Source organism: Syntrophorhabdaceae bacterium, from assembly GCA_036504895.1.
In the GTDB taxonomy this organism is placed as follows: domain Bacteria; phylum Desulfobacterota; class Syntrophorhabdia; order Syntrophorhabdales; family Syntrophorhabdaceae; genus PNOM01.
In genome coordinates this window covers 1-55,475 of record DASXUJ010000075.1, presented here as the reverse complement: position 1 = coordinate 55,475, position 55,475 = coordinate 1, and the positions used below count along the sequence as shown (strand labels likewise).

The following is a 55,475-nucleotide window of genomic DNA, read 5'->3' as shown; positions in this document are numbered from 1 at the left end:
TTGAGGGGAGGTGGATGGTGAAGAGTATTGCTCCGGCTATGCAGAGGAGGCCCATTATCATTAGGGTGTAGGGGGCGCCTATTTTATCGGCCATGATGCCTGCGAGCAGATTTCCGAAAGGGGTGACTCCGATATAGGCGGTGGCGAAGAGGCTTACTACCCTGCCTCGTTTGTCTTCATCCACGATTGTCTGCACTATGGTGTTGCAGGAGGTGATCTCTACGAGCATCGATAAGCCTGCCATAAACATGAGTGCCATCGAGAGGGTGACGTTACGGGAGAGGGAGAAGGCGATGAGGCTTATGCCGAAGAGGGGGGCGGTGATGACGATCAGCTTGCCGAGGCCGAGGACCGTCTTTCGCAGGGCGAGGTAAAGGGCCCCGGTCAAAGCGCCCGCGCCCGCCGCGCCCATGAGGAAGCCGAGGGTGGAAGGCCCTCCGTGAAGGACGTCTTTCGCGAATATGGGGAGAAGCACGAAATAGGGAATGCCCACGAAACTTATAAGGGCCACGAAGAGGATGATGTATTTTATGGGGAGAAAACCGAAGGCATAAGTGAAGCCTTCTCTCATACCCTGGAGGACCGGCGGATGATCGAACCTCTTCTTCTTCCGGGGCACTCTCATCCGGACAAGGGCAAAAATCACCGCGAAGAAGCTGAGGCCGTTTATGAGGAAGCAGATACTTTCTCCTATAAGCCCTATGAGGATCCCTGCGATGGAAGGGCCGACGAGGCGGGCGCTGTTGAAGATAAAGGAGTTCATCGCAATCGCATTTCCCAGGTCCCGCTTACTTTCCACGATCTCGACGAAAAAGGATTGCCTGATCGGGATATCGAAGGCATTGACGCACCCCAGGAATATGCTGAGGGCCACGATATGCCATGGCTCCACCCGCCCCGAAAAGGCGAGGCCGGCGAGGAGTAAGGCAGGGACCATGGAGAGTGTCTGGGTAAGGATAAGGAGGCGCCGTCGGTTGAACCGATCGGCAAGAACCCCCGCGAATGAAGCGAAAAGAAAGGTGGGGACCTGCCCGGTGAATCCCACGAGCCCGAGGTAGAAGGGTGATCCGGTCAAGCGGTAGATGAGCCAGCTCATGGCGATATTCTGCATCCACGTGCCGATAAGAGAAATCCCCTGGCCGCCGAAAAAAAGCCGATAATTCCGGTTCTTGAGCGCCCGAACCGCGAACCTGAGGCCGATCTCCTGTTTCGGTATGGAATGTCGTAAGGTCATCTGATTGCTGGGCGTGCCTTTCGCACAAATCTATAAAGAGCGCGGGTTGTTGCCAATCCACCATATTACACCAGGAGAGGAGAAGGCTCAAGTGAAATCAGAAGCCCTTTCTCTTATTAATTTCTCAGGTCCGAAGCCGATAATCTAAAAGCAGGAGAAGCGAAAAAGTGTGACAAATGCACTTGTTCTTCTCCTCCCGGAAGATTAAAATGAGAGACGACCCTCACAAAGGAGGATAACCATGAAAAAATATATAGGATATGCAGCACTGGCCGCATTTCTCATAATGAGCCTGAGCTCAGGAACAGCCACAGCCGCCAACGGCAACAGCGCGCCGTCGATCGAAAATATCCCTGTAGTGATAATAGAGCCGCTGCCGCCAGGTCAAACCGGTGAGATGCCCATGGAGAGAGCCGAAATGCAGGCCCCTCAGGCGCCCAATCAAAGAAATGGCGGCACCGCCGTCTTCTTCGATATTATGATCCTCCGTCCCGCAGGCGTCCTCGCCGTCGCAGGAGGCCTCATAGCAAGCGCCATCGCACTACCCTTCGCCCTCCCCACCGGAAGCATGGGCAAGGTAGCGAAAACAATGATCGAGGAGCCCTTCTGCTATACCTTCGCCCGGCCGGTAGGCAATATCGACCCATACCCCTCCTCTTATTATTCAACTATGCGTTGAGGGCATAGCCACGTTTTAGAAGACAACTAAAGGGAGGAACTCAGCGCTCTCCTGTAAAAGTCGCTACTGTGGTATCTTCGCGAGGCTCGTGATGGCGAATCATCATGTTTCAGTTATGCAACGGAGCAACAACGTCCCAGACCCTCGCTCTAGCCGGGAGGGTGGAATTGACACAAAAGGCCCATCTGCGGCGCCATGCTCCGCCGGTGCCCTTCGACGTATATTCAATACGCCTGCGGTCCTCCTTGCTCGCCTGGCACCCCATATGGACCTTCCGGCCAATTCCGCCCTCCACTGCAGGCGGCTCCAAAGGTATCACATTAATTCGTCGCCGCGGCACTGCCTCGTTTTTATTCTATTGACCGTACCTCACTTCTTTTCTGTCGTCAGAGTTGCTCTGGACTCCTGCTGACTGAGAAATCGAGAATAACCAAAAGTAAGTCGAGGCGTCAATGATTGATTCAGGAAAATGTCCGGTGCCGGTGTCAATTGCTTCGATAAGTTATGGCCAAGACATCTGATGGCCGCAGCCCACCCCTCTGTCTTGCCCTCAGTTATGGACGTCCCACCGCTCCCAATTGAAATGCTGAAGGATGTCCCTATCGGCGCCCCGCAACGACGTCCCCCTCGATCCCGATATTCAATTGTCAAAGAGCAGCCTTCACCGCAGCCCGTGGAGCGGACACCTTTGTGCCTCTTGTGAGTCACCATGGGGGGGGAGGGGGGTGTCGGTTCGTTTTCGCGAAATCATTGGGGATTTATCTCCCCGAGAAAGCCGTCCATGAGATTCAAAGAAACATCCGACCCGTCGCGTCTCGTGAAGACTAACAAAAGGGCCTCCCGAGGTCCTTTAAATCAGTTGAAAAAATGTCTCTTTAGACGCTTGCCCCACCCCTGGGCGCGCTCATGCCATGCGCGTAATGGTGAATGTCAATATGGGGACGGCGATGGGGACGTCCACAACTAAATAACTATGCAAATAAAATACTTTGTTAGTGATAAGTAGGATGTCCCTTAAGTCTGGGGGGCGTGCGGCCAGGAAGGCAAAGAAGTTAGGGCTTCCTGACGGGGAGGCACGGCGCCGGGAGGGCTCTATCCTCTCCGCTTCGGCTGCGCCCGTCACCCGCTAAAAGACGATTCGTCGGGCACTCAGCCACCCAACTCGTCGTACCTCCTCAGACATGAGTGGCTGTCCTTCGGAGCGTTTCTCCTCACCGAGCGGGTCCCGACGGTACTCGCAAGGCGCTACGAGGATAAAGCCCTCCCGACCCCGTGGAGTGAGATCGAGGGAAGGGCAGATTTTACAGAAGGTGCTACGTACAGCTTCCTGAAATTGTGCCTATGGCGTCCACGAGTGACGGACACGCTTTCATGTGGCATTTTAACCGTCTTTCGAAAAAGTTCTTCTTGAATATTATCCGCAGTGGAACAGAATAGATTCTATATGCGACGCTTAATGCGCCGGGGGAATATCAAATGTCACAATTTCACGAACGTCCCGCAGGAGTTCCCCTATGACCGCTATAGCCCGCAGTAGATGCGTGCATCGAAAAGCGCAGAAGCGGCTCCAGGCAAGGGCGCCAGTTCTCTACTCTACCTCTCGTCCCCGATCGCCCAATATTCAAATTACAAGGGCTGACCCCGCCCCGTTAGGCCTTGCGGCCATTAAGCGCGGACGCGACTGCCTTGGCGTCTTCCTTGGAGCGAAATAGGAAGTTGAGCGTGCACGCGCCGAATTCTCTTTCAAGCTCTTGCCGGCGGACTGGATGATTCCCCTGATGAAAGCGAGAAGCTGATGCGGATGCATACGGCAGTTGATAGACACCATAGGTCCGTGGATCGGTGTAGCGACCGTCATCGCATACGTCCGCAGGATTGACTGCTCGCCGGATGATCGTTTGGATTGAATCCGTCATGGAATATCTCCTTGAGGCTTAACGCCTGGGTCAGCTACGAAGCCACTTTGTGGCCGAGTTAGCTGCACCCGGTAGTTATGCAATGAGTGTCTTCTATTCAGCAATCACATACCTTGACAACTTATGAAAGTGTTCCTCAACCTCCGGCTTCCCCAGAGCCTGACCCATAAATCTGACGGAACTGAGGAAGACGAGCAATGAATGAAATGACGAAAAGATCAGGTGTGGCTCATTCGTTTCAAACTGATTCGCGACAAAAGAGCCAGGAATATCCACGCGCCGCGCACGAACACCCTTTGCCAAGCCAGCAAAGCTTGAATGGGCCGAAGGCGAACCCTGGCGATAGGCTTGGCAATATAGGTATTCATAGAAATGTGGTTCATTGCAGGTGGGCGGGTACCTGGAATCCAGAAGTCCGACGTTTTGTTCGAGGGACTTACCTGTCCATGAGGTGACGTTCTTCCCGTACGTTTTGAGGTATCGGTCCCGGTTTTGTTTTAAAGAGGCTATTTCCGATGGGGGAATTCCGCTCAAATTCCCTAACCCCAGCTTTTCGAGGTGAGAATAACACTTGTATGCCTCTACGAACTGATAGGTTTCATACCTTTTCAGATCGTCCGGGATCGCAGAGGTCACAAGCAATCCCATCGACACAATACTTTCAAACATGGCACGAGATAAAGCATATATGTCTGCTACCCTTCCATGCTCGACCAGATACATGACGGTGAGGAAAGTTGAGAAATTCCTATCATGGTTTAGAAACAAAAGCGTATTTCGCCGGTGGTCTTTATCCACTTTAACAGGGTAGAGGGTGGCAAGTTGAAAATCCAATGCCTCTTGACTGACCTTCTCGAAGTTGGATTTAGTAAATTTGTTGTTCATGTTTCTTGCATAACCAGCGGCCAAGAGGCTGGTTAAGTCACTCCAGTTCAAGTTTCCGTAAAACCACATGAATCGTTGAGAGGTAAAAATAGAACATCCAACTCAGCCAAATTGCCGTATCATAGTCCGTTTTCTGTTGCTCATTGTGGTGTCTAATGCCGAAATTATTGGCGATGTTGAATAGATCGGCCTCATCTTTCTGAGATAATAAAGTCTTTAAGTTCGGCCGAAGATATTCAAAGACGTCCGCTAAATCCCTAACGGCTTGTCGCCTGTCATCAAGTGAAGACCCATGCCTACGGAATCTGAGGATTGCACTGTCCATTCTTGATTGGACGTTTTTGTCGTTAGTTGGAATGTCTGCTTCAAAGATCTTTTCGAGGCCTTTTTCTGCCTTATGCAGTACCTCACCCTCTCCAGAGAAAGAGAACGGATTTCTATAAAGACTTAACAGCTCATTTATCTTTTCGCTGAAGTATTTTTGGCCTTCATCACGATCAAACGTTTCCCAATGCATCCCACATTGGTTCCAATTGTGGTATGTTCCATCTATTGGTTTGGAAATATGATCGTATAGGAACTCTATCACGTCAAAGAGATCATCTTCCGTATATTCCTTGCAGTAGCTTTCAATGGGCCATATGTCTTTTTTCCTTAGCTTCACCAGTATTTCATACTGTGGGTCCACAACTTTGCCAGGAATGAAATCGGCATCAACACAGTAGAAGCCAAAGGCTTCAGCGAAATATCCGTCCTTGTCTAACTGGTTATAAAGTCGAAGGAACAAATCTCGAAGTTCCTCGAGATCGAAGCCTTTAGCGTTCTTATTCTTATCTGTGCGAATTGAGTAGTATTGTTTTGCTGCCATCGCGGTTACATCCCTGCAACTTAACATTAATATACTGCAAGCAGTAATTTCCGAAATAGTAGTATTTGCTGTTAGCTATGTCAATGATTATTGTTGAACGAGTATAGACTGATAATATTCATAAATTCGCATAGATACCATCTATTTCAGAGAGAAGGTTATTCCGTAGAATTTGCAGTATATCGTCAATATACCGATGTTATACTGCATGCAGCAATTGCTCGACAAATACCACTTGTAACCTTTCATGCAGTCGGCAAGGCGATGGCTGTGAATACGGACGTTCTATACCCTCCTGCAACGCTATACTACAGCCTCGCGCATAAAAATTATTCTGTTCCATAACCGATGAAAATTCAACTCAAAAACTTTTCGGATGCGCTATGGAATCCCCGAGGGGACGTACTTGACCACCGTGACAAACTCCCGTGTCTTCCGAAAAGACTACTTCTTCCATAATTGTAGTGAATAGGCCAAAAATACTCTACCTACTGCGGGCGGTCTGCGGGGTCGGTTCCTGAAGCGACTTTGTGGAGGGGCTGGGGACCCTGCAGCGTAGACTTCCGGTGACGGCGTAGCCGGCATGAGCGCCGGATAGTTGGATCGGGCCCCGCAAGACCAGCCGGTTCGCGGACGATCAATTCACCTTGTGCTCCCAACTACCTGCGCGCTGAGCGAAAGGAAGTTGAGAGCGTCTTGGGTCAGCACCGGAGCAAGCCGGAGCGTAAGGAATTGACCCCGCAGGCTGCCCGCCCGCTCCCAATTACCCATACCCTGCGCATTTTGTCTTGGACTATATTTATTTTGAATTACTACGAGTGATTCCCGCCTTTCCTCAACCTCAACCTCAACCTATCTTTTCCCCTCTTTTCCCTTCTCCTCCAACCCCCTCCGCCATTTCCAGATACTCCCGCGCCTCCTCCTCTTTCCCCCGTTTCCTCGCCCCCAGTGCAAGAATACCGCACTTCATCTTCAGCTCTTCCAGTGCCTTTTCCCGTAAATCCTCCGTCAGCACCCCCGATTTAATCACCTTCACCAAACCCTGAACCCGAAACCGATCCATCGCTTCATATTTCCTGGAGAGTTGATCTTCGTGTCCGCCTGTTTTTCTTATCAGTGGTTTTTCTATGAAGAGAACAGGGTACCGGCACGTGATCCTCAGCCACATGTCGTAGTCTTCGCAGGCAGGCAGGGTTTCATCGAAATTACCTACTGTGTCAAATACCTCCCTGCTGATAAGCGCCGAGGAGGGGCTTATGATGCACAGGGGCAGGCATTGGGGGAATATCCAGCCTGACTGTTTTCGGTGTCGTTTTTTCTGGTTGATCCTCTTGCCGTTTCTGATCCATATCTCGTCGGTGTAGGAGATCTTATAATCTCCGTCTTTCATGAGCGCCATCTGGGTGGAGAGCTTGCCTTTGAGCCAGAGGTCATCCACATCCAGAAAGGCGAGATAGTCGCCTTTTGAGACTGCGATCCCTTTATTCCTTGCGCTGCTTATGCCGCCGTTTTCTTTATAGATATACTTTACGGGGAAATGCCGGACTTCCTCTTCGGAGCCGTCGGTCGAGCCGTCGTCGATCACTATGACCTCCATTTCCGGGTAGTCCTGGGCGAGGACCGAGGCGAGTGCCCCTTTGAAGTAGGACCTTCTGTTATAGGTGGTGATGATCGCTGATATGAGTGGTATCTTAGCCTTCATGACCTACACGGATTCAGTGCAAAAAAAAGGACCGGATTTTTCCGGCCCTTCTTTTTTAATTTATGGCGGGGTCGACGAGAATTGAACTCGCGGCCTCCGGCGTGACAGGCCGGCGTTATAACCAGGCTTAACTACGACCCCGTACTATACATCATTATGGTAGGCGGAACAGGTTTTGAACCTGCGACCCCCGGCTTGTAAGGCCGATGCTCTCCCGCTGAGCTACCCGCCCACTTGTTAGTGGTTACTATAGCAGCTTCAGCCGGGATTGTCAAACGCTTCATGCGATTTCTGCTTCTTCTTCGTATATCATTATGGGACGCTCGTGGTTCATGATCACGTCCTCATTGACTACGCACTCTTTCACGTTCGACAGGGTCGGGATCTCGTACATGACGTCGAGCATGACTTTTTCCATAATCGACCTCAGGCCCCTTGCGCCCGTCTTCTTCTTCATGGCCTCCCTGGCGATACCGCGTAGCGCCCCTTCGGTGAAGGTGAGCTTCACGTTCTCGAGCTCGAAAAGCTTCTTGTACTGTTTGGAGATGGCGTTCTTCGGTCTCTTCACGATCTCCACGAGGTTGTCTTCGCTGAGCTCATCCAGGGTCGCGATGATGGGCAGCCTTCCGATGAATTCCGGGATCAGCCCGTATTTCAGGAGGTCCTCGGGCTGGATCTCTCTCATCAGCTCGGAATATTTCTTGTCCCTGCCGCCTTCTATGTCGACGCCGAAACCGATCCCCTTCTTCCCGATCCTGCCTGCGACAATCGATTCTACGGCGTTAAACGCGCCGCCGCAGATGAAGAGGATGTTCGTGGTGTCAACCTTGATGTAATCCTGCTGGGGATGTTTCCTGCCGCCTTTGGGCGGCACATTCGCGACCGTTCCCTCGATGATCTTGAGGAGCGCCTGCTGCACGCCTTCGCCGGATACGTCCCTGGTGATGGAAGGGCTGTCCGTCTTTCTCGATATCTTGTCGATTTCGTCGATATAGACGATCCCTCTCTCCGCCTTCTCGATATTGTAGTCTGCCGACTGAAGGAGATAGAGTATGATGTTCTCCACGTCCTCGCCCACGTATCCCGCCTCTGTGAGGGTGGTGGCATCCGCGATGGTGAAGGGGACATGGAGGACCCTCGCGAGGGTCTGGGCGAGCAGCGTCTTGCCCGAGCCCGTGGGGCCTATCATGAGGATGTTGCTCTTCTGGATCTCCACGTCGTCGAAATTGGCTTTCGCCTCTATCCTCTTGTAGTGGTTGTAGACCGCTACGGAAAGGACCTTCTTCGCGTAATCCTGGCCGATGACGTACTCATCGAGCAGCTTTCTTATCTCATGGGGTTTGGGAATGGACGTCTTTATGTAGTCGAATCTCTCTTTCTTTGCCTCGTCCTGAATAATCTCGTTGCAGAGCTCGATGCACTCGTTGCAGATGTACACCATCGGGCCTGCGATCAGCTTCTTTACCTCGTCCTGACTTTTACCGCAAAAAGAACAATGCAATTTCATCGTCCTCCCATTATTTTTCTTTATCATGGTCATTTTCGTTTCTCCACGATCTCGTCTATTATGCCGTATTCAACAGCCTGTATGGCGGTCATGTAGAAGTCCCGTTCCGTATCCTGAATTATCTTTTCCATTGACTGGCCTGTATGTTTCACGAGGATCTCGTTCAATTCCTCACGGGTCCTCAGTATCTCCTTGGCCTGTATGCCGATGTCCGTAGCCTGTCCCTGGGCTCCGCCGAGGGGCTGATGGATCAGCACCCGCGAATGGGGCAGGGCATAACGTTTTCCCTTCTCGCCCGCGCCTAAAAGCACGGCCGCCATGCTCGCAGCCTGGCCCGTGCACATGGTGGTGACGGGGGATTTGATGTACTGCATGGTATCGTATATGGCGAGTCCGCTGGTGATGTAACCGCCGGGGCTGTTCACATATATCGATATCTCCCGTGTGGGGTCTTCCGATTCAAGGAAGAGCAGCTGGGCGATCACGATGTTGGCCACATTGTCATCGATGGGGGCCCCCAGAAAAATGATTCTTTCTTTCAGCAGCTTCGAGTAGATGTCGTACGCCCGCTCTCCCCTGCCGTCTTTCTCAATTACGATCGGTACAAGGTTCATTCCTTCTCCTTCATGACGGCATGCTCACGCAGGAAGTCGACTGCTTTTTCCTCAATTATGTTCTGTCTCAAGCCGCCTATGAGATTATACTGCCGGTAAAACTGAAGGACTTCGCTGAAGGGCTGCTTGCTCTCTTCGGCAAACTTCTTTATTTTATCGAACACTTCTTCTTCATTTAAGGTGATGCCTTCTTTCTTCGCGATCTTGGCGAGGAGGATCTCCGCCTTTACCCGGTCCACGGCCCTCGGCTCGAACTCTTTCCGCAGGTTTTCCTCGAGTGCCTTCTCCTCGTCAGGACCGAGCCGCTGGGACTGGCTCTTGAACCGCATCTTGGCATCCTCGACCATGCCTTCCACTTTCTTCTCAAGGTATTTCGGGGGAACGGGTACTTCGACTTTCGAGATAAGGCCCGAGACCAGCTGCTGGACCACGTTTCTCTTCTCCGCCCCTTCCTTCTCTTTCTCTATCTCGCCCCGGATACTCTCCTTCAGTGCGTCCAAGGTATCGAAGGAGAGGTCTTTCGCAAATTCATCGTTCACTTCGGGGAGCTTCTTTTCCCGGATCTCCTTTACGGTGACACGGAAAACGATCGTCTGGGATGCGATGCTTGCATCCGGATAATCTTCAGGAAAGCTGATGGGCACATCCTTCTCTTCCCCTGCCTTCATGCCGGTCAGGGCCGCCTCAAATTCGGGGAGCAGGGTGGTGGTGCCGAGCTCCAGGGGATAGCCTTCGGTGGCCACTTCGTTCACCGGCTTCCCGTCTTCCGAAAATCCCTGGTATTTCACGATCACGAAATCGCCCTTTTCGGCACCCGAGGTCTCATCTTTCATCTTCATCTCGGCGTGCATGTTTCTGAGCCTTTCGATCCGCTCCTGCATCTCTTCGTCGCTCACCGCGATCTTTGACACTTCTATTTCCATTCCCTTGTATTCGGGAAGCTCGATCTCGGGCTCTACCTCGCACTCCATGGTGTATCCCTGTTGTCCTTCAGCCTCGATGAAATCAACGTAAGGCTCGGTCACGGGGGCCACTTCCGCCTGGGCGAGTGCCTCTCCCATGGTATTCTGGACCATCCTCTTCTTCAACTCGTCTTCCACGTAATCTTTATAATATGCGGTCAGAATTGATTTAGGGGTCTTACCGGGACGAAAACCCCGGATTTTTGCCTGTTTCTTCAGCTCGTCGTAGATCTCGTTTTCCAACTCCTTGAGCTTTTCTTCTGGAAGAATGACCTCAACTTTCTTCCTCACCTGATCGAGATTCGTCACTTCAACCTTCATACATTCCTCCAGAAAAATATGCGAGCGGAATTAATCCGTTTCGTTCTCGTCTGTTCGACCTTATTATATACTCAACTTCGCAAATTATCAAGACTTTTGGGCTCGCGCGGCCGGACTGGGGCGTGGCAAAGAGCCGAATCGATAATGTATCCGCATGCTTCGTGAGCTCGTAAGCCGCACGAACAGGCTGCTCCCATCAGCGGCGCGAGGGGAGGGAAGGGGGCAGCCATTCCTGCCGGCCGGTTCGCAAGATGTACCCCTGCCGCCGGGCGGGATAGGTGCCTGTTATGCCAGACGGAGCCCCTTTTTCGTGATCACGAGGTTTTGGAAGCCGCTTTCCCTGAACTCTTCCTCGTACTTCACTATAAAGGGATACTCCTTTTCCACGATCTCGTCATCGGACATCTTCTCCACCCTGTCTTCGCCATATTGGCCGATGAGGTCGCGCCGGGCCAGGGAGAGCACCATCTCTTCCCAGACGGTGTGCATGTTGTAATCCCCGATGGTATCGACCACGCCTGTCTTTTCCTCGAACTCCTCGGTGGGGTAGTAGGTTTTCTCCTTTTCGTCGAAACCGGCGAAGGCTTCGTACCCGAAATCCTTGGCGAGAGAGAGCACGTATTGTTCAAAATCTTCGAATTCCCGGTCTGCCTCTTCCCCTGCGGAGGCTGCCACCCAGTTCCCGAGGTAGACTGTCTTGAGCAATGTCTCGAACTGGCTTTTGGTCAGATTTATCTTCATCCCGGCCTCCTAAGTTTTCGTGACGGACGCAGTGTTGCCCGCTATGATTGTCTGTTCATGTAATCCCTGTATCCGAATCGCCTGATTACCTCTATTGTTCCGTTGCTTCCGAGGAGTGCGATATCCGGGAGGTTGATCCCGTTGAATGTCGTATTCTTTACGATACTATAAAGCGCCATATCGGTGAAGACGAGCCGGGTCCCTCTTTCAAGGGGAGCATCGAAAGAATAGTCTCCGATTACATCTCCCGCAAGGCAGGTCGGTCCGGCGAGCCTGTAGGTATATTTCTTTTCCCCCGGCCCCGCGGAAGTTAAAATCTCAGGCCGGTAGGGCATGAGGAGCACGTCGGGCATGTGGGCTTCGGCGGAGGCGTCTATTATGGCGATCTCTCCGCTGTTGCTGACGATATCGAGGACGGAGGAGATGAGGACGCCTGCGTGAAGCACGCTCGCTTCACCCGGTTCGAGATAGACCTGCAGACCGTATTTCGCCTTGAATTGTTTAATAATTTTAATAAGGCGCTCCAGGTCATAATCATCCCGCGTGATATGGTGGCCTCCCCCGAAATTTACCCATTGAAGCCCCTTCAAATATGGTCCGTAGAGTGCTTCGAAGGAGTTGAGGACCCGCTCGAGGACATCCGAATTCTGCTGGCACATGGCGTGGAAATGAAGTCCTTCCACCATCCCGTCATATTCCGGGAACCCGGCGACAAAGGCCTCATGGGTGATGCCGAGTCTCGAACAGGGGGCACAGGGGTTGTACATGGCGGTCTCCACCTCCGAATACCCGGGATTGACCCTGAGGCCCACCCTCACTCCCTTCTTCCGTGCCGCTTTCCCAAAGCGCCCGAGCTGATAAAAGGAGTTGAAAACAACTGTATCGGAATATCTGAGAATAGGGCCTATCTCCTGCTCCCGGTAGGCGGCCGAAAAGGTGTGGACCTCTTTTCCGAACTTCTCACGGCCAAGTCGCGCTTCATTGAGCCCGCTTGCGCATGTCCCGTCGAGGTAGTCGCTCATCATGGGAAAAGTGGCGAAAGAGGCATATGCCTTGAGGGCGTGAAGGATCTTGCAGCCGGTGCGGTCTTTCACGTAACGGAGGAGCCGCATGTTTTCCTCGATCAGGGATTCATCGATAAGATAGACAGGCGTGGCAGGCGTGGCAGCGATGGCAAGGGACCTCTCCTTCGCTGCCGCAAAAAACTCCTTTTTCGCATGTTTAATCGATCGGGTGAGGGTTTTCAGGCCCGCGGTATCGAGGGAGCGGAGTAGTTCCTGCCTCCCCGCATCTGAGAGTCCGTGATAACGGGATATTGTCCCGGACTTTTTTGCCGAAAAACGATCGATCGAATTCCTCTTTTCGGCAACGGCCTTCATAGGCGTCAGACGTGCTCCGGCAGAGGGGCGTGCTCCACCACCTGCCAGGGCAGACCATAGGCATTGAGTGCTTCCATGAACTTATCCGGATCGAGTTGTTCCATATTGTAGACTCCCGTTCCCTTCCATGTTCCGGTAAGCACCATCATGGCCCCGATCATGGCCGGCACGCCCGTGGTGAAGGCGATCGCCTGGGTGCCGGTTTGCCTGAAGGCCTCTTCGTGGTCGCACACATTATAGATGTAACGTGTAATGGTCTCACCATTCCGGGTCCCGGTCATCACGTTTCCGATCACGGTTTTTCCCGTGTATTTCGTTCCGAGGGAGGCAGGCTCGGGAAGGAGGGTCTTGAGAAACTTTATGGGTATGATCTTGCACCCTTCGTAATCGATCTCGTCTATTCTCGTCATGCCCACTTCCTGAAGCACCTTCAGGTGGGTGAGGTAGTTTTCCGAAAAGGTCATCCAGAACCTGGCCCTCCGGATTTCCGGAATGTGACGTACGAGGGATTCGAGCTCTTCATGATAGAGGAGATAGCTCTCCTTCGCCCCGGCAATCGGATAGTCGAAGCTGAAGTGGGTTGACCCCTCTTCGATTATGGCCGGGGTCTCGATCCATCTTCCCTGGTCCCAGTGCCTCACCGTCTGGGTCACCTCCCTGATATTGATCTCAGGGTTGAAGTTGGTGGCAAAGGCATGACCGTGGCTTCCGGCGTTGCAGTCGAGGATGTCGAGGTAATGTATCTCGTCGAAGAGGTGCTTTTTTGCATAGGCGGTGAATACGTTCGTCACCCCCGGATCGAAACCGGAGCCCAGCACCGCCATAATTCCCTTTTGCCGGAACCTCTCCTGATATGCCCATTGCCAGCTATACTCGAAGTGGGCCTCATCCAGGGGCTCGTAATTGGCGGTATCCACATAATGGACCCCTGTTTCAAGGCATGCATCCATGATGTGGAGGTCCTGATAAGGGAGGGCGAGATTGAGTACGACATAAGGCTGGAACTTTTCGATGAGGGCTGAAAGCTCCGGCACGTTATCCGCATCCACGCGGGCGGTCTGGATCTCCCTTCCGTATCTGCGGCGTATATCTTCCTTTATGGCGTCGCACTTGGAGAGGGTCCTGCTTGCCACCATGATCTCTTTGAAGACCTCCGGGACCTGGGCGCACTTGTGGACAGCCACCGTCGCCACTCCCCCTGCTCCGATTATCAGTATTTTACCGTTGTTTGCGTTCATGTTCGCTATATTCCTTTGTAATTAATGGGGCTCACGTCGCCCCCCGCTTAAGGCGCCTACTGTTGGTCCGCGGGCAAAAGCCCGTGGAGCCTCCCCTTCTCGCTCGCGGTGCGAGCTACATGTCGCGAAGGGTTTTTGGAAAATCAATGTTTAACCATACCCGCTTCATATTTCTAAGCAAACTTAATGCCGCACCTTAATCAATCAACTGAATGAGCTGCCTTGCCCTTCTTCCGGATCGGCCGTTTTTCAAGGCTCACCCGCGTATATACTATATACTCACGACTGCCCCTTCACTCAAGGAGCAGGAGGATTTCCCGGGCTACTTTTGCGGCGGTGACGGAGGAGACGAAGGTCGTATCGTAATCGGGCGCCAGCTCGACTATGTCGGCGCCCTTTATTTCTCTTCCTTTTAAGACAGAAAAATAGTCCATTACTTCTTTGAAGGTAAGACCTCCCGGCTCCGGGGTGGTTACTCCCGAGACCAGGGACGGGTCAAAGACGTCAATATCGAAGGTAAGGTAGACGGGACGGTTTCGATCCAGGCGGGCCTCGAGCTCCGAAGGCGACCTTATCTCGCTCAGCTCTTCGAACTCCTGCCGCGTTCCGGACCGAATGCCTATCTGCATCAAATCTATTCCGCCAAGCTCTTTCACCCGTTTCATGGCCGTCGCGTGGGACAGCTCCTGTCCCTCGTATTGATCCCTGAGGTCGCAATGGGCGTCGAAATGGACGACCTGAAGCTCTTTATAATAATTTCTTAAACCCTTCAGGAGAGGGAAGGTGATGAGGTGCTCGCCGCCGAGGATGAGATGCTTCCGCCCCTGGCCTGCAATTCCTGCCGCCGCCTCTTCGATAAAGTCTAGGGAGTGCCTGAGGTCTGCGGGGAATAGCTCGAGGTTGCCGGAGTCGTGAAATATTACATCCTCCAGGTCCTGTTTCAGGTAAGGGCTGTAGGTCTCGAGGGTCCACGATGCCTTTCTGATGCTGTCGGGGGCAAATTTGGTCCCTCCCCGGAAAGAGGAGGTTACATCGAGGGGGCACCCCAGAACAATAATCCCCTTGTCCTCAGTCCCTGATCCCATGAATGCACTCGTGAAAACACCTTTCATGTGGCCGCCTTTTGAAAGGAATAGTGCGGCAGGGCTTTCCTGCCGGATATGAAGAGATCGAAAAGAGTCTTAAAGCTGGAATTTAACCTGTATTCAGCGATCGAAAATAAGCGGGAAGATCTGCGCCGGACCGGTGCAGGACGGAAATTGCCCCAATTGAGCGGGCCTTGCGGCAGGCATCTTATCCGAAGAAAAATTCTGCACTCTCGCACCATTTCTCAGAAATCCCATCCAATCAATCCCAAAGGACTACTGCGGCAAAAACTGCGCCGATGCTGACGACTTTATAGGTGGCCGATATGGCCTTAATTTCTTTAATCGCCCGCTTCCTGACATCCATCCCTTTTTCCACCATCTTCTTGACCTGGTCCACGACGGCTTTCTCTTCCGCCCTTGCCGAATATTCCATTATTAATCCCGCGAGGTTCGAATCCTCGGGTATCCCGATCGCCACTGCTGCCGATATGGTCTCGCCGGGCACTTCGCTGTAAAGTGACGCATAGGCCGTGGGAACGAGAGCTCCCTGCGGCATGGGCAGGGGAGCAGGGTTAAGCTCCTTGCAATGCGGAGGAAGGATGCTGCTCATTCTCACCAGGTTGGTGTCCCCGACGCCCGACGCCAACAGGGCACCGTCGAACGCATTCAGGAGCGAAAATCCTTCGGAGGAACCGCTCGCCAGAAAAAATGTAGTGGGTGTTTTAATAATCACTTGAACCACCTCCCAACTCTTTAATACTCAACCGGTTTGTGGGTGATTTCTTTATCTCGGAAATCCGGTTGACCCCATTTTATTTATTACTCCGCCCTTCAGGGGCACTAAAAATTAGGAGGCGAAGATACCCAAAGGACAAACGCCTTATTCCCTCGCCTGTTCGCTATAAAATGCTTCCGGGTTGCTTTGAAATAAAAACACTCACCCTTTTTCAGCTTATAAATTTTTCCACCAAGGGTGAGCTCGATGCTGCCGGAAAGAACAAGTCCGAATTCTTCACCCTCATGGGGTTCCTCTTCGGGCGTTTTCTCGCCTGGGTCCATTTCAAGAAGAGCAGGGTCCAGCATTCTGTTCTGGGCGGCGGGAACGAGGATCTTAAAAGACTTCACGTCCTCCATCTCCAACTCCACCCGGTCTTTAAGTCTGAAGACTATCTGCTCGTCAAAAGCACCATTGAAAAAATTGGATGGTTTTTCATCCAGTGCGTCGAGGATGCCGATGAGGCTCTCGACGGACAATGATGTTAAATTCCGCTCAATTTGAGAGATAAAGCCTTTTGTGAGGCCAGCCCGTGACGCGAGCTCCTCCTGAGTCAGGGATTTCGCCTGCCTCAATGTCTTTATTCTCTCACCAATACTGGATGTTCCTATATTCATTTCACTAACACTATACGCTTACAAGAAGTTTACAGTATTAAACAAAATGTGGGCCCCGGTTGTCAAGTAAATTTTTATTTAACTTTCAGTACCAGTATGCTAAACTTAAATCTATAAAAGCCCATGCTCGGCAAAGACGCAATTCTACACTTTTTTGAGAAAAAAGGCATTAAAAATCTGTTCCATCTCCCGGGCATCCATACCCTCCCTTTCAACGAAGCAATAACGAAGAATCCCCGGATCTTATCCATTAGGGGGCGCCATGAATCGACTCTCGCCTCCATGGCGGACGGCTATGCCAGGGCGACCGGCGAGGCGGGCATCCTTATCGTGACCCCGGGCCCCGGTTTGGGCAATGTGGTCTCGGGATGCATGGAAGCCTTCTCGGATGATGTTCCCCTCCTCATTATCCATATCGATACGGGAAGAAAGGACATAGGGAAAGGCATACTCCACGAGCTCGTGGAGCCCGAAGCCATCTTCAGGCATATCACAAAAAAGACCTTTTGCGTGTCCATTGCCGACGAGCTCATACCTCTCCTCGATGACGCCTTTTGTCTCGCAATGGCAGAGAGGAGAGGTCCCGTGATGATCTCCATCCCCTATACTCTATTTGAAAAGGAGGTTCCTTTCACGTTGCCTGCACGCCCGGAACGGCAGGAAAGGCTTGACCTCGATGAAATCGAGCATGTCCTCGCCGGAAAGAAACATCCCGTCATCATCGGCGGGAAGGGGCTCATGAGAGAGGAGTTGAGGCCGCTCCTCGAATCGCTCTGCGTCGATCGGTCAATACCCTTTCTCACCACCACGGCAGGAAAGGGGGTCCTCTCGGAATACGGTCCCTGTGCCTTCGGAAATATCATGCAGAGAGGGACGGCGAGGCGGATCCTCGATTCAGCCGATGTTGTCATTGCCCTCGGTACGAGACTCAGGGATGTGGACGCGAAGCGACGGGGAATAAAAATCAAGGATCTTATCCACATAGACACGAACGGCGCATGGATGGGTAAGAATTATGCGGGGGCCTGCGTGGTCTCGGGCGATTTAAACGCTGCCCTTGTCGAGCTGCATGAGGTCCTTGGCAGAGCTCGATTCAACTGGGACCTGGAAGGGCTCAAAAGGCAGCAGGAGGAGGAGAGAAGCTCTCTCGAAAGAGACTTTATGGGTTTTCATATCATGAAGGCGGTCAGGGAGGCAATTCCCCTGGAGACGGTGACCGTGTGGGATTTGAGCCTCCTCGGCTACTGGGCCGAATATTATTTTCCCGTGGAATTTCAAAGGACTTTTATTATGCCGAGGGGTATATCACCCATTTTCTATGCCCTTCCGGCGGGAATAGGCGCAAGGGTGGGCCGTCCCGATACGCCGTGCCTGGCCATATGCGGGGACGGCAGTTTTCTTCCCTCCTCGGCAGAGCTAGCCGTCATAAGGGAGTATAATATTCCGCTTGTGACCATAGTATATAACAACAGGAGCTACGGGATACTCGAAGATTATATGGAATCTTCCTATGGCATCAAAGGTTCTATGGGCCTTACCAACCCTGATTTCGTAAAATTGGCGGGATCATTCGGTATCGAGGCAAAAAGGGTAACCGACCCCGACCGGTTGAAGGATACCTTATGTCGCCTGAGGTGGGATGAGCCCTGTCTTATCGAGTTCGATTTCCCCATTTTCCCGTCCCCGTGGAAATAGAAGAAGAAGACGGCTAAAGCACAGAGCCCGACGCGATGGGAGACGGCCCCCGACGACCGGTATCTTGTTAATGAGGCGGGGGAGGCGGCAGGAATGGCTGTTCCGGGCCGCGACCCGGTCCATGACGCCGGTCGAACTTTCTTCTTATCTTTTCAAACTCCATTTTTTGCGGGGCCGTGAGCTGGGTCTTTATCTGCGCAAAACCTTCGTCAATGATTTTATCCACTTCCGGTTTCACCTGCATGAAATGCTCGTGAAGTTTCTCCCCTGTCTTATTGAGGATATCTTCAACCGCAGTTTTTTGGGCACGGGTGAGATCGAGCTCTTTCGCCAGCCGGTCAGCCATTTCAGCCGATCTGTTCTTGTGGTGCCACGGACCGGGAGGCCGGGGGGGTTTCATAAGCAGCCAGGTGCCTATGGAGCCGAAGAGTATCCCCACGAGGAGTAAGAGAACTACTCCGGTGACCAATTTCCACACGTTCATTCTGCCTCCGTCATACTGAAAAGAACTGGATTATGGTCCATTCCTCCAGGCCGTTTATAAAACTTTGAAGGCTATTCTGTGCCGATGCGAGCCCAAGCTTCACGAGAAAAAAGATCAATATGAGCGCGAGAGGCGTGGTGATGGGCACAAGGCGCCACACGATCTTCTCGAAGGAGGGCAGAAAGCGGGGTTTCCCGCATAAGGGGCCGATCTCCCTGACCTTGGCCATGAGGGCGTCGCGCCATTTCAGGCCTATTTCAGGCGGCTCTTTTCCTATATAGGCCCGTCTCAGGGCATGCCGGAGCTTGTCCGGTCCAATGCCGGAAGTCTTCATCCTTCCCTCCTTCTTTCTTTGGCTGCCGCCTCGCACAGGTTTTGAAGTCTTCTGCGGGAGCGGAACAATCTCACTTTCACGTTCGCGACGCTCCATCCCATGAGGCCCGCCGCTTCTTTTACGGAGCGCCCCTCAAGGTAAACAAGTTCCAGCGCCATCCTGTCGGCAGGCGACAAGGCGCCGATTGCCCAGTCCAGGACTTCCCTGGCTTCCCTCTCGGGGTTATGCTCGTAGAAGGCGGCGCTCGATCGGTCGGAGAGGGTCGTTTCGAGCCACTCCCGGTGTTGTTCCGATAGAGAGCTCATGGGAATTTCGCGGGACTTGTAGCGTTCCCGCCAAAAGTCGTAACAGGTCCTCGCGGCAATCACGGACAACCAGGATTTGAAGCCCCCGTCATGCCTGTACTTCGGCAGCGACCGGTATGCCCTCAAAAATACGTCCTGCAAGGTATCCTCTACCTGATCGAAAGGGACATGTCGGGCAACAATAGCCGCCACAAAATTCCGGTACCTTTCCACCAGCTGCTCGAAGGCGTTTACGTCTCCATCTACTATCTGACGGACGATCTCTTCATCTTTCGGATTCTGAATGTCATCTCCCACTGGTGCGTCCGCTGCTCCGTAAGCCATTATAGCCTACTCGCAATCCTAATATGAAGTCGGGGGTCACGGGAAAAAAGTTACGAAAAAAAGCAAAAAAGCTTTAAAATCCCGGTCCGACCTCTTAATTCACTTGGCGGAAGAGACAGAGAATGGTTTCATGATCTTTAGAATCGCCAGCTCCGTGCCGATAAAAAGGAGACGACCCTATCTCTGACGGATGAGATAAGGGTGATGAGACTTCATCTGTTAATGCAAAAGTTCCGGGAGGAAAAGAATTGAAGAAATTGGCTCTTTTTGTGGCGGGGTTCGTTATTCCCCTATTTTTCTTTATCGGGACCGGGTATGGGTTCAACGCGGCCGATCTTCAAAGACTGAAAACCACGTTCCGATGCCCGGGGTGCGATTTGTCCGGGGCAGGACTCAAGGGTTTCAACCTGAGCAGGGCGAGACTCGTGGGGGCGAACCTGGCAGGAGCCGATCTCACCGGGGCCAACCTCTCCATGGCCCACCTGAACAATGCAGATTTTTCAAGGTGCGATCTTACGGGAGCCAATTTAAGCGAGGCACGCCTCCAGTATGCTGAACTCGTGGGCACCGACCTGGCCGGGGCGGTCCTCGACCACGCAGATTTTACCGGTGTCAATCTCACCCATGCAAATCTGCTGAAGGCCAGAGGGTTCCATATGATCCTCCGCGGAGCCGACCTCTCCGGGGCAAATCTGATAAATGCTGTCTTCGAGCATGCGACCATGCGGGGAGCGAACCTCTCCGGCACGGACCTTACGGGCGCCAATATCTCAAACGCCGACCTTACGGGCGCCAATTTAACGGGAACGAATATCTCGGGAGCAAATCTTAACGGCGCCACCTGGCCCGATGGAGTGAGCTGCAAGGCGGGTTCAGTGGGCGTTTGCAAGAAATAAACCCTTATTTTCCGTCCCCGGCATTACTCTTTTGTCGTCTCGGCCTTTCCGCCTAATCTCGAAATTGCTTCCCGGGCCCGATTGCAGCAGACGGGATCGACGTGAGATTGCGCGACTTCGGCCAGCTTGTCCGCCGCTTCTGTGGATGCCAGATCGAATAGGGCGGTAATGGCCCGCACGCGCACCGGTTCGTCATCCTCGCATATGACCACGTCAATGAGGGCATCTATCGCTTCCTTCGAGCGAAGCTGCATGAGGGCGCCGACCGCTGCCCCGCGGACGGATATCTCCGGGTCGTGGAGGAGTTCGAGAATGTAGGGCACGGATGATTCCGATCCCATGCCGGCCATCGCATGTATGGCAGCCACCCTGAGGTCGGGATCTCTATCCTGAAGAAAATCATAGAGAAGAAGGTTTGTCTCTTCCGAATCTATCTCTCCCAGGAGGAGGATGGCCTGGATTTTCTCGTCCTTGTCATTCCCCTTAAGGGCATCGACCAAAAGGTCTTTTGTGACGACCGAGGTCTTGAGGGCCGCCCTGATCGGAAAATTCTCTTTCACATGCTCGAAGACCGATTCCATGAATCGTTCAGCCCCTTCCGGTCCGGAACCCGGGGAGAGAGACGAGACAAAGGACTTTACGTGGCCCGCAATCTCGGTCAAATCCTTATGAGTGAGCCCTTTTTCGAGTTTCTCGTCGAATCCATCCGCGCGAGGAAAGGCAGGCATGGGACTCTTCACGTCACCCATCGATGCGCGCAGACTTTGGAGCACCACCTCTCCGAAAGCCGGTCCACTTTCCTTAAGCAGCATGGCGCCCTTGTGGGCGAACCAGTCATAAATTGCCGCCACGGTAAGATCCTTGAGCAGAGTCATAGAGGCCCCCTTTTTGGGGAGAATATAATGATCGAGCGTGTTTCCGTCAACGGGCGCCAGGGGTCTCCCATGGCAGCGCGGGATTTATCGCATGGCGTAGACAGGCATGGCTGATCCCTTGAAAAGGAGGACAAATGCGAGGAGTCCGACGATAGCGAACAGGATCATGGTCCACTTTCTTCGAAAATCGATGTTGAGCAGGAAAAGGAGCACCAGGATCACACCATAGGCAAGGCAATAGGGGCAGTAAACCTCGTTTTTTACCTGAAAAGAGACCAGGAAAGCCTCCGCCCCGATACCCATGGAAAGGACCGGCAGCAAAAGGAGGTCTTTCTTCAGAAGGCTCAGGACGACCACGACTGCCATTGCGATAATACCTGCATATTTGAGGTCAAGGCCGAGGATAGCGCCTTTAAGATAAGAGCAGGAAGTCGTGCACAGGGCATAGAAGACCATTATGGCCGCGGCCGCGACGGCGAGTATTATGTTGATCAGATACTTTCGCTTGATTAGGCTCTCTATTGCCATTTTTACGTCACTCCGCGGGGATAATGGATACAATAGAACAGGTGGGGCCACGGGATCAAGTAATTTGTGCGGCCCGGAGGCGTCAGGGCAGAAAGAGGAGGATAGCCCCTTTAATGATCTGCTGGATGAAGTAAATGAGGGGATTCAGGAAACCAAGCCACAGGGCGGCAAGGATAATGAAGAATCCATAGGGCTCTATTCGCGCCATGGTATACTGGAACTTACGCGAGGCAAAACCCATCAGAATCTTCGAGCCGTCAAGAGGGGGGATGGGGATGAGGTTGAAGGCAGCGAGCATGACGTTGATCTGAAACATGTATTGGAGAAGGATGTAAATCGCATCCATGCCGGTGGCGGCCATGTAATGAAGAAGGAGGGCGGCGATGAAGGCAAGGAGTATGTTGGTGACGATCCCTGCCGAAGCCACGAAAATGAGCCCCCGCCGTTCGGGCCGGAGGTTGTTGAAGTTTACGGGCACCGGCTTGGCCCAGCCGAAACCGAAGATAAAAAGCATGGCCGTGCCTATGGGATCGAGGTGCCTGATGGGGTTGAGGGTCAGCCTCCCCAGCCAGCGCGCGGTGGAATCCCCCATCTTATCCGCCACCCAGCCGTGGGCGACTTCATGGAGGATGATGGAATAAAGCAGAGGTATGGCCACAAGAACAAAGGTCAGAGGATCTTTGAAGAGCAGAGGTAAGAGGCCCATAAGTTTCCTTAGTATCACACAGGTAAGGGCACAATTTCAATGCAAAGTTGATCCTCTTGCAGCGGGCGGCATGGATTCAAAAAGGTCCGTCCCGGTTCGACCATTATTACGTATGGGTGAATCCCTCACCGAAATATCCCCGCGCGGCAAGACCTCTTTCATCCTTGATTACACTACCTTTTCATGATAAAGTAGCAACCGTTACAGGTGTGTTGCGCCGAAAGGCCGGATGGGGGAATTCAGAGAATCAATTCCGGGAGGACAATGTGAGAATAGGGAAATGGGCATTATTGGCAATCGCTTCTTTCTTTCTTCTGGTTCCGGGCCGGGCTTATCCTGCCCCCGATATCCGTTTCGGCACCCTTCCCGTAATCCAATGCCTCCCTGTTTTTGTCGCGGCGGAAAAAGGGTTCTTTAAAGAGCAGGGCATAAGCGTAGAGCTTGTCGCATTTAACTCGGCCCTTGAAAAAGACGTCGCCTTTACCTCGGGACAGATTGCAGGATATTTCGGAGACATCCAGACATGCATGGTCCTCAATGCGAACAGGATACCCATCAAGATCGTGGCCGTAGTCTATAACTCCACCAGCCAGAGGATGTTCGCGTTTATTCTCGCGCCTAAATATTCCGGAAAAGAGCTTAATGACGTGGTGGGGGGTGGAGTGGCGGTAAGCTCCAATACAATCCTCGATTTTCTTACCGCCAAATTTCTCTCCCTCAGGAATATCTCTCCTTCCCAGGTGAAAATGGTGGAGATCAAAAATATACCGGTTCGCTTGCAGATGCTCACTGCGGGTCAGGTATCCGTCGCGGTCCTGCCCGAGCCCCTTGCGACCCTGGCGGAGATGAAGGGCGGCAAATCGATCATGGATGACGCGGGCAGAGGGCTTTCCGCCACGGTCCTCGCATTTCATGATGGATTTACGAATAAAAACCCCGAAAAGATAAAGGCCTTTGTGCGCGCTGTGGCCAGGGCTTCGGAATATATCAATAAAAATCCTGAAGAAGCCCGTTCGATTATGAACAGGGAATGCAGGATTCCGGACCAGCTTAAGCTGAGCTTCCCCATCCCCCGGTTTCCCGGCCCGTCTATCCTTCCGAGGGAGCAGGTGAGGGAAGTGTCTCAGTGGCTTCACAAAAAGGGGAGCATCAAAAAAGAGGTCCTTTATAATCAACTGGTGGCGGATGGCTACCTCCCATGATCTTCTTGAGATAGCCGGACTCGGAAAGACCTTCTTTAGCGGTCCTGAGCCGAAGACGGTGCTCAGGGAGATCGGTTTCGGCCTTTCCCATAAGGACTCCCTTGCTATCGTAGGACCCTCCGGCTGCGGAAAGACCACTCTCCTCCTCATGATCGCCGGGCTTCTGCAGCCAAGCGCGGGTACCCTTCGACTCGAGGGACACGTGATTACGGGCCCGACCAAAAAGATCGCTCTCGTGCTCCAGCATTACGGCCTTCTCCCATGGAAGACGGTGGGGGCCAATATCACCCTCGGCGCGAAGCTTCAGAAGATCGATGTTGCCGAAGGCGAGATAAGAGACGTGAAAAGGGAATTAGGCATCGAAGACCTCGATCACCTCTACCCGACCCAGCTCTCCGGGGGGCAGCGTCAGCGGGTCGCCCTCGCAAGGGCAATCCTTCTCAGGCCGAACCTGCTTTTACTCGACGAGCCCTTCGCCGCCATAGATACCCTTACACGGGAGCGTCTCCAGAACGGCCTTCTGGCGGTATTCAACGAGCGACGGTTCAGTTTCATCATCGTAACCCATAGTTTTGACGAGGCGATCTTCATGGGCCGGAGGATTATGGTCCTGGACAACAATGCGTCCATTGCCGCAATAATCGACAACCCTGCCGCGGGAGACCCGGATTACCGGAGCAGGCCCGAATTTTTTGAACGGAGCCTGGAACTCAGGCGCGTCCTCGAGTTTCCTGCATGAAGAAACGACTGCTCCTTGCCTATGCCGCCACCATACTCGTTATTTATGCCCTTTGGTACGTGCTCTCCCTCCTCCTGGGGAGCGAGCTTCTCCCGGACCCCTTCGTGGTTTTTTCCCAGGGATTTGAAGAGATCGGGAAAAGCACATTCTGGGGACACGTGGGGGCAAGCGCCTTTCGCATCTTTTCCGGCCTGACCATTGCCTTTGTAACCGCCGTGCCGCTGGGACTTTTCCTCGGGAGCACGCCGCGGTTCGACCGCCTCTTTGCCCCTCTGATCTACCTGGGATACCCGATCCCCAAAATAGTACTGATGCCGATTATTTTCGTTCTTTTCGGTCTGGGGGACACAAGCAAGATCGTCCTTATCAGCATGATCATCTTCTTTCAGCTCCTCATTACCGCCCGCGACGCGGCAAGGAGTATCGACACTGAGGTGGTCTATTCCCTGAAATCCCTGGGGGGAAGCCGTTTCGACTTCTACCGCCACGTGGTCTGGCCCGTCAGCCTTCCGGGTATCTTCACGTCGCTCAGGATCGTCACCGGCACGTCGGTGGCAGTGCTCTTTTTCGTTGAATCTATCGGGACGAGCAAGGGGCTCGGCTTTTACATCATCGATTCATGGGGGAGGGCCGACTATGCCACCATGTTTGTGGGAATCATATCCCTTTCCGTGATAGGCATCATTCTCTACGAAACCTTCGATGTCCTCGAGAGGAAGCTCTGTAAATGGAAAAATCCCTAAACCAATCGAAACTCAGGGCCTGGGTGCAGGCGAGCCGCCCTCCTTTTTTTGTCGCCACCCTGGTGCCGCTCCTTATCGGCTGGATCCTCGCGAGGGGCGAGGGGTGGCACGGGGGCCGGTTTCTGGTAATCATACTTGCGGCCCTTATGGTTCACCTCGCAACCAATCTCGCGAACGATTATTTCGAGGACAAAGAAGGGACGGACGAGGGCGAGGCTATTGGCGGATCCAGGGTCATTCAGGAGGGGAAAATATCATCCCGGGCGATCCTGAGGGCGATCGTCATACTCTACTTTATCGCTTTTGTCGCTGCCTTTTATCTTATGATCGCCTTTGACCTCTATGGCATCGCACCGCTCGTGCTCTTCGCATTCTTAAGCAGCCTCTTCTACGTGGCCCCGCCCTTGCGGTACGGGTATCATGGGCTGGGAGAAATCTTTGTGGGGATCAATATGGGGCCGGTCATGGTGGTGGGCACTTATTGGGTGATTGCCGGCCGGCCCGACTGGAAACCCCTCGCCATATCCGTGCCTGTGGGGCTAATGGTAGCCTCCATCCTCTATTACCAAAGCTTGCCGGATATGAAGACGGATATACTGGCGGGGAAATATACCCTTGCCGTGAGGCTGGGGAAGAAAGGCGCTTACTATGGTCTTATCCTCTTTTTCGTACTCATCTACGGGTCTATCGCGGCGCTGGTACTCCTGAGATTCCTTTCACCTGCGGCAATTCTGTCTCTTTTCAGCATTCCCCTATTCCGAAAGATGCTCATGATCGTCAGGACCACCGATGATTGGCTACTCCTCGACCAATACGGTAAGTACGTCCGTATACTCTACTTCGTGAACGGCCTCTCCATTATCGCCGGCCTTTTTTGATCGGCTCCTTCCGACTCGTTTTTCCCGGCAAGAGCCGATCCGTCGTTGCGGCTGTGTCCCATATCTGCTAAGATATACGTGCAAAAGTTCAAGGAGACGGACGGGCCATGAATAAGGTGAGGATAGAGAAGCTTCCCGAGACGAGGGAGATCGATGGTGCGAAGCGATGGGTCGAGGAAAAAGGCGAGTTTGCCCAGATTTCCTATGGAGAAGTGCTGCGCCATCTCGCAGTATTCGAGCTGAAGCCCGGTTTTTGGAGGGGAAGCCACTACCACCAGGAAAAGGAAGAGACTTTTTATGTAATAACGGGCCGGATGCGCGGCGTCTGTATCGATATGGACACGGAAGAAAGGGCAGAATATACGGTGACGAAAGGGGATAAGATACATATCCGACCCCGGTGCGCCCACATCTTCTATGGATTGGAAGATGCCCTTGTTGTAGAATATAGCCCGCAAAAATATGATAAGGATGATACCTTTAAGGTGGAATTCGAAGAGAGGTCATAAAAAAATCTATGGCTGAGATAAAGAGTGCTATTGAGCTCGCGATGGAGAGGACGAGAAACCTCGTCATGGACGAGGAGGAAAAGAAAGAGTCACGGAAAAAAGAGATCGAAAACCGGTTAAGGGCCACTCTTCGACGGTATCTGGAAGGCATGACCGATGAAGAAAGGGCACTGAAAGAGGTAGATGAAATTGATGCCGAATCCGGTCTCAAGAGAGGTCTCCTCTTCGGTCTGCTTCTTGAAGAATTGGACATCACAAAAGAAATTGACCGCCTTATCTCCCTGATTGACCGTGCGGCAGGGCGCCTGCCGGGCTCGCTGATGGAGGAGTTGGGTGAGATCAGGGACCGTTTTACCCTGGAGATGGCGAAGAAGGAACAGGACGTCCGGGTGAAGGTAATGGACCGCCTGGCGGAGATGGGTGTCTCCGGCGACGGAATAGAGCCGAACGTGGAGACGTGGGAAGAGTGGACCCATGCGAGGCAAGAGACGGGGCGGATGTTTGAAGCACAGGTGAACGCCTGGAAAGAGCGGGTCATTCGCGCAATAAAGGACGCCTGAGAAGCGGTGGGTTCCTGTTTTCGCTTCGCCCGGGAATTTAAGTATTAAACTCGAAGAGATATATAAAAGAGAGAAGGCGGGTCTGCCTCTCCTCATCAGCGGCGATCCGGTTGAATTTGTCCATGCCTACGGGGAAGCCCGGGACAAAGAGGTCGCAGGTTTTTTCGCGTCCCAGTTCGCTTACGGCCGCATCGAGGTGATGAAGAGGTTCCTCGGGGACCTTTTTACGCGCATGGGCGCCGGCCCCGCCGAATTCGTGCGCGCGGGAGATTGGTCGCTCCTTGACGGCCTCTATTACAGGTTTCAAAAAGGCGATGAGATAAGGCGCCTTTTTGCGGCGCTCAGGCGAATCCTGATCGGCTACGGGAGCGTGGAAGGGTTCTTTCGTGCCCGTTACGAAGGAGATACGAGGGAAGCCATATGGAGGCTCAGGCAGGAAATAGTCGGCGATGACAGGGACCTGCTCTTCTTCTTCCCGAAGGGCCTCCCTGCGAACCCGCTCAAGAGATGGAACCTTTATCTCAGGTGGATGGTGAGGAAGGATGAGATCGATCAGGGTCTCTGGACTTTTATGGATAAGAAGGACCTGGTGATCCCCCTCGATACCCACCTTTTTAAAATAGGCCGGTGCCTTGGGTGGACGGACCGGAAGAGCCCTTCCTGGCATGCGGCACAGGATATCACGGGGGCCCTTCGGAAGATATCTCCGGAGGACCCTTTAAAATACGATTTCCTCCTGTGCCATAGAGTGGGTATCGGCGCGTCCTGCACGGGCAGAAGAAAAGAAGCATGCGCGACAAGGTGCGTGCTGATGAAAAGAGGAGAATTTATTGAAATTTAAGATCATAAGCCTCGGGTGCCCCAAAAACCTTGTGGAATCCGAATATATCGTGAAGCAACTGGAGGAAGGGGGCCACACCCTCTCCGAAGAGTGCGACACGGTGGTAATAAATACGTGCGCTTTCATCGGCGACGCGGCAAAGGAATCGATAGAGACCATTCTCACGGAAGCCCAGGCAAAGGAAGAGACAGGACGGCGGGTCATCGTGACCGGATGCCTGATAGAGCGTTACAAAGAGAGTCTCAAAGAGCTTTTGCCCGAGGTAGACCTTTTCGTGGGCCGGAATTCCTATAGTGAGATCGGCTCTCACATCGGTTCCAGCGGGTTCATACTCAGGGAAGGAGACTTTTCCGAGACCTTTCCCCGAAAGGTGCTCACGAGCGGCCCTTCGGCATATTTGAAAATTCAGGAAGGGTGCGACAACAGGTGTACCTACTGCACGGTCCCCGATATACGCGGTCCTCTCGTAAGCAGGGAACCGGAAAAGGTGCGGGAGGAGTTTCTCTGGCTCCTTTCGGAAGGCTTCAAAGAGATCAATATCGTGGGACAGGATATTACCTCCTATGGCCGGTATACGGGCGGCCCCCTTAAGTCCCTTCTCAAGATGCTCCTCGAAATAGAGGGCGACTATTACCTGCGCCTGTTATATATGCATCCCCGGGGCATCGATGGAGAGCTTATCGACCTCATGGCGAATAATCCCAGGATAATCCCCTACATGGATATGCCCATCCAGCATACGGAGGACTCTATCCTCCGCGCTATGAACAGGGGCTATACCAGGGCCGACCTCGAGAGGCTCCTCGAAGAGATCAGGGCAAAGAGCCCTGATATGACGCTTCGGACCACCCTTATTCTCGGTTTTCCCGGAGAGACGGACGAGGACTTCGATCACCTTGTGTCATTTATCCAAAAATGGGAATTCGACATGCTGGGCGCCTTCATGTATTCGAAGGAAGAGGGCACTCCTGCCTATAAAATGAAGAATCAGGTGAAGAAGGCCGTGAAGAAGGCGCGTTACGAAAAGGTGATGGAGGTCCAGCAGGGAATTTCGAAACGCCGACTCGGGCGTCTCATGGGAAAGACCGTGACGGTGATCGTCGAGGGGCAGGAGGAAGACCACATGGTGGGCAGGCTTCTCGCCCAGGCGCCCGACATCGACGGGCTCGCATTTATAAAAGGCGATGCTTCGGCGGGCCAGATCAGGGAAGGGAAAGTAGTGAAAACCATGGACTATGATGTTATAGTGGAGCTATAGGAGGAGGAGAGCATGGAACCCATCAACGAGCTGGTAGCCGTACGAAAAGAGAAGGAAAAACAATTGAGGGAGGCGGGTATAGAGACCTACCCCCAGGACAGAGGTCCCTACAGCACTACCATCGAGGTTGAAGAACGCTTCAAGGATTATTCCCACGAAGATCTCGATAAAACGGAAGAGAAAGTGGCGGTTGCCGGAAGGATCATGGCCTTCAGGGATTTCGGCAAGAGCGCTTTTCTCCACATTCAGGACCGTAAGGGCCGTATCCAGGTCTATGTGAGGAAAGATATTCTGAAAGAGCCGGAATTCGATATATTCAAGAAATTCGATATCTCCGATATCATCGGCGTGAAGGGCAAACCCTTCAAGACCAAAACAGGAGAGCTCACCATCCTTGCCGAAGAGGCGAGGCTCCTCACCAAGTCGCTGAGACCCCTGCCCGAGAAGTGGCATGGCCTAAAGGACGTGGAAGAACGCTACAGAAAACGATACCTCGACCTTATCGTAAATCAGGACGTAAAGGACGTATTCATAAAACGCGCCAAAATTATCCAGTTTATAAGGAATTACTTCGTCAAGAGAGACTTTATAGAGGTGGAGACGCCCATGATGCATACCATCCTGGGGGGCGCGGTGGCGAAGCCCTTCGTGACGCACCACAATGCGATGAACATGGACCTCTACCTCAGGATCGCCCCGGAGCTTTATCTCAAGCGGCTCGTGGTGGGAGGTCTGGAACGGGTATTCGAGCTTAACAGGAATTTCCGTAACGAAGGGATCTCCGTCCGCCACAACCCCGAATTCACCATGGTGGAGTTTTACCAGGCCTATGCCACGTATGAAGACAATATGGCCCTGACGGAAGATATGATCTCGTCTCTCGTCCATGAGCTCTACGGCGTCTATAAGATCGCCTTCAGCGGCCGGGAGATCGATTTCACCCCTCCCTGGCGAAAGATGACCATGGAGCAGGCGCTCAAGGAGTTCGGAGGATTCGACCTCGAAAAAGAGCAGTCCATCGAGAGCCTCGTCTCCTTTGCAAAAGGTCTCGAGATCGAGGACGCGGACAAAGACACGAGGGGCAAGCTGATTACGAAGATTTTTGAGGAGCTTTGCGAGAAACAGCTTATGGAGCCCACTTTCATCACCCATTATCCCGTTGAGGTTTCTCCCCTCGCGAAGAGGAGCAAGGAGAGGCCGGAGATCACGGAGAGGTTCGAGCTCTACATATCGGGCATGGAGATCGCCAACGGTTTCAACGAGCTTAACGACCCGGAGGACCAGAAGGCCCGGTTCCTCGAACAGATCGAGAAGAAGGAAGAAGGGGCGATGATGGACGAGGATTACATCACGGCTCTTGAATACGGTCTTCCGCCTACATCAGGGGAGGGCATCGGCATCGACAGGCTCACCATGCTGCTGACCGACAGCCAGTCCATACGGGAGGTCATCCTCTTCCCCTTGCTCAGGCCATGAAATACGAATCGATTATCGGGCTGAGATATCTGCGCTCCAAGCGGAAAGAGGCGTTCATCTCTTTCACCACCTGGATGTCCGTGGCAGGCATCGCCATCGGCGTCATGGCCTTGATCGTGGTAATCGCCGTCATGACGGGGTTTCAGGATGAGATCAGGGAGAGGATCCTCGGCATCAATCCTCACGTGGTAGTGCTCTGGGACCCGAGGGGGATCGATAAAACCCCTGCTCAGGTGGTCGATGCCATTAAGACTATTCCCGGCGTGACCCATACGTTCCCTTACGTCACTTTTCAGGCGATCGTCCAGAGGGGATCGCAGCTTTCCGGTGTGGCCGTAAAATCCTTTAACCCCGACCAGGTGAAGTTCATGGCGGGCCTCATGAAGGAAGGCAGGATAGATTCCCTGAGTCAGCCCGGCACGGTGATTATGGGCAAAGAGATCGCGAGCCACCTGGGGCTTTTTCAGGGGGACTCCTTCACGCTCATGGTCCCCTTCGGAGGCATATCTCCCATGGGGGCGGTGCCGGAAACGGTGAAAGTCAGGGTGGGAGGAGTCTTTGAGACGGGCATGTACGAGATCGACAATACCCTTATCATCATGTCCCTTGAAGATGCGGAGAAGATGTTCGGTTTAGGTCCCATGGGGGTAGAGGTGAAGCTTGCGGATGTGTATAAGGCGGGAGACGTGCAAAAGGAGATCACCCGGCGTCTCGGCCCCGGCTATTTTGCCCGCACCTGGATTCAGATGAACAAGAACCTCTTCTCGGCCCTGAAGCTCGAGAAGATCGCCATGTTCATAATCCTTGCCCTCATTATCCTTGTGGCGAGCTTCAATATCGTGAGCTCTCTCATCATGACGGTAATGGAGAAGAGGAAAGATATTGCCATTCTTAAATCCATCGGGGCAAAGAAGAGGAGCATCATCAAGATATTCATGGTGGAGGGGATAACCATCGGCATCTTCGGCGCCCTCATCGGCTCCTTTTCAGGCTATATCCTCTGTCAAATACAGCAGACGTACCATATCATCACCCTGCCGAGGGACATCTATTACATCAGCACCCTGCCGATGAAAATCAGCCTTTTCGATGTCTTCCTCCTGGCCCTCGTGACTACCTGTATCTGTATCCTGGCGACCCTGTACCCTTCGTACAGGGCGGCAAAAATAGACCCCGTGGAGACCCTGCGTTATGAGTGAAACGATCCTGAGCGTACAAGGGCTCAAGAAGGCATACCGAAAGAACGGCCTGGAGATACGTGTTATCAAAGGAGTGGACCTGGACGTGGAGAAGGGGGACCTCATCACCATCATGGGGCCCTCGGGAGCGGGAAAGAGTACCCTCCTCCATATCCTGGGCGCCCTCGATCAGCCTACGGAGGGTAATATCCATTTCAGGGGGCGCGATGTCCATGGCTTCTCGGAAGATGAAGCCAGCCGCTTCCGGAATGAGAAAGTGGGGTTCATCTTCCAGTTCTACCACCTCCTCCAGGATTTCGACGTGATCGAGAATATCAGGATGCCCCTGCTTATCCGGGGCATGAGCATGGGTGAGGCTACCTCGAAGGCCGAGGCATTCATGGAGATCATGGGTCTGGCCGGAAGGCGCACTCATAAACCCGGAGAGTTATCCGGCGGCGAGCAGCAGCGGGTCGCCACCGCGCGCGCCCTTGTGAGCGAGCCGGAAGTGATCCTCGCCGACGAGCCTACCGGCAACCTCGACAGAAAGACGGGCCGGGAGGTGCTCGACTACATACTCTCGATCAATGAGAAGCTCGCGTCGACCCTCATCCTCGTGACCCACGACCCTGAAATAGGCGCCATCGGAAGAAGGCGTTTCAACATGGTCGACGGCGAACTTTTCCCCCTGTAAGACTCTTCTGTAGGCCAGGCTACTGCTTGCACTCTCCTATGGAACCTTGCTTGCACGATTTGCCGTTTATCCATTTCGCGCTATGAAGGTTCGCCTTGGTGAGATTAGCCTTTGTAACATTCGCCCCCGAAAGATTGGTGTCATAGAGGTTGGCCCCGGTGAGGTTGGCCCCCGTAAGATTCGCTTTTGACAGATTGGCGCTGTAAAAGGTGCAATTCGACAGGTCCGCGCCGGTCAGATTCGATGAAGAGAGGTCGGCATAGGAAAGATCGAGGCCGCCCAGCTTCGCGTTCGTCAGATCGCATTTGGCGCAGTTATTCGACTTCCTGAGGTCCTTCAACTGTTTCTCATCAAAGGCCCCCGCTACGGTGAAAGAGAAAAACAGACAGATCAAAGCCATTGCCGATAGGAACGATAACCTGCTTCCGCTCATAATTACCCCCTTTTCCTGAGATTTTCAACAACAAAAAAACCGCCACCTGAAGACTTTTCAAATCTTCAGGTGGCGGCCCGACCATCCTGCATCACCTCCGGGGATATCACTGCCCCCGAACCCGCACGCGCTCAAATTAAAGAGCTATGTATACAATTATTATACGGTTACGGTCATATATGTCAAGCAGATTTTTATGCTCACAGGGATATATCCTGTATACATTCGACACCGGCCCATTGAACGAGGCGGTCCCAATGCTTAAAATACTAAAGGCATTATATTTCCCCCAAAGGCAGGTCCATGTGGAAAAGGAAAGCTTATCGAGAAAGATAGGGCTTTTGCGGCCCCTGTGGTGGCTCATTCATTTTATAGCCATATCGGCGGTGTATGCAATCGGTCATTTGCTATGGAGGTGATGTGATCCGCTATTTCCTGAGATATAAACCCGGCTGGTGGATACTCCACATGGTGACTACAGGCTTGACCCTCTATCTTGGCCACGTCGCAGGCTTCTTTGGAAAGTGATCGATGAGACGGACCCTTGTACTGGCGCTCTTTCTGTGTGCGATCTCCGGATTCCTGCTCCATTACCGAATCCATCCGTTCCTCGTGCCGGACAAAATCCACCCCGGCATGACCGTGTTCAACGGCACCACATTTCTCGCCTTCCTCCTGCCCCTCATCGATATGTTCGTGGTCACGGCTCTTTATTTGTCGCGCAAGACAGCCCTCTACGGATACCTCCTGAACGGCCTCCTCGTCATCTACGGGACGATCCTGATGGGTCATTTCAGTATTGCCCAGTTCATCGCCCAATCCGTGCCGCCGGACAAATGGATCATAAATTCAACCCTGCCTGATATCGGCATCGCATGGGCCGATTTCTTCGTGGGCAAGGCCCTCTACGACCTCTACCTGGGAAAGCCTTTTCTTGAAGTGAAGCCAAGGGCCGAAGGATAGAAAGGTCCGAAATCTGTCTTGACTTAGGCTCCTCTTTACACTACATTTACCTATTCATGTGCGCCTACGCCCAAATTCCTCGAGCCTGCTTTTAAATGGAAGATCTCATCTCGGTAGTGATACTCAACTGGAACGGGAATGTCTTTATCAGGGGCTGTCTCGATACGGTTCTGTCCCAGGACTATCCGAACCTCGAAGTAATCGTAGTGGATAACGGCTCCTCCGACGGCTCCCAGCAGATCATACGGGATGAATACAAAAGAGTGGTCCTCATCGAGATAGCCCGAAACCTCGGCTTCGGCGGAGGCAATAACATAGGCATAGACCGCGCCCGCGGCAAATACGTGCTCATCCTCAATAACGACACGGAAATCGATATGAGCTGCGTGTCGGAGATGAAGAGAGCCCTGGATAGAAACAAAGGCTACGGCGCCTGCGCATCGAGAATAGACGTCATGGACCCGCCCGACACCATCGATGCCGCCGGCATCGCCGTCTACCCCGACGGCCTCGCCATGGGCCGCGGCAAATGGGAGCCCGCTGCCAACTACGCCCGGGAAGAAGAGGTCTTCTTCGCAAGCGGCTGCTGTGCCCTCTTTAAACGGGAAATGTTGGAAGACATTGCCATTGACGGCGAATACTACGACAATGATTTCTTCGCCTATGCGGACGACACCGACCTCGGCTGGCGCGCCCAACTACGAGGCTGGCGCTGCGTTTACGCCCCCGCCGCCAAATGCCGGCACCTCCATTCCGCCACCTCGGGCTATTACTCCGCCTTCAAAGCCTATTTGGTGGAGAGGAACAGGATGTGGCTCATGGTAAAGGACTTTCCTTTACCGCTCATCATCTACGGCCAGATGTTCACCTTCCTCCGCTACGCCCACCAGGCCGTTGGCGCCATAACAGGAAAAGGCGCAGCCGGAAAGTTCTCCGAGGAACACTCGAAGGCGAGACTGGTTACGGTGCTTCTGAAGGTGTATAGAGATTTTTTATTGGGTTTGCCGAAGATGTTGAAGAAGAGAAGGGCAATACTGGGACGGAGAACGGTGTCGGTGGGAAAGCTGTTCCGTATCATGAAGACCTATCACATGACCACGAAAGATATTACTTCCAAAGCATAAATTAAAGACCGGGTTCGAGCCGAGGAGGATTCAATGACCTCCTGATCATTGCACCAGCTCAAGTACTGATTCCAGTTCCTTTTGTCTTCTCTCCGTGAGCCAGCTCTTCCATGTTGTTTCATTTACGGCCGGATTGATGGAGACGAAAAGTCTGGTCGAGGCGTCTCTATAGGTTATCCAAAGGCGTTGGACAGTCTTTATCTCCTCCCGAGTCGGAACGCAAGCACGAGGAGAATTCTCGTCCTTCTTTAATTTATCCGATATGTCCTGATATATCTTATTAAGCTTTTGATCCGCAACCCGGAGGCTGTCCTCGGGAGAAGGCATGAATCTGTTTTTCAACACCTTTTCCACCAGGGATAAATACTCGTCCCCATGCTCCTTCCGTGAAGAAAGGACCCTGGCGGCGTGAGCCGTGCCGCAGCGAAAGCCTTCCTCATTTTCCGCCCTCTCTTCAAAGAATTTATCCGCTGAACGGAGCGCCTTCCCCAGAAGTTCTCTGCCCTTCTTGTTGAGCTTTGCCTTCAGCTCCTCGTATCGAGAGTTCTCCTCTTCCCGGTCCTCCTCCTCTTTCTGTGCGGCGCAGTAACTCTGACCGTAACCGCTTTGCACGTAGTCGCAGATATCGAACTTTTTTACCGTGCCGTTTTTCCAGTTCCCATATGTTTCTTTCACGGCCGATATTAATTCAACAGGCGACCATCCTCCCCGCATGACGAGGTTAAAGACCAGCTCCGGGTCGGGCTGGCCGAACCGTCCTCCCCCTGAGGCCTCTTCGGCCAGCTCCCAGATCGAGTAAAATTCACATTTTGCTTTGTTTATCCCGTATTTCTTCATGAATTGCGATGCATCGAAACCCTTGGCCTCAGCACACATCTTGATGGTCCTTACCCATTCTTCCTCATAATACCGGGTATTCAGCTTGGGATTGGCCTTTTTGACGTTAAGGTAAAGATTGAGCGCTATTTGCGGCTCTGTTTCGGTTAAACTATTGGCTTGGAAAAGGAGCATGTCGAGGGCCTCTTCAAATGCCTTCACGTGACCGCTTTTTGCGGCTTCCGAATAGTGGCGAATTCTTTCTTCCCGTATCATATGGCAGCCCACTGCCAACCGGTAATGGGCTTCTGCGCTCCCCATGGCGGCAGCCTTCAGATAGAGGCCCTTCGCGGCTTCTTCATTGCCCGAACGGTATGCCCTCTCAGCCCGGGAAACCAATTCCTGCGCTTCCTGCGCACATAAAACCGCTGCTGACACGATACACATGAGAAAGCCGATAATCAGCCTTTTCATGGCGCCAAAATATATAATAGTATAGGTGTCCTTCTGTCCCATGTTCCTTTGGTAATCCGGTTTTGCACCTGATTTGAAGAGTTCCTACTTTAATCCCTTCTCATTAAGAAAAGGTCCGTACTTTTTGTCTTCACCCTGTATGTGACTCTTCAGCCAGTCTTTGAGGAATGTCATGACTTCCAGGGTGAGGCTCAATTTGCCGGCTCCGTAATCTTCTTTGAAGTCGTATACCTTTTCCACGAATGCCGTATGCTTGGCTTTATGCACAGCCGCGAGAGGGTATCCGAATTTGGCGAAATAGCCTTCTTCGGTGGCGAAATGTTTTCCCGCGTAGGAAAAAAGGTCCGCAAGGGTCTTCTCGATGGCATCCTTGCCCTTCCCCTGTTTCATTGCATCATTCAGTCTGTTTATCATCTCGACGAGCTGCCGGTGCTGTGCATCGATTTCCGCCACATTTACGCTAAGGTCACTGCTCCACTCAAATAATGCCATCTTTCTCTCCTATGGATATAATGGGTCCCGATGGGGCAGAGGTAAAAGCCTCACGGTCATCATAGATATATCGGCTTTTTGTTTGAGAAAGTTAATTCAATTGAAAAAGGGTTTTTTTGAGTTTCTAACTAAACGTAAAATCTGCGGCGGGCCGGATTCCTTTTCAGATCGAGGCGACTAGGAGGAGCCGACGCAGGCGTATTGGAAATACGTCAAGGAGAGTGACGACGCGGGCAACGAAGAGCTGGGAAGGAAGGCAGCTCGCCCTTAAATGTTATAGACTTCTTTGCCTAGGGTGCGTATCCAGTTCTGCTTGAGCGCCTTCTGCGCCTTCTCTATCTTGTCCACTCCCAGGATCACTATCGCCTGGCCGCCTGCCCTGCCTAAATGGGGATAGAGGTAATGGACGTTGATGCCGGCTTCTTTGAGGGGCTTCAGCACGGCGTTTAAGCCGCCGGGATGGTCGGGGGTCTCCACTGCGAGGACATCGGTTTCTTTGGTAGTGAAACTGTTTGCGTTGAGGATGTTGATCGCTTTCACCGGGTCGTCCACCACGAACCTTACGGTGCTGATGTCCGAGGTGTCGGCAACGGAGATAGCCCTTATGTTTACCCCTTCCCGGCCGAGAAGTTCACTTACCTTGGCCATTGCGCCGGGAACATTGTCGAGTACAATTGAGATTTGTGTGATAAACATAAGGATTTACTCCTTTACAAAATTAAAGCCCAGTTCGAGGGCTGCTTTATTGAGCTTGATGAGGCTTGCCTTTCCTTCCCCCAAAATCTGGGTAAGGTTCTTTAACATGAAATCGAAAGAGATGATGCTGCTTGCCCGGATGAAGGCGCCCAGCATGATCATGTTCGCCACTTTCACGGAGCCGACCTGTTCGGCGAGCTTTGTGGTGGGAACCGGCAGGACCTCAATGTCGTGGCGGGCGGATGAGGGGTCCACGATCGAGGAGTTGACGCAGATGAGGCCGCCCGACTGAAGCACGCTCTGAAATCTCGCGAAAGAGGGCTGGTTCATGGCGACCACGAAATCGGGCTCCGAGGCGACCGGAGACGCGATCTCTTCATCGGAGACCACGACCGTGCAATTCGCGGTGCCGCCCCTCACTTCCACGCCGTAGGAGGGGAAGTAGGTTACGTATTTGCCTTCATGCATGGCGGCATTGGCTACGGTATATCCCATGGAGAGCACGCCTTGTCCGCCGAAACCTGAAAATATGGTCTTGATCAGCATTTGACCTCTTTGATTACGCCCAGGGGAAACTCTTTTACCATCACCTCGTCGATCCATTTGCACGATTGGATGGGGGTCATCTTCCAGTTGGTGGGGCAGGGGGAGAGGACCTCGACGAGGGAGAAACCGGTCTTGTTCATCTGGTGCTGAAAGGCTTTGACGATCGCCTTTTTTGCTTTCACTACCGCGGAGGGCTTGTTGACCGCGACCCTTTCCAGGTACGAGGTACCGCCGAGAACGGCGAAGACTTCGCACACTTTGACGGGATGTCCGGCCAGGGCGGGGTTTCTGCCGGAGGGGCACGTGGTGGTCACCTGGTCGATCATGGTGGTGGGCGCCATCTGTCCGCCCGTCATGCCGTATACCCCGTTGTTCACGAAGATTACCGAAATCAGCTCGCCCCTGTTCGCCGCATGAAACCCTTCGGCGGTGCCTATGGCTGCAAGGTCCCCGTCGCCCTGGTAGGAGAAGACGAGGTTGTCGGGAAGGACGCGCTTAATGCCCGTCGATACCGCGGCGCCCCGGCCATGGGCCGATTCCAGGGTGTCAATGTCGAAATAATTATAGAGGAGCATGCCGCACCCGGCGGGGGCGACACAGATGATCTTGTCCCTGAGCTGCATCTCATCGATCACTTCTGCGAGAAGCCTGTTCACAATACTGTGGCCGCACCCCGGGCAGTAGTGAAAATGGGCTTCCTTGAGACATTTCGGTCTCCCATACACCTGTTTCATGCTTTCCCCCGCTTGGACTGATAATAATGGCGGGATATTATCCTATAGAGCTCTATGGGCGTGGGTATAACTCCCCCGGGCCTCCCGTAGAAGTGGATCCGCCCTTTTCCTTCGAGGGAGAGCTGAACGTCTTCGATGAGCTGACCTGTGCTCATCTCAAAGACAAAGAAGTCCTCGACCCTGTTTGCCGTTTCTTTTATGATCTCTTTAGGAAAAGGCCATGCGGTGATGGGACGGATAAGGCCGACCTTAAGGCCTTCCTGCCGGAGCCTTTTAATCGCTCCCTTCGCGATCCTGGCGGACGTGCCGTAGGCGACGACTACCATCTCCGCGTCATCGAGAAGAGTGGTTTCATAGCGGACTTCATTCTGCTCCATCCGCTTTACTTTTCTGTAAAGCTTCCAGTTGTGCTCCTCTTCTTCCTTGGTGTCGAAAAGCAGGGAGCGGACCATGCGGGAGGGCCTGCCTTTTGCCCCGTTCAATATATAATCTTTCGGAAAATCTTTGCCTTTTGTGATATGGTCGAAGCTGACCGGCTCCATCATCTGGCCGAGCATGCCGTCGCCTAAGATAAGCACCGGGTTCCGGTAAAGATCCGCGAGATCGAAGGCCACGGGTACGAGATCGGCCAATTCCTGGACGGACGAAGGACAGAGCACGATGGTCCGGTAGTCACCGTGTCCTCCTCCGCGGGTGGCCTGGAGGTAATCGGATTGGGCAGGAGAGATATTCCCCATGCCGGGACCGCCCCTCGCCATATTGACGATCACCGCGGGAAGCTCGTCCGCGGCGAGGTACGAAATGCCTTCCTGCTTGAGGCTTATGCCGGGACTGCTTGAAGAGGTCATGGCCCTGGCCCCCGCGACGCTCGCGCCCAAGACCATATTGATGGCCGCAATTTCGCTCTCCGACTGTATAAATACGCCGCCCTCGACTTCAGGCATCCGCTTTGCCATATATTCGGTAAGCTCATTCTGGGGGGTAATGGGATAGCCGAAATAGCAGGTGCATCCCGCTAAGACCGCCGCCTCTCCCAACGCTGCGTTGCCGCTCATGAGCTTTTTCAACTTTTGAATACCTCGATAGCCACTTCAGGACACATGACGGCGCACGTAGCGCACCCGGTGCACTGGTCGTTTTCCGGGTACTCGGCCGTGAAATATCCCTTCGCATTAAGCCGGTCCGAAAGGACGATGACCTTCTTCGGGCAAAATTCAATGCAAAAGGTACATCCCTTGCACCTTTCCCTGTCAATTGTAATGAAACCTTTCATTATTATTATCGACCGCCGGAATTTATTAAAACATGGGTAAAATAGCCCACCAGACCGCCCAATGTCAATCAATTTCTGAGCCTCCGCCTTTTTAAAGTAGTGGCCGTAAAGTCTTTTCACTAACGACTATCGACTAGAGACTATCGACTGTCCCTAAGCTATCGACTGGCCCTAAAATTGACAGAATTAGTGAAAAAGTATAAATTACATCCGGTGAAATTTACTTTAACGCGTTCAATGGAGTTGGAGGAAAGATGGGTATATTGGCGGACATAAAGAGGTTGGGTTTTAAGATCGAGCCTGAAGACCGGGATGAGATCGATAAAATTGTCGAGCGGGTTACGAAGCAGCATAAAGAGCAGGCGGTGAGAGATGCTGTAATCGAGGGGGAGGTGGGCGATTTCCTCAATGCCTGGCGACCCGATATTATGGAAGAGATAATCAAAGATAAGCAGAGGCAGGCGGACGACTGGGTAAGGATGACCCAGAGGAAGTTCGATGCCAAAGGCAACCGGCTATGCGACGAGCAATTCTGTCCTTCGACTAAGGGAGTTGCCCCATGTGCCCAATGCGGTAAGTACGTGTGCGACGAGCATAATTACATGAAAGAGAGCCGGTGCTGCTATGACTGTTACGTGGAGAAGGTCGGAAAAGAGAACGCGTGATAATATTCGGATCACCGCAATCTATTTTTGAGATAGAATCTGATCGTTTCAAAAACAAAATCACGGCGCGGACGGTATAACCGCGCCGTTTCATTTTGACCGCTGAAGGGCTCCCTTCGCCCCTAAAAACATAATTTTCAGTACAGCAAAGTATTCCAGCTAAGAAACTATTTTCCTCAAAAGGTTCCTTATGCCTTGAAAATGCCCCTATTGCGCATTATAAAGTGAGAAAATAGAATAGGAGGTTTCATATGAGAAAAACAGTTTGCTTCATTTTATTGTTATGTGTTCTTTTAGTAGGCCTTGTTGCCTGCAGCTCTCGTGAGGTTGCGAATGACAAAATGCGTATTGCGATCGGCTGGCGGGAGCAGGGAGACATGTTTCGGTACAGGACCCTCGTGAACGAGGCCTACCAGGCCGATCCTAATAACCCTTTTGCCCTCAATGACATGGGGACTATCGCCGAATCACGGGGAAATTATCAGGAAGCAGAGGGTTTTTATCAAAAAGCGATCCAAAACGCGGGCAACAGGAGAGTGTCCAAATCCGATGTGAAACGGGACGAGGGCAGGATGCTTAAGGACGTGGCGGCGGAGAACCTGCGAAACGTTCAAGCCAAAATGAAATAAATCATGGTAAAATGGCGGATTCGATCGGGAAGGAGTTTCGTGTACCGGTTGCGGTCGGCTCCTTCCCGCTAAATCGCCACTTTTACCGATACGGGCTTCAGGAGGTCCATAAGGTCTTTAGGGTCTATTCCGACGAGGTAACCTCTCCGCCCTCCGTTGATGTAAATTCTCGGGAGGTCGGCGATAGTCTCCTCCATATAGACAGGCATTGTTTTCTTTGTACCGAAGGGTGAGGTGCCGCCCACCAGGTAGCCCGAATGTTTGTATGCCGTTTCCGGACTGCACGCCCCTATTCGCTTCACTCCCGCGATACGGGCAAGCTCTTTTGTCGAGACCTGCTTGTCTCCGTGCATGAGCACGACAAGCGGTCTTTTCTCTTCATCCTCCATTATCAGGGTTTTTATCACCCCGTGCTCGTCCACTCCCAGCTCCGTTGCGGACACATGAGTTCCGCCTTTATCTTCATATTTATAAGGATGCTCCGTAAAGGGTATATTTCTCTCTTTGAGCATGCGAATAGCGGCGGTGACGGGGCTTGCGTGTTTAGCCATCGTGGCTTCCTCCTCTCCTTCGGGTCCGGTTCAAGAAGAAAGGGACCTGGATAAATAAATTATAAATCATTGGGGAAGGGAAAGCCTCCGGGAAAACAGGATCTCCGGCAGGGGACCCGAGGGGCTCTTTATCATGGGCCGGAGATTTATGCGGCAAAGGGGTACTGAAACACAGAAAAAGCGGACGCGAAGGCGCCAAGGGTGAAGACGGCCTTTCGCCGCTCCCTTGGGAGCGACTATCCTCATACTTTTTTGCTTTCCCATGGCAAAGACCGGGAGGAAAGGGTATGGGAAGGCTCTTGTACTAATTCTCCAAAACGAAAATTACATCCAGGGTAACCCTGAATTCGGTGATTTTGCCATCTTCCACGCTGCATCGGTGATCTTTCACCCGCAAACCGGTTATGCCTCTTAACGTCTTGGAAGCACGCTTGAAACCGACCATTACCGCATCGTCAAAACTTTTGGTGGAGCCCGCGACTATTTCAGTCACTCTCGCTACTCTGCCGTCAGATCTCACTTTTACCCTCCCCTGAACCTTTTTTATTTAAGCTTAGCAAAGAACGACAAAAAGGGTCAACTCTTTTCAGAAAATCAATCGAGAGAGAAACGCAGGGGCGAACGAAATTCAGGCCGAAGACGGCGGCTTCGGCTGGAGGAACAAGAGGTTGCGAACTCCTCCCTATTTTGCTTATACTACCGTGAGGAGGGAAATGGTTCCCTCCTCACTATACTCTTACGAAAATAGAGGATTACTCGTTCCGCATTATGCGCGTGGAAGAGAAAGGAAGGGAGACGGGATGCTTACCGAGGGGCAGCTCCAAAATTATGCGGATATACTTCTCTGGGGTCTGAAGACGGCGCGAAGCGGCAAGTTTTCGAAAGGCGACATGGTCCTCCTCCAGTATGAATCACCGGCCGTGAGGCTCGCCGAGATCATTTACGGCAAGATCCTGGACCTGGGGTTGAATCCCGTCCAGAGAATGGGGATGACCTTCACCATGGAGCATGATTTTTATATGAAGGCGGGAAAGGGGCAGCTTACTTTTACGGCGCCGGGAGAAAAAGAGTTCTACGAGAATCTCCATGGAAGAATATTCCTCAGGGCTCCCGAATCTCTCTTCCACCTCAAGGACGTCGACCCGGTGAAAATAGGCAAATTCCTTGTTTCCAGAAAATATCTCAGGGACATCCTGGAAAAAAGGGAAGAGAAGGGCCTCCACGGATGGACGCTCTGCACCTTTCCCACGGCGGAGCTGGCGAAGCACGCGAAAACATCCCTGAAGCAATATACGAATCAGATAATTCAGGCCTGTTATCTTGATAAGGATGATCCGGTACGCGAGTGGGAAACCATCCACCGCAGCGTGAAAGAGATCAAGAAATGGCTTAACAGCTTAAAGATCAAGTCACTTCATGTGGAATCGGAGCATGTCGACCTGAAGGTGACTCCCGGGGAGATGAGAAAATGGGCGGGCGTTTCCGGCCATAATCTCCCCAGTTTCGAGATATTTCTCTCTCCTGATTGGCGGGGAACGGAAGGCGCCTATTATGCGAACCTCCCTTCCTTTCGAAGCGGCAATTACGTGGAGGGGGTGCGCCTCCTGTTCCGCAAGGGCTCGGTCGTAAAGGTCGAGGCCGAGGCGGGAGGAGAATTTGCCGAAAAGCAGATGTCCCTCGATAAAGGAGCATCGCGGCTCGGGGAGTTCTCCCTCACGGACAGAAGGTTCTCGCGAATCAACCGCTTCATGGCGGATACGCTTTTTGACGAGAATTTCGGAGGAGACCACGGCAACGTACATATTGCGGTAGGCTCCTCCTATACCGACACCTACTCCGGAGATCCCGAAGAGATGACGAAGGATTTAAAAAAAGAACTTGGATTCAACGACTCCGCCCTTCATTGGGATCTCGTCAATACGGAGGATAAGACGGTGACCGCCACCCTCTCCTCGGGAAAGCGGCTCGTCATATATGAAAAGGGGATGTTTAGGGTCTGAGAGAGTTTCCTTGATAACCATGGAAGGAGCGTTACTATGAAAAGAAATTTGTTAGTGCCTGTTCTTGGTCTTCTTTCGCTATCCCTCGTGCTCACCTGTGTTCCTGCCTATGCGTTTAAACAGGCGGACGTGGAGAAGCTCCTCAACACAAAAGAGTGCCAGTGGTGCGATCTGCATGGCGCCGACCTTACCGGGGCAAGCCTCGCGGGCGCCAATCTGGCATCGGCAAACCTTTCGAGCGCCAAGCTCTCAAAAGCGAATTTGAGCGGTGCGAACCTTGCGGGCGCCTATTTTCGCAATGCCAATCTCACACAGGCGAATCTCACCAATGCATTCTTCAGTAAAGCCAATTTGCATGGCGCCGATGTAACAGGCGCAGTTCTCACAGGCGCCGAACTTACCGCGGCCATCTGGATCAACGGGGAAAAATGTATCGAGGGATCCGTGGGCGAATGCAAGACAAAGCAGCTCTATCCTTAGCCCGGTTCACACGCCGAACGCAACGGTACCCTCGGCGAGCACGGATAATCGCTTGCCCCGGGCAGCCGGTCCCATGCTCACCACATCGCGGATAGAACAGTGACTGTCAAGGTGTATCGAAAGGCAGGGGAGAGGTTTTCCCCTCCTGCCGCAGCCTCGACTGTCTAAGGAGCGTCCTGCTGTACGGTAAATAGCCGTTTTTTGTTGGGAAAGAGGTTGAGGGATACCTCTATTTTCCCGCTCCGTTTGTCCTCGGTCGTGTTCTCCGCTACTCCGAATGAGACTCTGCCGGTTCCTGAGCCTGTGGCCCCTGAAGTGACGGTGAGCCACTCGTCGGCGGGAGGGACTACCCTTGCGGTCCACGCACAGTCGGTCTTCTGGTTCACGGTAAATTTGGCTGAATCCTCGTCCGCGGCAAAGGTTTCTTTCATAGGAGAAACGGAAGGCATGGTGCAGGTAGTCTCCTTCTGCTCCACGGAAAACTCCTCGTCTCCGATCGTAACGGTCCCGGTGCGGGGGTCTGGATTATCGTTATAATAGGTAAAGATCTTCACAGATCCCCGGTTTTTCCTGAAGGAAGTGAGGCTGGCCGACATCCATGTATCGTCGACCGTGATGCCGGGGGCAGGGCAGTTGTCTTCTCCCGTTGCCCTGACGTTTACGGTGACATTGCCTCCCTTGCTCGGGAAATCCTTGTGGCCGGGGTTGATCGTGTAATCGCAGGGCCCGGAAAATGAGGCGGTTACCTGTGTTTTCCCTGTCAGGGAGAGATTGCACGCTCCTGTCCCGGAGCAGCCGCCGCCCGTCCAGCCGGAAAAGGTGGAATCCGAAGCCGGGACCGCGGTAAGCGTGATAGCTGCTCCGTTCGCAAAGACCACGGAGCATTGGGTACCGCAATTGATGCCGGAAGGAGAAGAGCTGACCGCACCGGAGCCTTTTCCCGATTTCCCGATGATAAGTGTGGCTTTCCCGATAAGGGCCTGATACGCCTGATACACATTGATCAGCTTTTTGGTCACTGACGGGCATTTCCCTGTATCCGTCACCTCTGTGCCCGTGGAGGTGAATGCAGCCAGTATCTCGTTTACCGTGGCCGCGGGCTTGGCCTGCTTGAGGAGCGCCCAGGCGCCCGCCACATGGGGGGCTGCCATGGATGTGCCGCTCTCTGTCTCGTATCCACCGCCCTCCTGCCTGGGGAAGGCAGTGGTAATTTCTGATCCTGGGGCGAGGAGGGTTAAAAAGGTCGCGCTGTTCGAATAGTCTGCCACTGTGTTGTCCTCATCCGTTGCTCCCACGCTTACGGCGGTCGAAACACAGGCGGGGGCGCCGGTAGAGCCGCAGTATTCTTCATTTCCGCTGGCGATGATGGTGGCAATGCCCGCGGCCCTCAGGTTATCGATAATTGCCTTTATCGGATCATCGTCGCAGTTGGAGGCATACTGTCCCCCACCGAGGCTCATATTTACCGCCCCGATGGTGTAGGTGGTGCGGAGCGCATAGACGCGCTCCAGCCCTTGTATCTGGTCTGAATCATAAGAAGTGACGCAGGGGGCCTCGCCGTCATCGCAGTCTTCCTTCGATTCGAGCCGCGAAAATACCTGTATTGCGATTATCGATGCACCGGGTGCGACTCCCGGCCCGGGGCTTCCCGCTATGCCGCTCCTGCCTGCGATGATGCCGGCCACGTTCGTGCCGTGGCCGCATTCTTCGATCGGACATGCCCCTCCGTAAGGCATGGCGGAGCCGGCTGCAGTCGATTCATCCGCCTTTTTGGGGCATAGGGACGTTGCCTTATGGGACGTATCGTTGGTCGAGTAACATGCCTCGGAAACCACGCTTCCCTTGAGAAAGGGGTGGAGCTTGTCCACGCCCGTATCGAGTATCGCCACCGCAATGCCCGTGCCGGTGAGCTGCGATCTGTGGAGCGTATTGGCATCGATCCGGGGAACGCTCGTATCGAGTTTGGGCCGCGCCTTCTTATCCTCGAAAATCCCTGTCACGGAGGCAGAAGAGAGGAGGCTTTCAAGGGTCGGACCGTCCACGGTCAATGCCATGTAGGGGATGGTGGCGAACTTAAGGGCTCTGAGGGGCGGCTTGCCGGAGGCTTTCAGCTCGGAAAGCACCTGGTCCTGGGCTCCTGAAATGACCGAGCGAAATGCCTCTGCCTTATCCCCTTCCGATGGGAGAGAGGCATCGACCTTCACGATGACCTTTACCGCGCCCCGTTTCACGGCGGTAGAGAGGAGTCCGGCATATCCGCCCCGGCTCCTGACCTTCGCGATGGGATCATCGGGAGAAGGCGTCGCGCTGTAGGAAATTGGGATGGCGAGAGACGCAAATGTGATGAAAGCAATGAATCCCGACAAGGCAAGAAAGGGCACGCGAGGCATAGGGTCTCCTTATTGCTTGCGGACAGGGATCTTCACCCGTCATTTTTATTCTCAATGAGACAGATCTGTTCCGCAGCCGTTTGTATAATTGGGTAAGATTGTTATCATACGGTGCACCTCTTTTTGTCAACATAATTCTATGCTTACGCCCTCTCCGCCGGGGCCTGTCCCGAGCGGGCGCCCCAGGGGGCATGTGTTCCGCCTTTCACCGAACTTTGAAAAAAGTCGATCCTCTGATATACTGAAAAATGAAATATATGAATGAACCGGTTGCCCTCTATGCCCCCTGAAGAAAATAGGCCCCCTTCCACCTGGAGCCCCCTGTCCGATCCCTTCTTCCGGAGCCTCTGGATTGCCAATGTAGTCTCCCTTGTAGGCACCTGGATGCGTGACGTTGCGGTATCGTGGCTCATGACGTCCCTTACGACATCCACTTTCATTGTCGCTATCGTGCAGACTGCTACCATGCTGCCCTTCTTTCTCCTCGCACTGCCGGCAGGGGCACTTGCCGACATACTGGACAGACGAAGGCTGCTCCTCTTTTCGCAGTTCTGGATGTTCATTGCAGCTCTCGGCCTCGGGGTCACCACCACCCTCGGCATGACCACGCCTGTCGTGCTTCTCTCCTTTACCTTCCTCCTTAGTGTGGGCGCGGCGCTCAATGCCCCTGCGTGGCAGGCGATCATTCCGGAACTGGTACGCAGGGACGAGCTTCCCGCTGCCATAACATTGGGTTCCGTGGGCTTCAATATCGCCCGTGTCGTAGGTCCTGCCCTGGGCGGCTTTTTAGTGGGGACGATCGGCCCCGGCGCCACTTTCCTGCTCAATGCCTTCTCCTTCTGGGGCGTCCTGGTGGTGCTCAAGAGGTGGCGGAGGGTCCCCCATGAAAGCTCCCTGCCCGCGGAACGGCTCATGAGCGCCATGCGCGTGGGCATGCGGTACGTGCGCAATGCCCCGAAAGTGCAGGCCGCCCTTATCCATATCGCGGTCTTTTCCCTTCTGAGCAGCGCTCTTTGGGCATTCCTTCCCATACTGGCGAGGACGTATGCGGGCCTCTCCGCGGTAGGGTATGGAAGCCTCCTCGGGTTTTTCGGGGCCGGCGGCCTTTTCGGCGCCACCATCCTTCCCCGCATGAAGCGTGCCGCGTCCATGAACGTGCTGACCATAGGGATTACCTTCTCCTTTGCCGCAGTCTTCCTTACTTTGTCGGCGGTGAGATTCTTCCCGGTCCTTGCCCTTGCCATGGGCGTGGGCGGCATAGGGTGGATGGTCCTTGTCTCCGTGCTCTCCACGGTGGTCCAGGCAGTGACGCCCACATGGGTAAGGGGCAGGGTAGTATCGGTCTATATGTTCGTCTTTTTCGGAGGTCTTGCGGGTGGAGGCGCCCTCTGGGGTGCGGTGGCCACTTGGCTCGGCATCCCCCTTGCCTTTGTGGTGGCTGCCGGATGCCTCGTAATCGGCGGTATCGTCACCTATCCCTTCACTTTATCGGAGGGCGAGGGGATGGACCTCAGGCCCAGCGAAGGCTGGGGCGGCGCGACCCATGTGGCGGAGGGGATGGAGCTCGAAGAGAAACCCATACTGGTTATCGTGGAATATACCATCAAACCCGAAGATGGTGTAGATTTCATGAAAGCGGTGGGCTCCCTCAAGTCGATCCGCCTCCGGGACGGGGCGATACGGTGGAATCTCTTCCATGATATTTCCGACCCCAGCAGCTATGTTGAATCTTTTATTGTCGAATCATGGATGGAGCATCTGAGACAGCACGAGCGCCTCACCATATCGGATAGAGAGATTCAGGACCGGGTGCGTGCCTATCATAGTGGTGAAGGAGGGCTCAAGGTACGACATTTTGTGGTCGAGCCGGTAGTGAGGGAGGAAAGGAAGAAAGAGGCGGCCTGGCTGCTCTTCCGCCGGCGCCCCTGAGGAAACATAAAACCTTCAGCGGTTTACAATGCGCTCCATCTCTTCGATCTCTTCATGGGCCCCGTCAAGGTCCCATACGAGCTTAAAGACGTCGAGATCGGCGAGATCACGGTTTTTCTTTTGAAGTATTTTAAAGGCGTCGGTGATGGAGAAATCGACGCCGTTCCTGTCTCCTCCGAAACCATATCCCTTGAGCCGGGCGAGTTGGTCTGCCATATTGATGAGGGCCACCACTACCACGCTTTTATCCGGGGTCTCATTCACCGCATGATGGTAACGCGCCACTTCCCCGAATATAGGGGGCAGGCGCCATCTCTCCATAAGCCAGCCGCCGACGATATCATGGGATGCCCCCACGACCATTGTTTCCGCCTCGAGGATGGATATATTTTCTTTATAGGTGAGCTCCACGATCTGCCTGTACGCATCATGAATAAACCTGTCGAGTACCACTTTTCCCACGTCATGGACCAGGCCGGCAAGATAAAGGCTCTCGAGCCGTCCCATGCTCAGCTTGTTGCAGAGTATCTTTCCGATCACGCCGGTGGCAACGGAATGGCGCCAGAACTCCTTCATGTTCAAGGTCTCCACTCCCTTGGGCGGCTTCAAGGAGCGGCTTGCGCTGCACGAGATGCACAGGGACGTGATTTCATTCGTTCCGAGCATCCGGACTGCCTGTTCGATGTTGGTGATCTTTGTGGGCAGGCCGTAAAAAGCCGAATTGGCAATCTTAAGAACATTCATCACCATTGCCGGGTCTCTCGATATGATCTTGCCGAGGGACCTGAGATCGACATCTTCGTTATTGAGCGCGTCGATCAACTCCATCATGATCGACGGCATGGGCGGCAAAAAATTGATGGTCTCCTCAACCTTTTCCCTAAAGTTCTCGATCACTACGCTTCCCCCTATAACTATACCAATAATGTGGGCTTATGCTGAATATCATACCGTATACTATTATCGTTCTGAAGCAAAAAATCTTTAGCTCTTGGGCAGTAACCGATCTCCCATTCCGGGGAGTTGTGAAAAGGTTCGGCTTTTGTGATATTCTTATAGTCATCAAATCGGACAAGGTCTTGTGAATATGAATATTCAGATATTCGGCACCGATAAATGCCAGGATACACGAAAGGCGCAAAGATATTTTAAAGAAAGAGGTATCGCCTTTCAATTTGTCAATCTTGCCCAAAAAGGGTTGAGCAAAGGAGAGCTCTCCCGGATAAAAGCGGCGGTAGGGATCGAAAATATGGTCGACAAAGAGGGCAAGGAGTATGCCCGGCTGAACCTCAGGTATCTCACCCATGACGCGGAAGAGGAATTGCTCAACCATCCCCTGCTCATTAAAACTCCCATCGTGAGAAACGGTCAGAAGGCGACTGTGGGGTACGCTCCCGTTATATGGAGGGAGTGGGAGCAGGAAGAATAATCTCCTTTTCTATGTTCCGAATGCCTCCCGTAGTGCGTCCGATGCCGCCTTGAGTGCATCTTTGGTATTTTCACTCGATCTCAAAAAATAGATGAACCCGTGGATTGTATCTTTATAGCGGATGAGCCTCACCTGCACACCTTCATCTTTCAGTCGCTTCGCATACGCTTCTCCCTCGTCCCGTAAAGGATCGAAACCTGAAGTTATGACCAGGGCGGAAGGCAGCCCCCGCAAGCTCCGTGCGCATAAGGGAGATACATAAGGATCGGAGAGGTCCTCCTCGCGGGGCACATAAAGGGAACGGGTAGCCTCCATGTCCTCCAGGCTCAGGATGAAACCACGGGCGAATTTACGATGAGACGCGGTATTAAAGGAGGTAAGGTCCGTCACCGGATTGAAGAGGACCTGAAGCGCCGCCGCGGGCACACCCCTGTCCCTTGCCAGGAGCGTGAGAGCTGCAGCGAGATTGGCTCCGGCGCTTTCACCGCTTAATGCGATCCTTTCTCCATCGCCGCCGAAAGTGTGGGCCTCGGCACGGGCCCAGAGAAAGGCGTCGTAACAATCATGGAGGCCCGCGGGGAAAGGATGCTCCGGGGCGAGCCTGTAATCAACGGAAAGGACAAGGCAAGGGGTCTTCTCCGCGAGTGCCAGGCAGACATGCTCCTCCATTGCCAGGCTTCCCACCACCCAGCCTCCCCCATGAAAAAAAAGTAACACGGGAAAGGGACCTTCGCCCTCGGGGGTATAGACCCTGACCGGTATCTCTCCTTCCGATCCATGAATTGTTCGATCCTCCCTGCTTTTTATGCCTTTCAAGGAGGGCGAAGTTTTGAGCGCCATGACATCCACGAACCTTCTCCTTTCAACGTATGTCTCCCGTGAAAGGGGCGGGAGTTCAGCCTTCCGTGCTGCTTCGAGAAAAGCCTTTGTCTCCGGATCTATTTTATCGTCGAACCGGTCTTCCGGATCTGCCATATTCTATTCCTCCTGAATGGGCTTTTGCCAAGACCTTAATACGGCCCGAATTCAGGGCCACGGTCTCGGGAACAATAGATTAGAATTTTAACAAACAATCTTCCACCCATTCCGCCCCAAATATCAGAAAAATCCTCATGTGACATTTTGGAAAGGATGAGGAATAATGAGGCTGCGACGCCGACATTACCAAAATATTATGCCTTTTTATCATTATTTTGGTATTTTTTTTCTCTATCTACAAAAAATGCTTGCATTTATAAATAGTTGTGTAATAATGTTCCACTAGATGCCGTTTCTGCAACGGTCTGCAGTGCAGGCAGACTTATTTTGCCTGATATTATTACATACGAGGAGGTAAGGTAGATGACAAAAACTGAAATTGTGGAAAAGATTGCAAAAGAGATCAAGGTCACGAAAAGTACCGCAGCGAAAGCCTTTGAGGTCGTCGTCGGCTCCGTCAAAGATGCGCTCCAAAAAGGAGACAAGGTATCGATCGTAGGTTTTGGAACCTTCTCCGTTACCACGAGAAAAGCGAGAAAAGGTAGAAACCCCAAAACAGGACAGGAAATAAAGATCGCGGCGAAGAAAGCTCCCAAGTTCACCCCCGGAAAGGGTCTCAAAGATACCGTCAATGCCGCAGGAAAAGGAAAAGCAAAAAAGACTAAATAAATCCAAGGGAGCGGCCGCGCGGCCGCGCCTGCCTGAGAACATTTCTACTGGTGGCCTAAACCTACGGGCGTGTTTAGGCTGCCCTATCCCCTGATCCCGGAAATCTCCGTTCCCGCCGTCCTGCGCTCGATCCGCTTTTCCGCAACTTCGTCATATCATTAAATGCCTTCGCCTCTCCAATACCCCCTCTTCAATTATTTATTGCAGACTCCCACTGACTCTTCCTTACATTTTATTCCGTCCGTCCACATGGCGCCCCCCAGATTCGCTTTTGTGAAGGTGGCGCCGGTCAGGTTTGCGCCGGTCAGGTTTGCATCCCATAAGGCTATGCCTGTAAGGTTTGCATTGGTCAGGTCGGCGTTTTGGAGTATTGCGCCGGTCAGGATGGCAGACTTCATCTGGGCATTCTTAAGTGTGGCGCCGGGCATTTTGGCGGCGGTCATATTTATTCCGAACAGATTGGCGCCGCTCAGATTTGCCCCTGCAAGATCGGAACTGGACATGCTCGCATTGGAAAGGTTTGCACCGCTGAGATTCGCCCCGGGAAGCTTCGAGCCCGTGAGGTAGGCCCCCGCAAGGTCGCATCCCGGACACTGGCCTGTTTTCTTAAGCTTCTGCACATCTTCATCATTAAAACAGAATCCGTTTCCGCAGAAAATAAAGGCAACGCAGAATAACAGGGATACAAGACCGGACAAAATCGCTCTCGCCATTTCCGCACCTCCTTAAGGTATTCGCCCCGGGCACTTCACGACCCGACCCTCATCTATAGCATAAATCTATCATATCTCGTTTTTTTATGAGAAGCAAAATTAGAGGGGGAGCTTCATTGAGGCTGGTTTCAGGCGAAGGGGAAGACGAAAAAAGGTGGCACTAATGTTGCTAATCTTTGTGTGAGAGGGAAATGATATTCAAAAAGGAGATCATTCCGGATAAGTTGATTAAAAGGATAGGAAAAGAAATTTAATAAAATGATTTTTTTGCCGATTATATGGAAAGGAGGCATTCTCTTTGAGGGTGTTCGATGCTTATGATGAAGATAGAGGGGTGGATAAAATGAGAGTTAGGTGGCTTCCCATTTTGTTGGTTGTCGGGGCGTTCATGGTATTGAGCGGTTTTGGTTGGCCCCTGGAGGCCCGGGATTCGATGGAAGTACTAAAGGACAAGGACAAGACGAGTTATGTGATCGGGTCCGACGAGCAGGCGGTGCGCGAAGAAGAGAGGGACAAGGAAAGAGCGTGGCAGATGCTGCAGAACGGCAATTTCTTGATAGACGGGCGAAACAGAGGGCGGGTTCCCCAAACCAAGTAACAGGAGGAGACTATGCTATGCCCCACATGTAAGATCGAGATGTACAGGGACGACGATATGGGCAACCTCATCATGGTCCACGCGTGCGTGATCTGCGGGAAAAGGGTGTACGACGGCTATCCTACCCGGCGGGGCGAGAGGGCCCAGAGACGTTGGGAAGACCAGGAGATGAAGGCCGTAAAGGTATACGCCTCGAAATTGAATAAAAAGAATAAGGCAAACGCAGTCTAAAGCCATCCTACGCGCGGCTGGATTCTATCACCAATACCGGTCCGGCCGCATTGCGGCACCATACCCTTGTAAAGAAACCCTTCTCAATATATAATCTTTCCCGATCATCATTGTAAAATAACATTCAAATAGAGGTGGCTTATGAAGATACGGTTCTTGGGGGCCGCGCGGGTTGTGACCGGCTCATGTTATCATCTGACGGCGGGAAAGACGCAGATCCTCGTGGATTGCGGAATGTACCAGGGCAAGAATGGGGACGATATCAACAGGACCCCCTTTGCCTTCGATCCGGCCGCGATAGATTATCTTCTCGTCACCCATGCCCACCTCGACCACTCGGGCCTATTGCCCAAGCTCGTGATGGACGGGTTCCACGGGAGGATCATCGCCACCCACGGAACGGCCGATCTTCTGGAGATCATGCTCTCCGACTCGGCCCACATCCAGGAAAAGGACGCCGAGTGGGCGACAAAGAAATCTCATCGTGCGGGAAGGGACGAGATAATCGAGCCTCTCTATCGCGAGGAGGACGTGAAGAGGGTCGTGGCATTGATCGAAAGGGTGAAATACGAAGAACCGCGCGACCTTGCGCCGGGCGTAAAATACCGGTTTATAGACGCGGGCCATATCCTCGGCTCCAGTTCCCTCGAAATCTGGTATGACAGCCCCGGGGGAGAAAAAAAGATAGTCTTTTCCGGCGATGTGGGCAAGAAAGAGAATTTCATAATAAACGACCCCCACCACATACAGAAGGCAAATTATGTATTGGTCGAATCTACGTATGGAAACAGGTTCCATAAGGGCATTCAGGAGAGCATCGACGAGCTTGCCCAGGCTGTTTCCGACACATTAAAAAGAAGAGGCAATGTTCTCATGCCTGCCTTCGCTGTGGGACGAACGCAGGACATACTCTACATATTGAGCCAGCTGATAAAGGAGAAGAGGCTTCCTCCCCTGGATGTCTATGTGGATAGTCCCCTTGCCGACAAGGCGACCCAGATATATCTTCATCACCCCGAATATTTCGACCCCGAAGCGGTCAATATGTTCAAGGCCCAGGGGACGGACGGGATGAGGCTCCACTTTACGAAAACCCCCGAAGAATCGATGGCCCTTAATAAAATAAAATCGGGAGCGATTATTATCGCAGGCAGCGGGATGTGCGAAGGGGGTCGCATCAGGCACCATTTCAAGCATAACCTCTGGAGAACCGAATGCAGCATCATCTTCACCGGCTTCCAGGTAAAAGGCACTTTGGGCAGGTTCATCGTCGACGGGGCCAGGACGGTCCGAGTTCTCGGTGAAGAGATCGCCATCAGGGCAAAGGTACATACCATAAACGGTTTCTCCGCTCATGCGGACCAGAAGGAACTGCTCGAGTGGCTCGGCACCTTCACCGAAGATCCGGAGATCTTTATCGTCCATGGCGAGGAAGCGGTATGCCTGGAGTTCGAGACGGTGGTGAGGGAGAAGCTGGGGCTTAAGACCTATGTGCCCCATAAGGGAGAGGAGCTTGAAATCTGACCCTGGCTCTCAACTGAGCTATGAGCTTATCCGAAGCAAGAAAAGAAAAAAGACCCTCACCCTCCAGATAAAGCGCGATGGCTCTGTCGTGCTGCTGGCGCCCGAGCGGGTCTCCAGGGCGGAAATCGACCGTTTTTTCAGGGACAAGGAGCCATGGGTGAGGAAGAAAATCACCGAAAGGGCGGAGAACCCCGAAAGGCCGGGGCAGGAGAAAAAGTTCATCTCCGGAGAGACTTTTCTCTATCATGGTGAGCATTACCCCCTTAAGATCATCGAAACTGAAAATGGCGTCCCTCTCAGTCTTTGTTATGGCGCTTTCATCCTGAGGTCCGACAAAAGCGCGGAGGGAAGGAAGCTTTTTATGGAATGGTACAGGAGGCAGGCTAA

61 protein-coding genes and 2 tRNA genes (1 of these 63 running past the window's edge) are annotated in these 55,475 nt (G+C 53.0%); 27 read left to right on the top strand and 36 right to left on the bottom strand.

Features of this window, described 5'->3' with window-relative positions; translation table 11 throughout:
* Nucleotides 1–1,234: the 5' portion of an MFS transporter gene (locus VGJ94_10615; GenBank protein ID HEY3277062.1), read on the bottom strand. The gene continues 71 nt to the left of window position 1, outside the view; only the first 1,234 of its 1,305 coding nucleotides appear in the window; its start codon is at nt 1,232–1,234; its stop codon lies beyond the left edge, outside the window.
* Nucleotides 1,235–1,475: 241 nt separating this feature from the next.
* Here VGJ94_10615 and VGJ94_10610 point away from each other — a divergent pair, with 241 nt between their 5' ends.
* Nucleotides 1,476–1,913 carry a hypothetical protein gene (locus VGJ94_10610; GenBank protein ID HEY3277061.1) on the top strand — a complete coding sequence of 146 codons (438 nt, stop codon included), beginning with the start codon at nt 1,476–1,478 and terminating at the stop codon, nt 1,911–1,913.
* 1,649 nt (nt 1,914–3,562) lie between these two features.
* Here VGJ94_10610 and VGJ94_10605 read toward each other — a convergent pair.
* From VGJ94_10605 to VGJ94_10535, 15 genes are all read right to left on the bottom strand, one after another.
* Complete coding sequence (locus VGJ94_10605; GenBank protein HEY3277060.1) at nt 3,563–3,829, bottom strand: hypothetical protein; 267 nt, start codon at nt 3,827–3,829, stop codon at nt 3,563–3,565.
* A 93-nt stretch (nt 3,830–3,922) separates the two neighbouring features.
* Complete coding sequence (locus VGJ94_10600; protein HEY3277059.1) at nt 3,923–4,765, bottom strand: DUF5677 domain-containing protein; 843 nt, start codon at nt 4,763–4,765, stop codon at nt 3,923–3,925.
* On the bottom strand, nt 4,752–5,582 hold the full coding sequence (locus VGJ94_10595; GenBank protein ID HEY3277058.1) for a hypothetical protein: 831 nt from the start codon (nt 5,580–5,582) through the stop codon (nt 4,752–4,754). The genes VGJ94_10600 and VGJ94_10595 overlap by 14 nt, the downstream gene beginning before the upstream one ends.
* 847 nt (nt 5,583–6,429) lie before the next feature.
* A complete protein-coding gene (locus tag VGJ94_10590) occupies nt 6,430–7,284 on the bottom strand; it encodes a glycosyltransferase (GenBank protein ID HEY3277057.1) in 855 nt (284 codons plus the stop codon).
* A gap of 63 nt (nt 7,285–7,347) precedes the next feature.
* Nucleotides 7,348–7,425: transfer RNA gene (locus tag VGJ94_10585), tRNA-Asp, on the bottom strand.
* A 16-nt stretch (nt 7,426–7,441) separates the two neighbouring features.
* Nucleotides 7,442–7,516: transfer RNA gene (locus VGJ94_10580), tRNA-Val, on the bottom strand.
* A 48-nt stretch (nt 7,517–7,564) separates the two neighbouring features.
* Nucleotides 7,565–8,791, bottom strand: a complete 1,227-nt coding sequence (gene clpX, locus VGJ94_10575; GenBank protein HEY3277056.1) for an ATP-dependent Clp protease ATP-binding subunit ClpX — start codon at nt 8,789–8,791, stop codon at nt 7,565–7,567.
* A 29-nt stretch (nt 8,792–8,820) separates the two neighbouring features.
* A complete protein-coding gene (clpP, locus tag VGJ94_10570) occupies nt 8,821–9,405 on the bottom strand; it encodes an ATP-dependent Clp endopeptidase proteolytic subunit ClpP (GenBank protein HEY3277055.1) in 585 nt (194 codons plus the stop codon).
* Nucleotides 9,402–10,688: a trigger factor gene (gene tig, locus VGJ94_10565; GenBank protein ID HEY3277054.1), complete on the bottom strand. Its 1,287-nt coding sequence runs from the start codon at nt 10,686–10,688 to the stop codon at nt 9,402–9,404. Before tig ends, clpP begins: the two co-directional genes overlap by 4 nt.
* A gap of 285 nt (nt 10,689–10,973) precedes the next feature.
* Nucleotides 10,974–11,429 (bottom strand): hypothetical protein, encoded by a 456-nt coding sequence (locus VGJ94_10560; GenBank protein ID HEY3277053.1) that lies wholly within the window; start codon nt 11,427–11,429, stop codon nt 10,974–10,976.
* A 41-nt stretch (nt 11,430–11,470) separates the two neighbouring features.
* Nucleotides 11,471–12,808, bottom strand: coding sequence for a carboxynorspermidine decarboxylase (nspC, locus tag VGJ94_10555; protein HEY3277052.1), 1,338 nt, complete (start codon nt 12,806–12,808; stop codon nt 11,471–11,473).
* Nucleotides 12,809–12,813: 5 nt separating this feature from the next.
* Nucleotides 12,814–14,046, bottom strand: a complete 1,233-nt coding sequence (locus VGJ94_10550; protein ID HEY3277051.1) for a saccharopine dehydrogenase family protein — start codon at nt 14,044–14,046, stop codon at nt 12,814–12,816.
* A gap of 293 nt (nt 14,047–14,339) precedes the next feature.
* Complete coding sequence (gene speB / locus VGJ94_10545; GenBank protein ID HEY3277050.1) at nt 14,340–15,158, bottom strand: agmatinase; 819 nt, start codon at nt 15,156–15,158, stop codon at nt 14,340–14,342.
* 235 nt (nt 15,159–15,393) lie between these two features.
* A complete protein-coding gene (locus tag VGJ94_10540) occupies nt 15,394–15,867 on the bottom strand; it encodes an arginine decarboxylase, pyruvoyl-dependent (protein ID HEY3277049.1) in 474 nt (157 codons plus the stop codon).
* 107 nt (nt 15,868–15,974) lie between these two features.
* Nucleotides 15,975–16,526, bottom strand: a complete 552-nt coding sequence (locus VGJ94_10535; protein ID HEY3277048.1) for a cupin domain-containing protein — start codon at nt 16,524–16,526, stop codon at nt 15,975–15,977.
* 123 nt (nt 16,527–16,649) lie between these two features.
* Here VGJ94_10535 and VGJ94_10530 point away from each other — a divergent pair, with 123 nt between their 5' ends.
* Entirely contained in the window at nt 16,650–18,221 is a 1,572-nt protein-coding gene (locus VGJ94_10530) for a thiamine pyrophosphate-binding protein (protein HEY3277047.1), read from the top strand.
* Nucleotides 18,222–18,288: 67 nt separating this feature from the next.
* On the opposite strand, the gene VGJ94_10525 is transcribed toward VGJ94_10530, so the two are convergent.
* Genes VGJ94_10525 through VGJ94_10515 form a run of 3 tightly spaced genes read right to left on the bottom strand, consistent with a single transcriptional unit; the run spans nt 18,289 to nt 19,668 of the window.
* Nucleotides 18,289–18,705, bottom strand: a complete 417-nt coding sequence (locus VGJ94_10525; protein HEY3277046.1) for a hypothetical protein — start codon at nt 18,703–18,705, stop codon at nt 18,289–18,291.
* A gap of 10 nt (nt 18,706–18,715) precedes the next feature.
* Nucleotides 18,716–19,039 carry a hypothetical protein gene (locus VGJ94_10520; GenBank protein HEY3277045.1) on the bottom strand — a complete coding sequence of 108 codons (324 nt, stop codon included), beginning with the start codon at nt 19,037–19,039 and terminating at the stop codon, nt 18,716–18,718.
* Entirely contained in the window at nt 19,036–19,668 is a 633-nt protein-coding gene (locus tag VGJ94_10515) for an RNA polymerase sigma factor (GenBank protein HEY3277044.1), read from the bottom strand. Before VGJ94_10515 ends, VGJ94_10520 begins: the two co-directional genes overlap by 4 nt.
* A gap of 248 nt (nt 19,669–19,916) precedes the next feature.
* On the opposite strand from VGJ94_10515, the gene VGJ94_10510 reads away from it, so the two are divergent.
* Nucleotides 19,917–20,564: a pentapeptide repeat-containing protein gene (locus tag VGJ94_10510; GenBank protein HEY3277043.1), complete on the top strand. Its 648-nt coding sequence runs from the start codon at nt 19,917–19,919 to the stop codon at nt 20,562–20,564.
* 23 nt (nt 20,565–20,587) lie between these two features.
* On the opposite strand, the gene VGJ94_10505 is transcribed toward VGJ94_10510, so the two are convergent.
* The 3 genes from VGJ94_10505 to VGJ94_10495 all read right to left on the bottom strand — a co-directional run bounded on the left by VGJ94_10505 (nt 20,588) and on the right by VGJ94_10495 (nt 22,673).
* Nucleotides 20,588–21,439 (bottom strand): HEAT repeat domain-containing protein, encoded by an 852-nt coding sequence (locus VGJ94_10505; GenBank protein HEY3277042.1) that lies wholly within the window; start codon nt 21,437–21,439, stop codon nt 20,588–20,590.
* Nucleotides 21,440–21,523: 84 nt separating this feature from the next.
* Nucleotides 21,524–21,967: a hypothetical protein gene (locus VGJ94_10500; protein HEY3277041.1), complete on the bottom strand. Its 444-nt coding sequence runs from the start codon at nt 21,965–21,967 to the stop codon at nt 21,524–21,526.
* An 82-nt stretch (nt 21,968–22,049) separates the two neighbouring features.
* On the bottom strand, nt 22,050–22,673 hold the full coding sequence (locus VGJ94_10495; protein ID HEY3277040.1) for a site-2 protease family protein: 624 nt from the start codon (nt 22,671–22,673) through the stop codon (nt 22,050–22,052).
* 266 nt (nt 22,674–22,939) lie between these two features.
* Here VGJ94_10495 and VGJ94_10490 point away from each other — a divergent pair, with 266 nt between their 5' ends.
* From VGJ94_10490 to VGJ94_10440, 11 genes are all read left to right on the top strand, one after another.
* A complete protein-coding gene (locus VGJ94_10490) occupies nt 22,940–23,875 on the top strand; it encodes an ABC transporter substrate-binding protein (GenBank protein HEY3277039.1) in 936 nt (311 codons plus the stop codon).
* Nucleotides 23,859–24,614, top strand: coding sequence for an ATP-binding cassette domain-containing protein (locus VGJ94_10485; protein HEY3277038.1), 756 nt, complete (start codon nt 23,859–23,861; stop codon nt 24,612–24,614). Before VGJ94_10490 ends, VGJ94_10485 begins: the two co-directional genes overlap by 17 nt.
* Nucleotides 24,611–25,357, top strand: coding sequence for an ABC transporter permease (locus VGJ94_10480; protein HEY3277037.1), 747 nt, complete (start codon nt 24,611–24,613; stop codon nt 25,355–25,357). Before VGJ94_10485 ends, VGJ94_10480 begins: the two co-directional genes overlap by 4 nt.
* A complete protein-coding gene (gene menA / locus VGJ94_10475; protein ID HEY3277036.1) occupies nt 25,342–26,235 on the top strand; it encodes a 1,4-dihydroxy-2-naphthoate octaprenyltransferase in 894 nt (297 codons plus the stop codon). The genes VGJ94_10480 and menA overlap by 16 nt, the downstream gene beginning before the upstream one ends.
* Before the next feature lie 107 nt (nt 26,236–26,342).
* On the top strand, nt 26,343–26,744 hold the full coding sequence (locus VGJ94_10470; GenBank protein HEY3277035.1) for a cupin domain-containing protein: 402 nt from the start codon (nt 26,343–26,345) through the stop codon (nt 26,742–26,744).
* An 8-nt stretch (nt 26,745–26,752) separates the two neighbouring features.
* Entirely contained in the window at nt 26,753–27,304 is a 552-nt protein-coding gene (locus VGJ94_10465; protein ID HEY3277034.1) for a hypothetical protein, read from the top strand.
* 43 nt (nt 27,305–27,347) lie between these two features.
* Complete coding sequence (locus VGJ94_10460) at nt 27,348–28,145, top strand: TIGR02757 family protein (protein ID HEY3277033.1); 798 nt, start codon at nt 27,348–27,350, stop codon at nt 28,143–28,145.
* The gene (gene rimO / locus VGJ94_10455) at nt 28,135–29,403 is read left to right on the top strand and encodes a 30S ribosomal protein S12 methylthiotransferase RimO (protein ID HEY3277032.1); all 1,269 of its coding nucleotides are present in this window, start codon (nt 28,135–28,137) and stop codon (nt 29,401–29,403) included. The genes VGJ94_10460 and rimO overlap by 11 nt, the downstream gene beginning before the upstream one ends.
* Nucleotides 29,404–29,415: 12 nt before the next feature.
* A complete protein-coding gene (lysS, locus tag VGJ94_10450; GenBank protein ID HEY3277031.1) occupies nt 29,416–30,879 on the top strand; it encodes a lysine--tRNA ligase in 1,464 nt (487 codons plus the stop codon).
* Entirely contained in the window at nt 30,876–32,078 is a 1,203-nt protein-coding gene (locus VGJ94_10445) for a lipoprotein-releasing ABC transporter permease subunit (GenBank protein HEY3277030.1), read from the top strand. The genes lysS and VGJ94_10445 overlap by 4 nt, the downstream gene beginning before the upstream one ends.
* Nucleotides 32,071–32,751, top strand: coding sequence for an ABC transporter ATP-binding protein (locus tag VGJ94_10440; protein ID HEY3277029.1), 681 nt, complete (start codon nt 32,071–32,073; stop codon nt 32,749–32,751). Before VGJ94_10445 ends, VGJ94_10440 begins: the two co-directional genes overlap by 8 nt.
* 19 nt (nt 32,752–32,770) lie before the next feature.
* Here VGJ94_10440 and VGJ94_10435 read toward each other — a convergent pair whose 3' ends face one another.
* Nucleotides 32,771–33,184: a pentapeptide repeat-containing protein gene (locus VGJ94_10435; GenBank protein HEY3277028.1), complete on the bottom strand. Its 414-nt coding sequence runs from the start codon at nt 33,182–33,184 to the stop codon at nt 32,771–32,773.
* Nucleotides 33,185–33,715: 531 nt separating this feature from the next.
* Here VGJ94_10435 and VGJ94_10430 point away from each other — a divergent pair.
* Nucleotides 33,716–34,147 carry a hypothetical protein gene (locus VGJ94_10430; GenBank protein ID HEY3277027.1) on the top strand — a complete coding sequence of 144 codons (432 nt, stop codon included), beginning with the start codon at nt 33,716–33,718 and terminating at the stop codon, nt 34,145–34,147.
* A gap of 95 nt (nt 34,148–34,242) precedes the next feature.
* Nucleotides 34,243–35,271 carry a glycosyltransferase family 2 protein gene (locus VGJ94_10425; GenBank protein ID HEY3277026.1) on the top strand — a complete coding sequence of 343 codons (1,029 nt, stop codon included), beginning with the start codon at nt 34,243–34,245 and terminating at the stop codon, nt 35,269–35,271.
* A gap of 45 nt (nt 35,272–35,316) precedes the next feature.
* On the opposite strand, the gene VGJ94_10420 is transcribed toward VGJ94_10425, so the two are convergent.
* The 7 genes from VGJ94_10420 to VGJ94_10390 all read right to left on the bottom strand — a co-directional run bounded on the left by VGJ94_10420 (nt 35,317) and on the right by VGJ94_10390 (nt 40,302).
* Nucleotides 35,317–36,603 carry a lysozyme inhibitor LprI family protein gene (locus VGJ94_10420; GenBank protein ID HEY3277025.1) on the bottom strand — a complete coding sequence of 429 codons (1,287 nt, stop codon included), beginning with the start codon at nt 36,601–36,603 and terminating at the stop codon, nt 35,317–35,319.
* Between the two features lie 42 nt (nt 36,604–36,645).
* Nucleotides 36,646–37,053, bottom strand: coding sequence for a bacteriohemerythrin (locus VGJ94_10415; GenBank protein ID HEY3277024.1), 408 nt, complete (start codon nt 37,051–37,053; stop codon nt 36,646–36,648).
* A 267-nt stretch (nt 37,054–37,320) separates the two neighbouring features.
* Nucleotides 37,321–37,749 (bottom strand): ACT domain-containing protein, encoded by a 429-nt coding sequence (locus tag VGJ94_10410; protein HEY3277023.1) that lies wholly within the window; start codon nt 37,747–37,749, stop codon nt 37,321–37,323.
* 6 nt (nt 37,750–37,755) lie between these two features.
* Entirely contained in the window at nt 37,756–38,295 is a 540-nt protein-coding gene (locus VGJ94_10405; protein HEY3277022.1) for a 2-oxoacid:acceptor oxidoreductase family protein, read from the bottom strand.
* On the bottom strand, nt 38,289–39,029 hold the full coding sequence (locus VGJ94_10400; GenBank protein HEY3277021.1) for a thiamine pyrophosphate-dependent enzyme: 741 nt from the start codon (nt 39,027–39,029) through the stop codon (nt 38,289–38,291). The genes VGJ94_10405 and VGJ94_10400 overlap by 7 nt, the downstream gene beginning before the upstream one ends.
* Nucleotides 39,026–40,096, bottom strand: coding sequence for a 3-methyl-2-oxobutanoate dehydrogenase subunit VorB (locus tag VGJ94_10395; GenBank protein ID HEY3277020.1), 1,071 nt, complete (start codon nt 40,094–40,096; stop codon nt 39,026–39,028). Before VGJ94_10395 ends, VGJ94_10400 begins: the two co-directional genes overlap by 4 nt.
* Nucleotides 40,093–40,302, bottom strand: coding sequence for a ferredoxin family protein (locus VGJ94_10390; GenBank protein ID HEY3277019.1), 210 nt, complete (start codon nt 40,300–40,302; stop codon nt 40,093–40,095). Before VGJ94_10390 ends, VGJ94_10395 begins: the two co-directional genes overlap by 4 nt.
* Nucleotides 40,303–40,556: 254 nt before the next feature.
* Between VGJ94_10390 and VGJ94_10385 the strand changes: the two genes are divergently transcribed.
* A complete protein-coding gene (locus VGJ94_10385; protein HEY3277018.1) occupies nt 40,557–40,967 on the top strand; it encodes a hypothetical protein in 411 nt (136 codons plus the stop codon).
* A gap of 251 nt (nt 40,968–41,218) precedes the next feature.
* Nucleotides 41,219–41,596 carry a hypothetical protein gene (locus VGJ94_10380; protein ID HEY3277017.1) on the top strand — a complete coding sequence of 126 codons (378 nt, stop codon included), beginning with the start codon at nt 41,219–41,221 and terminating at the stop codon, nt 41,594–41,596.
* 68 nt (nt 41,597–41,664) lie between these two features.
* Here VGJ94_10380 and ybaK read toward each other — a convergent pair whose 3' ends face one another.
* Both ybaK and VGJ94_10370 read right to left on the bottom strand, forming a co-directional pair.
* Entirely contained in the window at nt 41,665–42,147 is a 483-nt protein-coding gene (ybaK, locus tag VGJ94_10375; GenBank protein HEY3277016.1) for a Cys-tRNA(Pro) deacylase, read from the bottom strand.
* A gap of 304 nt (nt 42,148–42,451) precedes the next feature.
* The gene (locus tag VGJ94_10370) at nt 42,452–42,667 is read right to left on the bottom strand and encodes a dodecin family protein (GenBank protein ID HEY3277015.1); all 216 of its coding nucleotides are present in this window, start codon (nt 42,665–42,667) and stop codon (nt 42,452–42,454) included.
* A 280-nt stretch (nt 42,668–42,947) separates the two neighbouring features.
* Between VGJ94_10370 and VGJ94_10365 the strand changes: the two genes are divergently transcribed.
* Nucleotides 42,948–44,147 (top strand): aminopeptidase, encoded by a 1,200-nt coding sequence (locus VGJ94_10365; protein ID HEY3277014.1) that lies wholly within the window; start codon nt 42,948–42,950, stop codon nt 44,145–44,147.
* Nucleotides 44,148–44,183: 36 nt separating this feature from the next.
* Complete coding sequence (locus tag VGJ94_10360) at nt 44,184–44,627, top strand: pentapeptide repeat-containing protein (protein ID HEY3277013.1); 444 nt, start codon at nt 44,184–44,186, stop codon at nt 44,625–44,627.
* 164 nt (nt 44,628–44,791) lie between these two features.
* Here the strand turns inward: VGJ94_10360 and VGJ94_10355 are convergent, their stop codons facing one another.
* Nucleotides 44,792–47,017, bottom strand: a complete 2,226-nt coding sequence (locus tag VGJ94_10355; protein ID HEY3277012.1) for a S8 family serine peptidase — start codon at nt 47,015–47,017, stop codon at nt 44,792–44,794.
* 279 nt (nt 47,018–47,296) lie between these two features.
* Between VGJ94_10355 and VGJ94_10350 the strand changes: the two genes are divergently transcribed.
* Nucleotides 47,297–48,946, top strand: coding sequence for an MFS transporter (locus tag VGJ94_10350; GenBank protein HEY3277011.1), 1,650 nt, complete (start codon nt 47,297–47,299; stop codon nt 48,944–48,946).
* Nucleotides 48,947–48,961: 15 nt separating this feature from the next.
* Here VGJ94_10350 and VGJ94_10345 read toward each other — a convergent pair whose 3' ends face one another.
* Entirely contained in the window at nt 48,962–49,843 is an 882-nt protein-coding gene (locus tag VGJ94_10345) for an HDOD domain-containing protein (protein ID HEY3277010.1), read from the bottom strand.
* 190 nt (nt 49,844–50,033) lie between these two features.
* On the opposite strand from VGJ94_10345, the gene VGJ94_10340 reads away from it, so the two are divergent.
* Nucleotides 50,034–50,375, top strand: coding sequence for an arsenate reductase family protein (locus tag VGJ94_10340; protein HEY3277009.1), 342 nt, complete (start codon nt 50,034–50,036; stop codon nt 50,373–50,375).
* A gap of 9 nt (nt 50,376–50,384) precedes the next feature.
* Here VGJ94_10340 and VGJ94_10335 read toward each other — a convergent pair whose 3' ends face one another.
* Nucleotides 50,385–51,350 carry an alpha/beta hydrolase gene (locus VGJ94_10335; protein HEY3277008.1) on the bottom strand — a complete coding sequence of 322 codons (966 nt, stop codon included), beginning with the start codon at nt 51,348–51,350 and terminating at the stop codon, nt 50,385–50,387.
* 366 nt (nt 51,351–51,716) lie between these two features.
* Between VGJ94_10335 and VGJ94_10330 the strand changes: the two genes are divergently transcribed.
* On the top strand, nt 51,717–52,022 hold the full coding sequence (locus VGJ94_10330; GenBank protein ID HEY3277007.1) for an HU family DNA-binding protein: 306 nt from the start codon (nt 51,717–51,719) through the stop codon (nt 52,020–52,022).
* Nucleotides 52,023–52,216: 194 nt separating this feature from the next.
* Here VGJ94_10330 and VGJ94_10325 read toward each other — a convergent pair whose 3' ends face one another.
* The gene (locus tag VGJ94_10325; GenBank protein HEY3277006.1) at nt 52,217–52,735 is read right to left on the bottom strand and encodes a pentapeptide repeat-containing protein; all 519 of its coding nucleotides are present in this window, start codon (nt 52,733–52,735) and stop codon (nt 52,217–52,219) included.
* Nucleotides 52,736–53,078: 343 nt separating this feature from the next.
* Between VGJ94_10325 and VGJ94_10320 the strand changes: the two genes are divergently transcribed.
* From VGJ94_10320 to VGJ94_10305, 4 genes are all read left to right on the top strand, one after another.
* Nucleotides 53,079–53,333 carry a hypothetical protein gene (locus VGJ94_10320; GenBank protein ID HEY3277005.1) on the top strand — a complete coding sequence of 85 codons (255 nt, stop codon included), beginning with the start codon at nt 53,079–53,081 and terminating at the stop codon, nt 53,331–53,333.
* Between the two features lie 12 nt (nt 53,334–53,345).
* Nucleotides 53,346–53,564, top strand: a complete 219-nt coding sequence (locus tag VGJ94_10315; GenBank protein ID HEY3277004.1) for a hypothetical protein — start codon at nt 53,346–53,348, stop codon at nt 53,562–53,564.
* Nucleotides 53,565–53,705: 141 nt separating this feature from the next.
* Nucleotides 53,706–55,088: an MBL fold metallo-hydrolase gene (locus VGJ94_10310; GenBank protein HEY3277003.1), complete on the top strand. Its 1,383-nt coding sequence runs from the start codon at nt 53,706–53,708 to the stop codon at nt 55,086–55,088.
* The coding region (locus VGJ94_10305) for a YgjP-like metallopeptidase domain-containing protein (protein HEY3277002.1) at nt 55,078–55,475 on the top strand (398 nt) is incomplete at its 3' end. The genes VGJ94_10310 and VGJ94_10305, both read left to right, overlap by 11 nt.

Coding starts and splice junctions, on each gene's coding strand:
- VGJ94_10520 (HEY3277045.1), bottom strand. CDS start 19,039: ATGAAGACTTCCGGCATTGGACCGGACAAGCTCCGGCATGCCCTGAGA.
- VGJ94_10405 (HEY3277022.1), bottom strand. CDS start 38,295: ATGCTGATCAAGACCATATTTTCAGGTTTCGGCGGACAAGGCGTGCTC.
- VGJ94_10605 (HEY3277060.1), bottom strand. CDS start 3,829: ATGACGGATTCAATCCAAACGATCATCCGGCGAGCAGTCAATCCTGCG.
- VGJ94_10400 (HEY3277021.1), bottom strand. CDS start 39,029: ATGAAACAGGTGTATGGGAGACCGAAATGTCTCAAGGAAGCCCATTTT.
- VGJ94_10480 (HEY3277037.1), top strand. CDS start 24,611: ATGAAGAAACGACTGCTCCTTGCCTATGCCGCCACCATACTCGTTATT.
- VGJ94_10350 (HEY3277011.1), top strand. CDS start 47,297: ATGCCCCCTGAAGAAAATAGGCCCCCTTCCACCTGGAGCCCCCTGTCC.
- VGJ94_10430 (HEY3277027.1), top strand. CDS start 33,716: ATGAGACGGACCCTTGTACTGGCGCTCTTTCTGTGTGCGATCTCCGGA.
- lysS (HEY3277031.1), top strand. CDS start 29,416: ATGGAACCCATCAACGAGCTGGTAGCCGTACGAAAAGAGAAGGAAAAA.
- speB (HEY3277050.1), bottom strand. CDS start 15,158: ATGAAAGGTGTTTTCACGAGTGCATTCATGGGATCAGGGACTGAGGAC.
- nspC (HEY3277052.1), bottom strand. CDS start 12,808: ATGAAGGCCGTTGCCGAAAAGAGGAATTCGATCGATCGTTTTTCGGCA.
- VGJ94_10495 (HEY3277040.1), bottom strand. CDS start 22,673: ATGGGCCTCTTACCTCTGCTCTTCAAAGATCCTCTGACCTTTGTTCTT.
- VGJ94_10365 (HEY3277014.1), top strand. CDS start 42,948: ATGCTTACCGAGGGGCAGCTCCAAAATTATGCGGATATACTTCTCTGG.
- VGJ94_10470 (HEY3277035.1), top strand. CDS start 26,343: ATGAATAAGGTGAGGATAGAGAAGCTTCCCGAGACGAGGGAGATCGAT.
- VGJ94_10595 (HEY3277058.1), bottom strand. CDS start 5,582: ATGGCAGCAAAACAATACTACTCAATTCGCACAGATAAGAATAAGAAC.
- VGJ94_10440 (HEY3277029.1), top strand. CDS start 32,071: ATGAGTGAAACGATCCTGAGCGTACAAGGGCTCAAGAAGGCATACCGA.
- VGJ94_10335 (HEY3277008.1), bottom strand. CDS start 51,350: ATGGCAGATCCGGAAGACCGGTTCGACGATAAAATAGATCCGGAGACA.
- VGJ94_10425 (HEY3277026.1), top strand. CDS start 34,243: ATGGAAGATCTCATCTCGGTAGTGATACTCAACTGGAACGGGAATGTC.
- VGJ94_10525 (HEY3277046.1), bottom strand. CDS start 18,705: ATGAACGTGTGGAAATTGGTCACCGGAGTAGTTCTCTTACTCCTCGTG.
- VGJ94_10465 (HEY3277034.1), top strand. CDS start 26,753: ATGGCTGAGATAAAGAGTGCTATTGAGCTCGCGATGGAGAGGACGAGA.
- VGJ94_10560 (HEY3277053.1), bottom strand. CDS start 11,429: ATGAAGATAAATCTGACCAAAAGCCAGTTCGAGACATTGCTCAAGACA.
- VGJ94_10485 (HEY3277038.1), top strand. CDS start 23,859: ATGGCTACCTCCCATGATCTTCTTGAGATAGCCGGACTCGGAAAGACC.
- VGJ94_10435 (HEY3277028.1), bottom strand. CDS start 33,184: ATGAGCGGAAGCAGGTTATCGTTCCTATCGGCAATGGCTTTGATCTGT.
- VGJ94_10360 (HEY3277013.1), top strand. CDS start 44,184: ATGAAAAGAAATTTGTTAGTGCCTGTTCTTGGTCTTCTTTCGCTATCC.
- VGJ94_10315 (HEY3277004.1), top strand. CDS start 53,346: ATGCTATGCCCCACATGTAAGATCGAGATGTACAGGGACGACGATATG.
- VGJ94_10590 (HEY3277057.1), bottom strand. CDS start 7,284: ATGAAGGCTAAGATACCACTCATATCAGCGATCATCACCACCTATAAC.
- VGJ94_10500 (HEY3277041.1), bottom strand. CDS start 21,967: ATGGCAATAGAGAGCCTAATCAAGCGAAAGTATCTGATCAACATAATA.
- VGJ94_10380 (HEY3277017.1), top strand. CDS start 41,219: ATGAGAAAAACAGTTTGCTTCATTTTATTGTTATGTGTTCTTTTAGTA.
- VGJ94_10385 (HEY3277018.1), top strand. CDS start 40,557: ATGGGTATATTGGCGGACATAAAGAGGTTGGGTTTTAAGATCGAGCCT.
- ybaK (HEY3277016.1), bottom strand. CDS start 42,147: ATGGCTAAACACGCAAGCCCCGTCACCGCCGCTATTCGCATGCTCAAA.
- VGJ94_10505 (HEY3277042.1), bottom strand. CDS start 21,439: ATGACTCTGCTCAAGGATCTTACCGTGGCGGCAATTTATGACTGGTTC.
- VGJ94_10420 (HEY3277025.1), bottom strand. CDS start 36,603: ATGGGACAGAAGGACACCTATACTATTATATATTTTGGCGCCATGAAA.
- VGJ94_10410 (HEY3277023.1), bottom strand. CDS start 37,749: ATGTTTATCACACAAATCTCAATTGTACTCGACAATGTTCCCGGCGCA.
- VGJ94_10530 (HEY3277047.1), top strand. CDS start 16,650: ATGCTCGGCAAAGACGCAATTCTACACTTTTTTGAGAAAAAAGGCATT.
- tig (HEY3277054.1), bottom strand. CDS start 10,688: ATGAAGGTTGAAGTGACGAATCTCGATCAGGTGAGGAAGAAAGTTGAG.
- clpX (HEY3277056.1), bottom strand. CDS start 8,791: ATGAAATTGCATTGTTCTTTTTGCGGTAAAAGTCAGGACGAGGTAAAG.
- VGJ94_10550 (HEY3277051.1), bottom strand. CDS start 14,046: ATGAACGCAAACAACGGTAAAATACTGATAATCGGAGCAGGGGGAGTG.
- VGJ94_10330 (HEY3277007.1), top strand. CDS start 51,717: ATGACAAAAACTGAAATTGTGGAAAAGATTGCAAAAGAGATCAAGGTC.
- clpP (HEY3277055.1), bottom strand. CDS start 9,405: ATGAACCTTGTACCGATCGTAATTGAGAAAGACGGCAGGGGAGAGCGG.
- VGJ94_10390 (HEY3277019.1), bottom strand. CDS start 40,302: ATGAAAGGTTTCATTACAATTGACAGGGAAAGGTGCAAGGGATGTACC.
- menA (HEY3277036.1), top strand. CDS start 25,342: ATGGAAAAATCCCTAAACCAATCGAAACTCAGGGCCTGGGTGCAGGCG.
- VGJ94_10535 (HEY3277048.1), bottom strand. CDS start 16,526: ATGAATATAGGAACATCCAGTATTGGTGAGAGAATAAAGACATTGAGG.
- VGJ94_10325 (HEY3277006.1), bottom strand. CDS start 52,735: ATGGCGAGAGCGATTTTGTCCGGTCTTGTATCCCTGTTATTCTGCGTT.
- VGJ94_10445 (HEY3277030.1), top strand. CDS start 30,876: ATGAAATACGAATCGATTATCGGGCTGAGATATCTGCGCTCCAAGCGG.
- VGJ94_10415 (HEY3277024.1), bottom strand. CDS start 37,053: ATGGCATTATTTGAGTGGAGCAGTGACCTTAGCGTAAATGTGGCGGAA.
- VGJ94_10320 (HEY3277005.1), top strand. CDS start 53,079: ATGAGAGTTAGGTGGCTTCCCATTTTGTTGGTTGTCGGGGCGTTCATG.
- VGJ94_10355 (HEY3277012.1), bottom strand. CDS start 47,017: ATGCCTCGCGTGCCCTTTCTTGCCTTGTCGGGATTCATTGCTTTCATC.
- VGJ94_10310 (HEY3277003.1), top strand. CDS start 53,706: ATGAAGATACGGTTCTTGGGGGCCGCGCGGGTTGTGACCGGCTCATGT.
- VGJ94_10515 (HEY3277044.1), bottom strand. CDS start 19,668: ATGGCTTACGGAGCAGCGGACGCACCAGTGGGAGATGACATTCAGAAT.
- VGJ94_10610 (HEY3277061.1), top strand. CDS start 1,476: ATGAAAAAATATATAGGATATGCAGCACTGGCCGCATTTCTCATAATG.
- VGJ94_10340 (HEY3277009.1), top strand. CDS start 50,034: ATGAATATTCAGATATTCGGCACCGATAAATGCCAGGATACACGAAAG.